54 protein-coding genes, 1 other RNA gene and 1 riboswitch (1 of these 56 running past the window's edge) are annotated in these 56,860 nt (G+C 58.2%); of the genes, 26 read left to right on the top strand and 29 right to left on the bottom strand.

Annotation, left to right across the window (positions count from 1 at the left end; translation table 11 throughout):
* The 3 genes in view from INF77_RS20935 to INF77_RS20925 are tightly spaced (at most 22 nt apart) and all read left to right on the top strand, a layout consistent with a single transcriptional unit that may run on beyond the window.
* Window positions 1-2,439, top strand: partial view of a fimbria/pilus outer membrane usher protein gene (locus INF77_RS20935; protein WP_193532004.1) — the 3' portion only. Its footprint begins 105 nt before the window's first position; the window shows 2,439 of its 2,544 coding nt (coding positions 106-2,544); the start codon falls outside the window, past its left edge; it ends in the stop codon at window positions 2,437-2,439.
* 22 nt (window positions 2,440-2,461) lie between these two features.
* Window positions 2,462-3,451, top strand: a complete 990-nt coding sequence (locus tag INF77_RS20930) for a fimbrial protein (protein WP_063437841.1) — start codon at window positions 2,462-2,464, stop codon at window positions 3,449-3,451.
* A gap of 5 nt (window positions 3,452-3,456) precedes the next feature.
* Entirely contained in the window at window positions 3,457-3,960 is a 504-nt protein-coding gene (locus INF77_RS20925; protein ID WP_047368144.1) for a fimbrial protein, read from the top strand.
* Here INF77_RS20925 and dinG read toward each other — a convergent pair.
* The gene (gene dinG, locus INF77_RS20920) at window positions 3,947-6,124 is read right to left on the bottom strand and encodes an ATP-dependent DNA helicase DinG (RefSeq protein ID WP_063437840.1); all 2,178 of its coding nucleotides are present in this window, start codon (window positions 6,122-6,124) and stop codon (window positions 3,947-3,949) included. The two genes, INF77_RS20925 and dinG, sit on opposite strands and share 14 nt — an antisense overlap.
* A 97-nt stretch (window positions 6,125-6,221) precedes the next feature.
* Complete coding sequence (rhlE, locus tag INF77_RS20915) at window positions 6,222-7,604, bottom strand: ATP-dependent RNA helicase RhlE (protein WP_028012434.1); 1,383 nt, start codon at window positions 7,602-7,604, stop codon at window positions 6,222-6,224.
* 205 nt (window positions 7,605-7,809) lie between these two features.
* Between rhlE and cecR the strand changes: the two genes are divergently transcribed.
* Genes cecR through INF77_RS20890 form a run of 5 tightly spaced genes read left to right on the top strand, consistent with a single transcriptional unit; the run spans window position 7,810 to window position 13,450 of the window.
* Window positions 7,810-8,484: a transcriptional regulator CecR gene (gene cecR / locus INF77_RS20910; protein ID WP_028012433.1), complete on the top strand. Its 675-nt coding sequence runs from the start codon at window positions 7,810-7,812 to the stop codon at window positions 8,482-8,484.
* Entirely contained in the window at window positions 8,484-9,479 is a 996-nt protein-coding gene (gene hlyD, locus INF77_RS20905) for a secretion protein HlyD (RefSeq protein WP_150144552.1), read from the top strand. The genes cecR and hlyD overlap by 1 nt, the downstream gene beginning before the upstream one ends.
* Complete coding sequence (locus tag INF77_RS20900; protein ID WP_041910725.1) at window positions 9,472-11,211, top strand: ATP-binding cassette domain-containing protein; 1,740 nt, start codon at window positions 9,472-9,474, stop codon at window positions 11,209-11,211. The genes hlyD and INF77_RS20900 overlap by 8 nt, the downstream gene beginning before the upstream one ends.
* Window positions 11,201-12,334: an ABC transporter permease gene (locus INF77_RS20895; protein WP_193532005.1), complete on the top strand. Its 1,134-nt coding sequence runs from the start codon at window positions 11,201-11,203 to the stop codon at window positions 12,332-12,334. The genes INF77_RS20900 and INF77_RS20895 overlap by 11 nt, the downstream gene beginning before the upstream one ends.
* A gap of 9 nt (window positions 12,335-12,343) precedes the next feature.
* Complete coding sequence (locus tag INF77_RS20890) at window positions 12,344-13,450, top strand: ABC transporter permease (RefSeq protein WP_041910726.1); 1,107 nt, start codon at window positions 12,344-12,346, stop codon at window positions 13,448-13,450.
* On the opposite strand, the gene INF77_RS20885 is transcribed toward INF77_RS20890, so the two are convergent.
* Complete coding sequence (locus INF77_RS20885) at window positions 13,412-13,822, bottom strand: YbhQ family protein (RefSeq protein WP_028012428.1); 411 nt, start codon at window positions 13,820-13,822, stop codon at window positions 13,412-13,414. The two genes, INF77_RS20890 and INF77_RS20885, sit on opposite strands and share 39 nt — an antisense overlap.
* Window positions 13,823-13,955: 133 nt before the next feature.
* Between INF77_RS20885 and INF77_RS20880 the strand changes: the two genes are divergently transcribed.
* Genes INF77_RS20880 through INF77_RS20870 form a run of 3 tightly spaced genes read left to right on the top strand, consistent with a single transcriptional unit; the run spans window position 13,956 to window position 16,914 of the window.
* On the top strand, window positions 13,956-14,717 hold the full coding sequence (locus INF77_RS20880; protein WP_041910727.1) for an endonuclease/exonuclease/phosphatase family protein: 762 nt from the start codon (window positions 13,956-13,958) through the stop codon (window positions 14,715-14,717).
* The gene (gene clsB, locus INF77_RS20875; protein ID WP_045259955.1) at window positions 14,714-15,952 is read left to right on the top strand and encodes a cardiolipin synthase ClsB; all 1,239 of its coding nucleotides are present in this window, start codon (window positions 14,714-14,716) and stop codon (window positions 15,950-15,952) included. The genes INF77_RS20880 and clsB overlap by 4 nt, the downstream gene beginning before the upstream one ends.
* Window positions 15,952-16,914: a YbhN family protein gene (locus tag INF77_RS20870; protein ID WP_048959982.1), complete on the top strand. Its 963-nt coding sequence runs from the start codon at window positions 15,952-15,954 to the stop codon at window positions 16,912-16,914. Before clsB ends, INF77_RS20870 begins: the two co-directional genes overlap by 1 nt.
* Before the next feature lie 105 nt (window positions 16,915-17,019).
* On the opposite strand, the gene INF77_RS20865 is transcribed toward INF77_RS20870, so the two are convergent.
* The 6 genes from INF77_RS20865 to moaA all read right to left on the bottom strand — a co-directional run bounded on the left by INF77_RS20865 (window position 17,020) and on the right by moaA (window position 20,501).
* A complete protein-coding gene (locus INF77_RS20865) occupies window positions 17,020-17,727 on the bottom strand; it encodes a Bax inhibitor-1/YccA family protein (protein WP_193532006.1) in 708 nt (235 codons plus the stop codon).
* A 66-nt stretch (window positions 17,728-17,793) separates the two neighbouring features.
* Window positions 17,794-18,246 carry a molybdopterin synthase catalytic subunit MoaE gene (moaE, locus tag INF77_RS20860; RefSeq protein WP_041910729.1) on the bottom strand — a complete coding sequence of 151 codons (453 nt, stop codon included), beginning with the start codon at window positions 18,244-18,246 and terminating at the stop codon, window positions 17,794-17,796.
* A gap of 1 nt (window position 18,247) precedes the next feature.
* Complete coding sequence (moaD, locus tag INF77_RS20855; protein ID WP_045259953.1) at window positions 18,248-18,493, bottom strand: molybdopterin synthase sulfur carrier subunit; 246 nt, start codon at window positions 18,491-18,493, stop codon at window positions 18,248-18,250.
* Window positions 18,486-18,971 (bottom strand): cyclic pyranopterin monophosphate synthase MoaC, encoded by a 486-nt coding sequence (gene moaC, locus INF77_RS20850; protein ID WP_008501142.1) that lies wholly within the window; start codon window positions 18,969-18,971, stop codon window positions 18,486-18,488. Before moaC ends, moaD begins: the two co-directional genes overlap by 8 nt.
* A gap of 3 nt (window positions 18,972-18,974) precedes the next feature.
* Window positions 18,975-19,487, bottom strand: coding sequence for a molybdenum cofactor biosynthesis protein B (moaB, locus tag INF77_RS20845; RefSeq protein ID WP_028012422.1), 513 nt, complete (start codon window positions 19,485-19,487; stop codon window positions 18,975-18,977).
* A gap of 24 nt (window positions 19,488-19,511) precedes the next feature.
* On the bottom strand, window positions 19,512-20,501 hold the full coding sequence (gene moaA, locus INF77_RS20840; protein ID WP_193532007.1) for a GTP 3',8-cyclase MoaA: 990 nt from the start codon (window positions 20,499-20,501) through the stop codon (window positions 19,512-19,514).
* A riboswitch (molybdenum cofactor riboswitch) is annotated at window positions 20,489-20,622 on the bottom strand. (Overlaps the previous gene by 13 nt.)
* Before the next feature lie 225 nt (window positions 20,623-20,847).
* Between moaA and yvcK the strand changes: the two genes are divergently transcribed.
* On the top strand, window positions 20,848-21,756 hold the full coding sequence (yvcK, locus tag INF77_RS20835; protein ID WP_028012420.1) for a uridine diphosphate-N-acetylglucosamine-binding protein YvcK: 909 nt from the start codon (window positions 20,848-20,850) through the stop codon (window positions 21,754-21,756).
* A 74-nt stretch (window positions 21,757-21,830) separates the two neighbouring features.
* Here yvcK and uvrB read toward each other — a convergent pair whose 3' ends face one another.
* Window positions 21,831-23,846: an excinuclease ABC subunit UvrB gene (gene uvrB / locus INF77_RS20830; protein WP_028012419.1), complete on the bottom strand. Its 2,016-nt coding sequence runs from the start codon at window positions 23,844-23,846 to the stop codon at window positions 21,831-21,833.
* 750 nt (window positions 23,847-24,596) lie between these two features.
* On the opposite strand from uvrB, the gene INF77_RS20825 reads away from it, so the two are divergent.
* A complete protein-coding gene (locus INF77_RS20825; RefSeq protein ID WP_049136983.1) occupies window positions 24,597-25,319 on the top strand; it encodes an ABC transporter ATP-binding protein in 723 nt (240 codons plus the stop codon).
* On the opposite strand, the gene bioD is transcribed toward INF77_RS20825, so the two are convergent.
* Genes bioD through bioB form a run of 4 tightly spaced genes read right to left on the bottom strand, consistent with a single transcriptional unit; the run spans window position 25,282 to window position 28,909 of the window.
* Window positions 25,282-25,983 (bottom strand): dethiobiotin synthase, encoded by a 702-nt coding sequence (bioD, locus tag INF77_RS20820; protein ID WP_047367763.1) that lies wholly within the window; start codon window positions 25,981-25,983, stop codon window positions 25,282-25,284. The genes INF77_RS20825 and bioD overlap by 38 nt on opposite strands.
* Window positions 25,976-26,731 (bottom strand): malonyl-ACP O-methyltransferase BioC, encoded by a 756-nt coding sequence (gene bioC, locus INF77_RS20815; protein ID WP_045259949.1) that lies wholly within the window; start codon window positions 26,729-26,731, stop codon window positions 25,976-25,978. The genes bioD and bioC overlap by 8 nt, the downstream gene beginning before the upstream one ends.
* Window positions 26,715-27,872, bottom strand: a complete 1,158-nt coding sequence (gene bioF, locus INF77_RS20810; RefSeq protein WP_048998779.1) for an 8-amino-7-oxononanoate synthase — start codon at window positions 27,870-27,872, stop codon at window positions 26,715-26,717. Before bioF ends, bioC begins: the two co-directional genes overlap by 17 nt.
* Window positions 27,869-28,909 carry a biotin synthase BioB gene (gene bioB, locus INF77_RS20805; RefSeq protein WP_028012414.1) on the bottom strand — a complete coding sequence of 347 codons (1,041 nt, stop codon included), beginning with the start codon at window positions 28,907-28,909 and terminating at the stop codon, window positions 27,869-27,871. The genes bioF and bioB overlap by 4 nt, the downstream gene beginning before the upstream one ends.
* 68 nt (window positions 28,910-28,977) lie before the next feature.
* Between bioB and bioA the strand changes: the two genes are divergently transcribed.
* Together bioA and INF77_RS20795 are read left to right on the top strand one after the other, a co-directional pair.
* Complete coding sequence (gene bioA / locus INF77_RS20800; protein WP_193532008.1) at window positions 28,978-30,285, top strand: adenosylmethionine--8-amino-7-oxononanoate transaminase; 1,308 nt, start codon at window positions 28,978-28,980, stop codon at window positions 30,283-30,285.
* A 48-nt stretch (window positions 30,286-30,333) separates the two neighbouring features.
* Window positions 30,334-30,810, top strand: a complete 477-nt coding sequence (locus INF77_RS20795) for a kinase inhibitor (RefSeq protein WP_193532009.1) — start codon at window positions 30,334-30,336, stop codon at window positions 30,808-30,810.
* 85 nt (window positions 30,811-30,895) lie between these two features.
* Here INF77_RS20795 and hutH read toward each other — a convergent pair whose 3' ends face one another.
* The 5 genes from hutH to hutI form a co-directional block, all read right to left on the bottom strand.
* Window positions 30,896-32,416, bottom strand: coding sequence for a histidine ammonia-lyase (hutH, locus tag INF77_RS20790; RefSeq protein ID WP_047367760.1), 1,521 nt, complete (start codon window positions 32,414-32,416; stop codon window positions 30,896-30,898).
* The gene (gene hutU, locus INF77_RS20785) at window positions 32,413-34,101 is read right to left on the bottom strand and encodes a urocanate hydratase (protein ID WP_063154684.1); all 1,689 of its coding nucleotides are present in this window, start codon (window positions 34,099-34,101) and stop codon (window positions 32,413-32,415) included. The genes hutH and hutU overlap by 4 nt, the downstream gene beginning before the upstream one ends.
* A 127-nt stretch (window positions 34,102-34,228) precedes the next feature.
* Entirely contained in the window at window positions 34,229-34,963 is a 735-nt protein-coding gene (locus tag INF77_RS20780; protein WP_047367758.1) for a histidine utilization repressor, read from the bottom strand.
* Between the two features lie 19 nt (window positions 34,964-34,982).
* Window positions 34,983-35,921, bottom strand: coding sequence for a formimidoylglutamase (hutG, locus tag INF77_RS20775; RefSeq protein WP_193532010.1), 939 nt, complete (start codon window positions 35,919-35,921; stop codon window positions 34,983-34,985).
* Window positions 35,918-37,138 carry an imidazolonepropionase gene (gene hutI, locus INF77_RS20770; RefSeq protein ID WP_227413914.1) on the bottom strand — a complete coding sequence of 407 codons (1,221 nt, stop codon included), beginning with the start codon at window positions 37,136-37,138 and terminating at the stop codon, window positions 35,918-35,920. Before hutI ends, hutG begins: the two co-directional genes overlap by 4 nt.
* A 224-nt stretch (window positions 37,139-37,362) precedes the next feature.
* On the opposite strand from hutI, the gene INF77_RS20765 reads away from it, so the two are divergent.
* Window positions 37,363-38,646: a putative acyl-CoA thioester hydrolase gene (locus INF77_RS20765; protein ID WP_193532012.1), complete on the top strand. Its 1,284-nt coding sequence runs from the start codon at window positions 37,363-37,365 to the stop codon at window positions 38,644-38,646.
* Window positions 38,647-38,701: 55 nt separating this feature from the next.
* Here the strand turns inward: INF77_RS20765 and tisB are convergent, their stop codons facing one another.
* Window positions 38,702-38,791, bottom strand: a complete 90-nt coding sequence (gene tisB / locus INF77_RS20760; RefSeq protein ID WP_023332440.1) for a type I toxin-antitoxin system toxin TisB — start codon at window positions 38,789-38,791, stop codon at window positions 38,702-38,704.
* 443 nt (window positions 38,792-39,234) lie between these two features.
* On the bottom strand, window positions 39,235-40,230 hold the full coding sequence (gene pgl, locus INF77_RS20755; RefSeq protein WP_041910746.1) for a 6-phosphogluconolactonase: 996 nt from the start codon (window positions 40,228-40,230) through the stop codon (window positions 39,235-39,237).
* A 140-nt stretch (window positions 40,231-40,370) separates the two neighbouring features.
* Here pgl and INF77_RS20750 point away from each other — a divergent pair, with 140 nt between their 5' ends.
* Window positions 40,371-41,189 carry a pyridoxal phosphatase gene (locus INF77_RS20750; RefSeq protein WP_041910747.1) on the top strand — a complete coding sequence of 273 codons (819 nt, stop codon included), beginning with the start codon at window positions 40,371-40,373 and terminating at the stop codon, window positions 41,187-41,189.
* On the opposite strand, the gene modC is transcribed toward INF77_RS20750, so the two are convergent.
* From modC to INF77_RS20730, 4 genes are all read right to left on the bottom strand, one after another.
* The gene (gene modC, locus INF77_RS20745) at window positions 41,190-42,248 is read right to left on the bottom strand and encodes a molybdenum ABC transporter ATP-binding protein ModC (RefSeq protein WP_126817774.1); all 1,059 of its coding nucleotides are present in this window, start codon (window positions 42,246-42,248) and stop codon (window positions 41,190-41,192) included. It abuts the gene before it with no gap.
* A 2-nt stretch (window positions 42,249-42,250) separates the two neighbouring features.
* Complete coding sequence (modB, locus tag INF77_RS20740) at window positions 42,251-42,940, bottom strand: molybdate ABC transporter permease subunit (protein WP_041910749.1); 690 nt, start codon at window positions 42,938-42,940, stop codon at window positions 42,251-42,253.
* Window positions 42,940-43,713 carry a molybdate ABC transporter substrate-binding protein gene (gene modA, locus INF77_RS20735; protein WP_063438065.1) on the bottom strand — a complete coding sequence of 258 codons (774 nt, stop codon included), beginning with the start codon at window positions 43,711-43,713 and terminating at the stop codon, window positions 42,940-42,942. The genes modB and modA overlap by 1 nt, the downstream gene beginning before the upstream one ends.
* A 178-nt stretch (window positions 43,714-43,891) precedes the next feature.
* Window positions 43,892-44,041: an AcrZ family multidrug efflux pump-associated protein gene (locus tag INF77_RS20730; RefSeq protein ID WP_013097516.1), complete on the bottom strand. Its 150-nt coding sequence runs from the start codon at window positions 44,039-44,041 to the stop codon at window positions 43,892-43,894.
* Between the two features lie 127 nt (window positions 44,042-44,168).
* Between INF77_RS20730 and modE the strand changes: the two genes are divergently transcribed.
* The 7 genes from modE to gpmA all read left to right on the top strand — a co-directional run bounded on the left by modE (window position 44,169) and on the right by gpmA (window position 51,914).
* Window positions 44,169-44,957 carry a molybdenum-dependent transcriptional regulator gene (gene modE / locus INF77_RS20725; protein WP_047367754.1) on the top strand — a complete coding sequence of 263 codons (789 nt, stop codon included), beginning with the start codon at window positions 44,169-44,171 and terminating at the stop codon, window positions 44,955-44,957.
* A 67-nt stretch (window positions 44,958-45,024) separates the two neighbouring features.
* Complete coding sequence (modF, locus tag INF77_RS20720; RefSeq protein WP_193532013.1) at window positions 45,025-46,497, top strand: molybdate ABC transporter ATP-binding protein ModF; 1,473 nt, start codon at window positions 45,025-45,027, stop codon at window positions 46,495-46,497.
* Between the two features lie 200 nt (window positions 46,498-46,697).
* Complete coding sequence (gene galE, locus INF77_RS20715; RefSeq protein WP_041910754.1) at window positions 46,698-47,714, top strand: UDP-glucose 4-epimerase GalE; 1,017 nt, start codon at window positions 46,698-46,700, stop codon at window positions 47,712-47,714.
* A gap of 9 nt (window positions 47,715-47,723) precedes the next feature.
* On the top strand, window positions 47,724-48,770 hold the full coding sequence (gene galT, locus INF77_RS20710; RefSeq protein WP_048957134.1) for a galactose-1-phosphate uridylyltransferase: 1,047 nt from the start codon (window positions 47,724-47,726) through the stop codon (window positions 48,768-48,770).
* A 2-nt stretch (window positions 48,771-48,772) separates the two neighbouring features.
* The gene (gene galK / locus INF77_RS20705; RefSeq protein ID WP_028012396.1) at window positions 48,773-49,921 is read left to right on the top strand and encodes a galactokinase; all 1,149 of its coding nucleotides are present in this window, start codon (window positions 48,773-48,775) and stop codon (window positions 49,919-49,921) included.
* Window positions 49,915-50,955, top strand: coding sequence for a galactose-1-epimerase (gene galM, locus INF77_RS20700; RefSeq protein ID WP_041910757.1), 1,041 nt, complete (start codon window positions 49,915-49,917; stop codon window positions 50,953-50,955). The genes galK and galM overlap by 7 nt, the downstream gene beginning before the upstream one ends.
* A gap of 206 nt (window positions 50,956-51,161) precedes the next feature.
* Complete coding sequence (gene gpmA / locus INF77_RS20695) at window positions 51,162-51,914, top strand: 2,3-diphosphoglycerate-dependent phosphoglycerate mutase (protein WP_008501111.1); 753 nt, start codon at window positions 51,162-51,164, stop codon at window positions 51,912-51,914.
* A 61-nt stretch (window positions 51,915-51,975) separates the two neighbouring features.
* Here the strand turns inward: gpmA and aroG are convergent, their stop codons facing one another.
* A complete protein-coding gene (gene aroG, locus INF77_RS20690; protein WP_028012394.1) occupies window positions 51,976-53,028 on the bottom strand; it encodes a 3-deoxy-7-phosphoheptulonate synthase AroG in 1,053 nt (350 codons plus the stop codon).
* Window positions 53,029-53,331: 303 nt separating this feature from the next.
* Between aroG and INF77_RS20685 the strand changes: the two genes are divergently transcribed.
* A complete protein-coding gene (locus INF77_RS20685) occupies window positions 53,332-53,712 on the top strand; it encodes a protein YbgS (RefSeq protein WP_045259933.1) in 381 nt (126 codons plus the stop codon).
* Between the two features lie 105 nt (window positions 53,713-53,817).
* The gene (zitB, locus tag INF77_RS20680; RefSeq protein ID WP_063154692.1) at window positions 53,818-54,753 is read left to right on the top strand and encodes a CDF family zinc transporter ZitB; all 936 of its coding nucleotides are present in this window, start codon (window positions 53,818-53,820) and stop codon (window positions 54,751-54,753) included.
* Here the strand turns inward: zitB and pnuC are convergent.
* The 3 genes from pnuC to INF77_RS20665 form a co-directional block, all read right to left on the bottom strand.
* A complete protein-coding gene (pnuC, locus tag INF77_RS20675; RefSeq protein WP_028012391.1) occupies window positions 54,750-55,469 on the bottom strand; it encodes a nicotinamide riboside transporter PnuC in 720 nt (239 codons plus the stop codon). The two genes, zitB and pnuC, sit on opposite strands and share 4 nt — an antisense overlap.
* Window positions 55,470-55,492: 23 nt before the next feature.
* On the bottom strand, window positions 55,493-56,536 hold the full coding sequence (gene nadA, locus INF77_RS20670; protein ID WP_193532014.1) for a quinolinate synthase NadA: 1,044 nt from the start codon (window positions 56,534-56,536) through the stop codon (window positions 55,493-55,495).
* A 191-nt stretch (window positions 56,537-56,727) separates the two neighbouring features.
* Window positions 56,728-56,856, bottom strand: a non-coding RNA gene (locus INF77_RS20665) — RtT sRNA.
* Window positions 56,857-56,860 lie beyond the last annotated feature (4 nt).

The following is a 56,860-nucleotide window of genomic DNA, read 5'->3' as shown; positions in this document are numbered from 1 at the left end:
TATTTTAACCCTGCCCTGCTGGATATTGATAATCCCCAGCAGGGTAAAACCGATCTGTCCATCTATGAAAAAGGGCCTGGTCAGGCGCCGGGGAAATATGAGGTCGCGGTATTTATCAATAATAATAAAATTGATACCCGCAACGTGACCTTTACGCTTCAGAAAGATTCGCAGGGCAACAGCACGCTGCAGCCTTGCTTTAGCCTTGAGGAATTAAAAAGCCTCGGCATCAAAACCAAAAAATTTCCGCAGCTGATGGCCAAAGGCCAGTGTGCTGATTTACATGTCATTCCTGCTGCATCCGCCACCTTTCGCGTTCGCAACCAGCAGCTGCTGATGAGCATCCCTCAAACGGCGCTGGGCCAGGTGCCTCGCGGTTACATTGAGCCGAAAGAGTTTGACGAAGGGATCACTGCGGGCCTGCTTAATTACAGCGCCAATGCCAGCCACAGCCGCGCGCGACAGCACGGTGAGCAGGATAACAGCAGCCAGTACGTAAACCTGCGCCCAGGCCTGAACGTTGGCGCATGGCGCATTCGCAACTATTCCACCTGGAATCGCAGCACCACGGGCCATGAGGAGGAGCAGAAATTCACCTCCGTTTATACCTATGCGCAACGCGATATCGTGGCAATGAAAAGCGACATCACCGTCGGCCAGAGCTCATCCCCTGCCGACGTGTTTGACAGCGTTCCCTACACCGGGGTGGAGCTGAAATCCGACAGCGACATGCTGCCGGACAGCGAGAAAGGCTACGCGCCGATTATCCGCGGCACGGCCCACAGCAACGCGCTGGTGGTGGTTCGCCAGAACGGCTACGTCATTTATCAGAACACGGTCGCGCCGGGCGCCTTCGAAATTAACGATCTCTACCCCACCGGCAGCAGCGGCGACCTGCAGGTTACCGTGAAAGAGACCGACGGCAGCGAAAGCCATTTTGTCGTGCCGTTTGCCTCCGTGCCGGTCTTGCAGCGTGAAAAAAACCTGCGCTACAGCGTGACCGCCGGGCGTTATCGTTCCTATGACAACGATGTCGAAAAGACCCCGTTTGCCCAGGGCAGCGCCATCTACGGTTTACCCTACGGTATCACCGCCTACGGCGGCGTTCAGCAGAGCAGCCATTATCAGTCTCAGGCGGTGGGCGTCGGGAAAAACATGGGCGATTTAGGCGCCTTCTCCATTGACGTCACTCGCGCCAAAGCCCTGCTGAAAAAACAGCAGGCCAGCAAAGGCCAGTCGTGGCGCGTGCGCTACAGCAAAGATATCGCCCAGTCAGGCACTAACTTCTCGCTGGCCGGCTACCGCTATAACAGCAAAGGGTTTTACACCCTGGAAGACACCATGGAGTCGTATACCCGCTCTGACGACTGGTCTGAACCGCAGCAGCGCCGCGCCCGTACCGAAGCCACCGTCGACCAGACGCTGCCGGAAGGCTGGGGTTCCCTAACCCTGAGCCTGGTGAAAGAGACCTACTGGACCCAGAGCCAGGACATGACCTCGGTGAGCGTCAGCTACAACAACAGCTGGCACGGCGTGAGCTACAGCCTCAGCTACAGCATGAACAAAAACACCCGCGACAGCGACGAAGACGGCAATGAGGTGACGAACGACAACCAGTTCGCGCTGAGCGTCTCGGTGCCGCTGGACCACTGGATGCATAACACCTGGGCCACCTACAACCTGAACAACACCAAAGATGGCACCACGCAGAATATCGGTCTGAACGGCACGGCGCTGAAAGAAGATAACCTCAACTGGAATATTCAGGAGGGGGTGAGCAGTACCGGCAGCGGCAACTCCACCAGCCTCAACGCCGATTACAAAGCAACGTACGGCGAACTCAGCGGCGGCGTCAGCCAGGACAAATATCAGCAGACCGTGAACGTCGGCCTGCAGGGCGGCGTGGTTGCCCATGCGAACGGCATCACCCTGAGCCAGCCGCTCGGTGAGACCATCGCGCTGGTGAAAGCGCCGGGCACGCACGGGACGCATATCACTAATCAGACCGGCGTTGAAACCGACTTCCGCGGCTACACCGTTGTCCCGTATGTGACCGCGTATCGCCACAACACCATTGCGCTGGATACCGAAACGCTGCCGGACAATGCCGACGTCACCCACGCCGCGCAGGTCGTCACCCCAACTCGCGGGGCCGTGGTGCGCGCCAGCTTTAACACCCGCGTGGGCAACCGCGTGCTGATGACGCTGACGCACAACGGCAAACCGCTGCCGTTCGGCGCGACGGTCACCACAGAGGATAAGGACAGCGAGTTTATTGTGGGTAATGACGGCCAGACCTATCTTTCGGGTCTGCCGCAGCAGGGGCATCTCGCCGTTTCCTGGGGACAGGACGCGAGCGAGCACTGCATCGCTGACTATGCGCTAACGGATGAGAAAGAGAAAACCAGCATCATTAACGCTGCCGCGCAGTGTCATTGATTCACCGTTCAGGCTAACGACTATGCAAATGATAAAACAATGCTTTTTCTTACTGATTCTGGGCACCGCGGCATTATTTATGCCGCATGCGAAGGCTGACTGCACTACGCCCGATATGCCGAAAATGATCAACGTTGCCACCATTTCGGTCCCGACGACGCTGGCAGTAGGCGCTACCATTCCCGGTACGGAGCAAACTGTACACGTCGCGGGTAACTGCAACCATCCTTACGAAAGCGGGATGGAAATCATCTCCTGCTATTACGGAACTGGTTCGGAGATACCCGGGTTGACCGGCGTTTATGACACAGGCGTGCCTGGAGTCGGCATTGCCTTAAGGAACGACCAGGGCCAGCGCATTTCAGGCGGGGGAAAGGTCGCCTGCGATTCCCGCAGTACGCCCATCGGCTATGTCTCGACCGATGGATATCAGTCCTTTGATTTTAACGTCACACTTGAGCTGGTTAAAACCAGTGATGCAGTACAGTCCGGCACGCTGCTTCAGGCGCAAACAGAGTTCGGTATTGGCGTATATGGCAACGACGGCATTGGTTCACCCAATGTTATCTCCTACGCAGGAAACGTTAACTTCCAGAACGTCACCTGCTCCGTTTCCCCAAAAAACCTGACCATTAATCTGGGCGACTTCCCGGTCAGCGATTTTATTAGCGTGGGGATGTTATCCAGCCCGGCGCAAAACTTTGACGTGACGGTGAACTGCAACAGCAACGTGCAGCCTGAAGTGAAGGTCACCAGTTCAAATGGTTATGAACCGGGGTCAGCAGGGGTGATCAAACTCACCCGGCAGCCCGGCATGGCAACCGGCGTCGGGGTCAGAATGCTGGTTGATAACCAACTCGCCACCTTTGACACCTACGTGAACACCCAAAGCCAGGCAATCGCCAACCAGACGCTGGCGATCCCGTTTGAGGTTCGCTACGAACAAACCAGCAACGTCGTGACGCCAGGCCCTGCCAACACCGTCGCCACCGTTACCCTCGCTTATAAGTGACGATCATGAAAAAAACAGCTTTGATGCTGGCGCTGGGCCTGATAGCCCAGGCCCACGCCGATGATATTCAGATCCAGATGACGGGGAATATTTACGCCAACACCTGCGTCATTGACAGCGCCAGCCGCAACCTGACGGTAGATTTAGGCCAGGCAGTATCAGGTAATTTTAAAGATGTAGGGGATACCGGCGAATGGAAAGATTTTTCGCTCTCGGTATCGCACTGTCCCGCCACGCTGGCGCTTGCCACGGCCTATTTCTACGGCCAGGCAGACAGCGTGCACCCGACCAAATTCGCCAACACCGGCAGCGCGAAGGGGCTGGCGCTGGAGCTGGCCGACCGACAGGACAAGATCCTGATCGCCCCGCAGGCGGCGTTTAACGTGCCGATTAACCCGGCTGACCACACGGCCACGTTTCCGCTCTCCGCCCGCTATTACGCCACGTCTATGCCCGTCTCCGCAGGCACGTTCAGCAGCGTGATTCAGGTGACCTTTACTTACCAGTAGGACCGCGCCCCTTAGCACGGATGCTTTTCCTGCGCCCGGCGGCCAGTTTTGCCGGGCGTTTTTTTACTTCAGGCACCTCCGGCTGCTCAATCGGGAAGATAGGCAGCGCGTTCAGCAGCCGCTGACCGTAGTTTTTGGTGAGCAAACGCTTGTCGTAAATCACTACCTCACCCCAGCAGCCGTGGCTACGAATAAGACGCCCCACCTGCTGAATCAGGTTAAACGACGCCGCAGGCAGGCTCTGCACCTCAAACGGATAGCGGTTGAGGCTTTTCAGCCACTCGCCCTCGGTGATCACCACCGGGCTGTCGATGGGCGGGAAGGCGATCTTATGGATATGCACCTGCGTCAGGTAATCCCCCTTCAAATCCAGCCCTTCGGCAAAGGACTGTAGCCCCACCAGCACGCTGCGCTCGCCGTTATCAATACGTTTGCGGTGCGTTTCCACCAGCCGGTAACGGGGCTGGTCGCCCTGCACCAGCAGGAGTAAACGCAGGTCGGTGACGTGCTCCAGGAAGCGCTGCATCGCCCGCCCGCTGGCAAACAGCACCAGCATGCCGGGATATTTTTTACTTTCGACCTGCTCGCGGAAGTAGGCCGCCATCTCCGCAATGTGCTGCTCTTCATTGTCGATAAGCGGCTCGTATTTCATGCGTGGAATGACCAGCTTGCCCTGCTCGCAGTGGTTGAACGGCGAGTCCAGCGCCACAAAACGATCGCCCGCTTTCTCCTTCAGGCCGCTCATCTCCTGCAACCGTGAAAAGCTGTTCAGAGAGCGCAGCGTCGCAGAGGTAACGACCACGTGCGGCACGCTGCGCCAGATCAGCTTTTCCAGCTGATCGGCCACGCGGATGCCCACGCAGTGGAAAAAGAGGTGCACCTGCCCGTCGCGCACTTCGCGGGTGGCCCATTTGGTGACCGGCGCGCCCGACGCCTGCGCCATCGAGGCCAGCCGCCAGAGCTTGCTCTGCGCCTCAAACATCCCCAGCGCGCGGTTCATCTGCAGCAGGATGCGGTGCAGCCGCACCACGTCGTGCGAGCCAGTTTTCTCGCTGAGGTCGTTCAGGAACATCTCCGCCAGCCCACGCAGCTTTTCGAGATGCTTCGCCAGTTGCTGGCAGATCTCCATCACCTCGTCCGGCAACTCGCCCATCGCGAAGCGGTGTTCTGCCTCCTGGGCTGCCGGAAGATAAAGATTGAGGATGTTGTTCAGAGACGAGATAAGGCTGTAAACCTCTTCGCAGTGGTCGCTCAGACGCTCGGGGACCGCCAGCGGCGGCGTGGTTTTCGGGCGAAACTGCTCCATGCAGGTCGCCACCAGTTTGCAGAACAGATCCAGCTGAAGTCGGAACCACGGAGCGGTGATTTCCGCGCTCATCTCCAGCGCGTCCCGCGCCACGTCAGGCAGGTGGTGGCCTTCGTCGAGCACCAGCAGCAGGTTTTTCGGCTCCGGCAGCACCGCTTCGCTCTCCAGCGCCGCCATCACCAGCGCGTGGTTGGCGACAACCACCTCCGCCTCCTGGATCTCGCGCCGGGCGACGAAGAACGGGCATTCCCGGTAGTAGTGACAGTTGCGGTTCAGGCAGCTTGCTTTATCGGTACTGAGCCTGCGCCACAGGTCGTCGCTAATCGCCAGGCTGGTGTGATCCCGCAGGCCGTCCCACTTATAGCCGTCGAGCTCGGCTTTCAGCTTTGCGCACTGTTCCTGCTCGGCCTTGTTATTCGGCGTCAGCTCGTCATCCAGAAAGGCGAGCAGATCCTGCTGCGAGGGCTCGCTGCTGGCCAGCGCCGCCAGGTTACGCGGACAGACGTAGCGCCCGCGCCCAAAGGCGGCGATGAAGCGGAGATCGGGGATGATTTTGCGCAGCAGCGGCAAATCTTTGCTGAAGATCTGATCCTGCAAGGCCACGTTCGCAGTGCTGACCACCAGCGTTTTGTCCTCTTCCCGCGCAATAGCGATGCCGGGAATGAGATACGACAGGGTTTTCCCGACACCGGTCGGGGCTTCAATCGCCAGATGTCGCCCGTCGTCCCCGGCGAGCGTTTTTGCCACGTCGGCAATCATCTGCCGCTGCGGCGCTCGGGGGATAAAATCGGGGATCTGCTGCTGAAGCGCCTTATACCAGGCGCCTATTTGCGCTTTCAGCGCCGCGGTTAAAGCCATTGGAAAACCTGAAATACTGTATAAACAGCCACTATTGTGGCACTTTCTCTTCGCCGTCGCAAAAAGAAAAGCCCGGCTTTACGACCGGGCTTCCAGATTACTGCGGGTTAGCAGGCTTGCGCGGGCGGCGTCGGCGCTGCCCCTCGCCTGCCGGTTTCCCTTCGCCGCTGCGCCACGGGCTTTCACCGGCCGGCTTGCCGTCGTTATTACGACGCGGCGGTTTGCCGGATGACTTCGGCGCGCCACCTTCTGCACGACGCGGCTGCTGGCCGCGACCACCGCCGCCCTGACCGCGACCACCACCCTGACGACCGTTCTGAATCGGCTCGGCTTTGATGGACGGATCCACTTCATAGCCCGGGGTTTCGATGCGCGGGATCTCTTTCTTCAGCAGGCGTTCGATGTCGCGCAGCAGCTTGTGCTCGTCCACGCAGACCAGAGAGAGCGCCTCACCTGTGGCCGCCGCACGGCCAGTACGACCGATACGGTGAACGTAATCTTCCGGGACGTTTGGCAGCTCGTAGTTCACCACGTGCGGCAGCTCTTCAATATCGAGGCCACGGGCAGCGATGTCGGTCGCCACCAGCACGCGGATGTCGCCGGATTTGAAGTCCGCCAGCGCGCGGGTACGCGCGCCCTGGCTCTTGTTACCGTGGATCGCCGCGCTGCGGATGCCGTCTTTATTCAGCTGTTCCGCCAGGTGGTTCGCGCCGTGCTTGGTGCGGGTAAAGACCAGCACCTGCTGCCAGTTGCCCTGACCGATCATCTGGGAGAGCAGCTCCCGCTTGCGCTTTTTATCCACAAAGTGAACGTGCTGCGTCACCTGCTCGGAAGCGGTGTTGCGGCGCGCCACTTCCACTTCCAGCGGGTTATGCAGCAGCTTTTCCGCCAGCGCCTTGATCTCGTCGGAGAAGGTCGCGGAGAAGAGCAGGTTCTGGCGACGCGGCGGCAGCTTCGCCAGCACGCGACGAATATCATGAATGAAGCCCATATCGAGCATGCGGTCGGCTTCGTCCAGCACCAGAATTTCAATGCTGTCGAGCTTCACCGCGTTCTGGTGTTCCAGATCCAGCAGACGGCCCGGCGTTGCCACCAGCACGTCCACGCCGCCGCGCAGCTTCATCATCTGCGGGTTAATGCTCACGCCACCGAAAACCACCAGCGAGCGAATGTTGAGATAGCGGCTGTACTCACGCACGTTCTCGCCAATCTGGGCTGCCAGCTCGCGGGTTGGGGTGAGGATCAGCGCGCGCACCGGACGACGGCCTTTGGCGTGCGGCTGGTTTTTCACCAGCAGCTCTAACAGCGGCAGGGTAAAGCCCGCGGTTTTACCGGTGCCGGTCTGGGCGCTGGCCATCAGGTCACGGCCCTGAAGCACGGCCGGAATAGCCTGCTGCTGGATAGGGGTTGGCTCAACGTAGCCCTGCTCTGCGATCGCGCGCAGAATTTCCGGGTTCAGGCCAAGGGAATCAAAAGACATAAAAACTCCGAACCGCCCCGACCATCACAGGTGTAGTTTTCAGGGAGATATCACGAATAGAAGGACAAAAACCACAATGTCGCGAAGGTGCGGAGTGTAGCAGCTTTTGTGACGTGGCGCATAAAATATCCCTGTCGTATCCCTCGACGATTTAGCGATTCAGGTATAATTTTAATCAATCGATTGATTAATTTTTAATGCCGACATGAATACGACACCGACGACAACCAAAGGTGAACAGGCCAAAAGCCAGCTTATCGCCGCCGCGCTGGCGCAGTTTGGCGAGTATGGCCTGCATGCCACCACGCGGGATATCGCCGCCCAGGCCGGGCAAAACATTGCGGCCATTACCTACTATTTTGGCTCAAAAGAGGATTTATACCTCGCCTGCGCCCAGTGGATTGCCGATTTTATTGGCAACAATTTTCGCCCGCACGTTGAGGAGGCCACCGCGCTGCTGAGCCAGCCGACGCCGGATCGTACCGCTATCAGGCAACTTATCCTCAATGCCTGCCACAATATGATCCGCCTGCTGACGCACGACGATACGCTCAACCTGAGCAAATTTATCTCCCGCGAGCAGCTCTCCCCCACTGCCGCTTATCAGCTGGTACACGATCAGGTGATTGCCCCGATGCACACCCATCTGACCCGGCTGATTGCCGCCTACACCGGGCGGGACGCCAGCGATACCGACACCATTTTGCATACCCACGCCCTGCTGGGCGAAATTCTCGCCTTCCGTCTGGGGCGTGAAACCATCCTGTTACGCACGGGCTGGGCACAATTCGATGAGGATAAAGCCGCGCAGATTAGCCAGGTCATCACCTGTCATCTCGATCTGATCCTGCAAGGCTTAACGCAAAGGAGCCTGAAGTGATGAAAAAACCTGTCACCATCGTTCTGGTGGTTGTTGTTTTGCTTGCCGCGGGAATCGGTGGCTGGCTGTGGTATCAGAGCCAGCAGGATCGGGGCCTGACGCTGTACGGTAACGTGGATATTCGTACCGTGAATATGAGCTTCCGCGTCGGCGGGCGTCTCGCCTCGCTGAGCGTTGACGAAGGCGACGCCATCAAAGCCGGGCAGACGCTGGGGATGCTGGACAAAGCCCCCTTTGAGAACGCGCTGATGCAGGCAAAAGCCGGCGTCTCCGTCGCCCAGGCGCAGTATGACCTGATGCTGGCGGGCTATCGCGATGAGGAGATTGCCCAGGCCGCTGCCGCCGTTAAGCAGGCCAAAGCCGCCTACGACTACGCGCAGAACTTCTATAACCGCCAGCAGGGGCTGTGGAAAAGCCGCACCATTTCCGCCAACGATCTGGAAAACGCGCGGTCATCCCGCGACCAGGCGCAGGCGACGCTGAAATCCGCGCAGGATAAATTAAGCCAGTACCGCTCCGGTAACCGCGAGCAGGACATTGCCCAGGCGAAGGCCAGCCTCGAGCAGGCGCAGGCGCAGCTGGCTCAGGCGGAGCTGGATCTGCACGACACTATCTTAACCGCCCCGTCTGACGGCACGCTGATGACCCGCGCGGTAGAGCCGGGCAGCATGCTCAGCGCGGGCAGCACCGTCTTGACGCTGTCCTTAACCCGTCCGGTATGGGTGCGGGCCTACATTGATGAGCCGAATCTCGGCCAGATGCAGCCGGGCCGCGAGCTGCTGCTCTATACCGACGGTCGCCCGGACAAGCCGTATCACGGCAAAGTGGGCTTTGTCTCCCCTACCGCCGAATTCACGCCGAAAACGGTAGAAACACCGGACCTGCGTACCGACCTCGTGTACCGCCTGCGCATCATCGTCACCGACGCGGACGACGCGCTGCGTCAGGGCATGCCTGTTACCGTGACCTTAAACGACGGGGAACGACATGAATGATGCGGTTATCCAGCTCAATAATCTGGTCAAACGCTTCCCCGGAATGGATAAACCGGCGGTCGCGCCGCTGAACTGCACCATTCAGAAAGGCTACGTGACCGGACTGGTGGGCCCGGACGGCGCGGGCAAAACCACGCTGATGCGGATGCTGGCGGGGCTGCTGAAGCCGGATGAAGGCTCGGCCAGCGTGCTTGGCCTTGACCCGATAAAAGACGACGGCGCGCTCCACGCCATGCTCGGCTATATGCCGCAGAAGTTTGGCCTGTACGAAGATCTGACGGTGATGGAGAACCTCAATCTGTACGCCGACCTGCGCAGCGTCACCGGTGAAACCCGGCAGAAAACCTTCGCCCGACTGCTCGAATTTACCTCCCTCGGCCCGTTCACCGACCGGCTGGCGGGCAAGCTTTCCGGCGGGATGAAGCAGAAACTGGGGCTGGCCTGCACGCTGGTGGGCGAGCCGAAGGTGCTGTTGCTCGATGAGCCCGGCGTCGGCGTGGACCCGATTTCCCGCCGCGAGCTGTGGCAGATGGTGCACGAGCTGGCGGGCGACGGGATGCTGATCCTCTGGAGCACCTCCTACCTCGACGAAGCGGAGCAGTGCCGTGACGTGCTGCTGATGAACGAGGGCGAACTGCTCTATCAGGGCGAACCGACCGAGCTGACGCACACCATGGCCGGGCGCAGTTTTCTGCTGCACAGCCCGCAGGAGTCCAACCGCAGGCTGCTGCAGCGGGTGCTGAAGCTGCCGCAGGTGAGCGACGGGATGATTCAGGGCCGCTCGGTGCGCGTGATCCTCAAAAAAGAGGCCACCGTCGACGATATTCGCCGTGCGCCGGGCATGCCTGAGATTGAAATGGACGAGACCGCCCCGCGCTTTGAAGATGCGTTTATCGACCTGCTGGGCGGGGCGGGAACCTCAGAATCACCGCTTGGCGCCATTCTGCACACGGTGGAAGGCACGCCGGGCGAAACGGTCATCGAGGCGAAATCGCTGACCAAAAAATTCGGCGATTTCGCCGCCACCGATAACGTCAATTTTGCCGTGAAGCGCGGCGAGATTTTCGGCCTGCTCGGGCCGAACGGCGCGGGAAAATCCACCACCTTTAAGATGATGTGCGGCCTGCTGGTCCCGACGTCCGGCAAGGCGCTGGTGCTGGACATGGATCTCAAGGTCAGTTCCGGCAAAGCGCGCCAGCATCTCGGCTATATGGCGCAGAAGTTCTCGCTGTACGGCAACCTGACGGTCGAGCAGAATCTGCGCTTTTTCTCTGGGGTGTACGGCCTGCGCGGGCGGGCGCAGAATGAAAAAATCCGCCGCATGAGCGACGCCTTCGGGTTAACGAATATTGCGTCCCACGCCACCGACGAGCTGCCGCTCGGCTTTAAGCAGCGGCTGGCGCTGGCCTGCTCGCTGATGCACGAGCCGGATATCCTGTTTCTTGATGAACCCACGTCAGGCGTGGACCCCCTCACCCGCCGTGAATTCTGGCTGCATATCAACAGCATGGTGGAAAAAGGCGTGACCGTGATGGTCACCACCCACTTTATGGATGAGGCGGAATACTGCGACCGCATCGGGCTGGTCTACCGCGGCAAGCTGATTGCCCACGGCACGCCGGACGACCTGAAAGCGCAGGCCGCCGACGACGCACAGCCAGACCCGACCATGGAGCAGGCGTTTATCACCCTCATCCACGACTGGGATAAGGAGAATGCTCATGCGCAGTAACGCCCTTTCCTGGCGCCGGGTGCGCGCCCTGTGCATCAAAGAGACGCGGCAGATCGTGCGCGATCCCAGCAGCTGGCTGATTGCGGTGGTGATCCCCCTGCTGCTGCTGTTTATCTTTGGCTACGGCATTAACCTCGACTCCAGCAAGCTGCGGGTCGGTATTTTGCTGGAGCAGCAGAGCGAAGAGGCGCTGGACTTCACCCATGCCATGACCGGCTCACCCTACATTGACGCCACCGTCAGCGACAACCGGCAGGAACTGATTCAGAAAATGCAGGCCGGGAAAATTCGCGGCCTGATCGTCATCCCGGTGGATTTCGCCGCCAACATGGCGCGCCCGGGTGCCGATGCGCCGATTCAGGTGATTACCGACGGCAGCGAGCCGAACACCGCCAACTTCGTGCAGGGCTATGCGGAGGGGATCTGGCAGCTCTGGCAGATGCAGCGCGCCGAAGACCGGGGTGAGACGTTTGAACCGCTCATCGATGTGCAGACGCGCTACTGGTTTAACCCCGCCGCCATCAGCCAGCACTTTATTATTCCGGGGGCGGTGACCATCATTATGACGGTGATTGGCGCGATCCTCACCTCGCTGGTCATCGCCCGCGAGTGGGAGCGCGGCACTATGGAGGCGCTGCTCTCCACCGAGGTGACGCGGGTTGAGCTGCTGCTGTGCAAGCTCATCCCCTACTACTTCCTCGGCATGCTGGCGATGCTGCTCTGCATGCTGGTCGCGGTCTTTATTCTTGGCGTGCCGTATCGCGGCTCGCTGGTGGTACTGTTCTTTATCACCAGCCTGTTTTTACTCAGCACGCTGGGGATGGGGCTGCTCATCTCCACCATCACCCGCAACCAGTTTAACGCCGCGCAGGTGGCGCTCAACGCCGCCTTCCTGCCATCGATTATGCTCTCCGGTTTTATCTTCCAGATAGACAGCATGCCGGAGGTGATCCGCGCCGTGACCTACATCATTCCGGCGCGCTACTTCGTGAGCACGCTGCAGAGCCTGTTCCTGGCGGGGAATATTCCGGTGGTGCTGATTATCAATACCCTGTTTTTGCTGGCGTCGGCGGTGATGTTTATCGGGTTGACGTGGCTGAAAACCAAACGGCGACTGGATTAAGGAGCGCACATGTTTCACCGCTTATGGACATTGATCCGCAAAGAGCTGCAATCCCTGCTGCGCGAGCCGCAAACCCGCGCCATTCTGGTGCTGCCGGTGCTGCTTCAGGTTTTATTGTTCCCGTTTGCCGCCACCCTTGAGGTAACTAACGCCACCATTGCCATTTATAATGAAGACAACGGCAAACACGCCGTCGAGCTGACGCAGCGTTTTGCCCGGGCGAAGGCCTTTACCCACATCCTGCTGCTTAAAAGCCCGCAGGAGATCCAGCCCACTATCGACACGCAAAAAGCGCTGCTGCTGGTGCGTTTCCCGGCGGATTTCTCCCGCAATCTGGACACCTTCCAGACCGCGCCGATGCAGCTGATCCTCGACGGGCGCAACTCCAACAGCGCCCAGATAGCGGCCAACTACCTGCAGCAGATAGTGAAGGAGTATCAGCAGGAGCTGATGGAGGGCAAACCGAAGCCCAATAACAGCGAACTGGTGGTGCGCAACTGGTACAACCCGAACCTGGACTACAAGTGGTTTGTGGTGCCGTCGCTGATCGCCATGATCACCACCATCGGGGTGATGATCGTGACCTCCCTGTCCGTGGCCCGCGAGCGCGAACAGGGCACGCTGGATCAGCTGCTGGTTTCCCCGCTCGCCACCTGGCAGATTTTCGTCGGCAAAGCGGTACCGGCGCTGATCGTCGCCACCTTCCAGGCCACCATCGTGCTGGGAGTGGGAATTTGGGCCTACGAGATCCCGTTCGCCGGATCGCTGGCGCTGTTTTACTTCACGATGGTGATTTACGGGCTGTCGCTGGTGGGGTTTGGGCTGCTGATTTCAGCGCTCTGCTCCACGCAGCAGCAGGCGTTTATCGGGGTATTCGTCTTTATGATGCCGGCGATTCTGCTCTCCGGGTACGTGTCGCCCGTCGAGAACATGCCGGTGTGGCTGCAGGATTTAACGTGGATAAACCCGATTCGACATTTTACGGATATCACCAAGCAGATCTATCTGAAGGATGCGAGTCTGGATATTGTGTGGGGAAGTTTGTGGCCGCTACTGGTCATAGCGGCCACGACGGGGTCAGTGGCCTATGCGATGTTTAGACGCAACATTGCGTAGCTTTTTCTCTTTAGTGAGCAGCGACACTACCGCTGGCCCTGCAAGGATTGCCAGACCCGCCAGGGCCAGCAGCAGGTTGTTTTGCAGCACGCGTGACAGCAGCCACAGCACGATCATCGCGGCACCAAAGTACCAGGTGGTGGTGAGCTCTTCGAGCACATCACCCACCTCGCGCCAGCGCGCGTCATGGTGGCGCTGTAAGAACAGCATCGACAGCACGGTGACGCCATAGAGGACGCATAGCCCTAAGCCAACACGCACCAGCGTGCCGCTCATCAAGCCCATCACCAGTACGGCCACGACCAGTAAATGCAACATTATCTGCCAGCAACTCAAACCCGTTGCGACACGAACACGTTGTTGCCACTTCATGGCTTCTCTCCTGAAGGATTTTTCTCTGCTTAATCAGACTACCGCACTTTACGGAAAATTCCGTAACGCCGCATCTTTTTGTGACGCCGACTACACTTTATTTTCATCGGGATAGTCACCCAGGAAGGTGTTTATGAGCAAAAAAACGCAGCATTTCTCGCTTAAAGTGCTGACGATAAACATTCATAAGGGCTTCACAGCATTTAACCGCCGCTTCATTTTACCGGAGCTGCGCGACGCGGTACGCACCGTCAGCGCGGACATTGTCTGCCTGCAGGAGGTGATGGGCGCGCACGAGGTACACCCCATGCATTTCGAAAACTGGCCCGATACGCCGCACTATGAATTCCTGGCCGACACCATGTGGAGCGATTACGCTTACGGCCGCAACGCGGTCTATCCGGAAGGCCATCACGGTAATGCGGTGCTGTCGCGTTTTCCTATAGAACATTATGAGAACCGGGACGTTTCCGTCGGGGAGAGCGAAAAGCGCGGGCTGCTTTACTGCCGCATCACGCCGCCGGAACTTGACGTTCCGGTTCACGTGGGCTGCGTTCACCTCGGACTGCGTGAAGCCCACCGCCAGGCGCAGCTGCAGATGCTGGCGGACTGGACCAATGCGCTGCCGGAAGGCGAACCCGTGGTGGTCGCCGGGGATTTTAACGACTGGCGGCAGCGCGCCAACCATCCGCTGAAGGTCAAAGCGGGACTGGAGGAAATTTTCACCCGGGCACATGGTCGTCCCGCACGGACGTTTCCGGTGCGCTTCCCCCTGCTGCGCCTGGACCGCATCTACGTGAAAAATGCGCATGCCAGCAGCCCGACGGCGCTGGCGTTACTGAACTGGCGACATCTTTCCGACCATGCCCCGCTGAGCGCGGAGATCCACTTATGAAATGCACCTGGCAGGAAGGTAACCGTATTACGCTGCTGGAAAACGGCGATAACTTCTATCCGGCGGTCTTTGAGGCGATTAGCCACGCACAGCAGAAAGTCTACCTTGAAACGTTTATCTGGTTTGAAGACGATGTTGGCAGGCAGCTGCACAGCGTACTGCTGCATGCAGCCCGGCGCGGGATAAAAATCGAGGCCCTGCTCGATGGATATGGCTCGCCGGATCTTAGCGATGAATTTGTTAACGAGCTCACCGCCGCCGGCGTGGTGTTCCGCTATTACGATCCCGGTCCGCGTCTGTTCGGCATGCGCACCAACCTGTTCCGCCGCATGCACCGCAAAATCGTCGTAGTGGACGAAACGGTGGCGTTCGTGGGCGGCATTAACTACTCCGCCGAACATATGTCGGATTACGGCCCGGAGGCCAAGCAGGACTACGCGATCCGCATTGAGGGACCGGTGGTTCAGGACATCCAGCTGTTCGTGCTGGAAAACTTGCCCGGTAAAGAGGCCGCTCGCCGCTGGTGGCGACGCCGTCATCGCCCGGAAGAGAACCGCAAGCCCGGCGAAGCGCAGGCGCTGTTTGTCTGGCGGGACAACGAGGAGCATCGGGACGATATTGAACGTCATTACCTGAAGATGCTGGCCAATGCGAAGCGCGAAGTGATTATCGCCAACGCCTATTTCTTCCCCGGCTACCGTATTCTGCACGCCATGCGCAACGCGGCCCGACGCGGCGTGAGCGTTAAACTGATTGTGCAGGGCGAGCCGGATATGCCCATTGTGAAGGTGGGCGCGCGCCTGCTCTACCGCTACCTGGTGAAAAGCGGCGTGCAGATATATGAATACCGCCGCCGCCCGCTGCACGGCAAAGTGGCCGTCATGGATGACCACTGGGCAACCGTCGGCTCCAGTAACCTCGATCCGCTGAGCCTGTCGCTTAACCTGGAAGCGAACCTGATCATCCACGACCGTCAGTTTAACCAGACCCTGCGGGATAACCTTCAGGGACTTATCCATAAGGATTGCGTACGGGTGGATGAGTCCATGGTGCCGAAACGGAGCTGGTGGAACGTTGGTATCGGCGTGGTGGTGTTCCACTTCCTGCGCCACTTCCCGGCGATGGTCGGCTGGCTGCCGGCGCATACGCCAAAGCTGGCGCAGGTTGATCCGCCGGTACAACCTGAAATGGAAACCCAGGACCGCGTTGAAGCGGAAGATGGAGGCAAACCCTGATGTCAAAATCTCATCCTCGCTGGCGGCTGGCGAAAAAAATCCTCACCTGGGTATTCTTTATCGCGGTCGCGGTACTGCTGGTGGTCTACGCGCAGAAAGTGGACTGGGAAGAGGTGTGGAAGGTCATCCGCAACTATAACCGGCTGGTGCTGCTGGGCGCCGTAGGGCTGGTTATCGTCAGCTACCTGATGTACGGCTGCTACGACCTGCTCGGTCGCGCCTACTGCGGCCACAAGCTGGCTAAACGTCAGGTGATGCTGGTGTCGTTTATCTGCTACGCCTTCAACCTGACGCTGAGCACCTGGGTGGGCGGCATCGGCATGCGCTATCGCCTGTACTCGCGTCTCGGATTACCGGGTGGCACCATCACCCGCATTTTCTCGCTGAGTATCACCACCAACTGGCTGGGGTACATTCTGCTGGGCGGGGTGATTTTCACCATCGGCGTGGTGCAGCTGCCCGCACACTGGTATATCGACGAGGCCACGCTGCGCATTCTCGGCATCGTGCTGCTGCTGATCATCGCCGTGTATCTGTGGGCCTGCGCCTTTGCCAGACGCCGCCATATGACCATTAAAGGGCAGAAACTGGTACTGCCGTCGTGGAAGTTCGCGGTGCTGCAGATGGCGGTATCCAGCGCCAACTGGATGGCGATGGGGGCGATCATCTGGCTGTTGATTGGCGAGGACGTGAACTACTTCTTCGTGCTGGGCGTGCTGCTGGTGAGCAGTATCGCCGGGGTTATCGTGCATATTCCGGCGGGAATTGGTGTGCTGGAGGCGGTGTTTATCGCGCTGCTGGCCGGAGAACATGTTTCACAGGGGACGATTATTGCCGCCCTGCTCGCCTACCGCATGCTCTATTACTTCCTGCCGCTGGCGCTGGCAACGGTCTGTTATCTGGTGCTGGAGAGCCGGGCGAAAAAGTTACGGGCGAAAAATGAGAAGGCAATGGCGAAATAAAAGCAAAACGGCAACCTTGTTGCCGTTTTTAGTGTTTGTTCCCTCTCCCGTGGGAGAGGGTCAGGGTGAGGGCACCAGACCGCACCGCCACCCGGCAAAGCAACCTCAGCGACGGTTGCCGAAAATCCGCAGCAGCATCAGGAACAGGTTGATGAAGTCCAGATAGAGCGTCAGCGCGCCCAGAATCGAGTATTTGCGCAGGTTTGAACTGTCGCGCCCGTCGATCTGCTCGCCGATGTTTTTCAGCTTCTGAGTGTCATAGGCCGTCAGCCCGACAAAAACTACTACCCCGATATAGGTCACGGCCCACATCAGCGCGTCGCTCTTCAGCCACAGGTTCACCAGCGATGCCAGCACAATCCCGATCAGCCCCATAAACAGCATATTACCTAAGCCGCTCAGGTCACGTTTGGTGGTGTAACCGTACAGGCTCATCACGCCGAACATCCCGCCGGTCACCACGAAGGTGCTGGCGATGGAGGAGTAGGTGTAGACGATGAAAATGCTGGAGAGCGTCAAACCAGTCAGCGCCGAATAGAGCATAAACAGCGTGGTCGCCATTCCGGCACTGAGTTTCTGCACCAGGCCGGAAAGCACAAACACCAGCGCCAGCTGCGCGATAATCAGCCCAAAGAAGGTGATTTTGCTGGAGAAGATAAACATCATCAGCTCAGGCGTGTTCGCCGCATACCACGCGATAAACGCGGTAAGCAGCAGGCCGACCGTCATCCAGCCGTACACCTGCGCCATATACGTCTGCAGGCCGCTACGGGTCTGCTGTACTATTGAATCGGAACGCGGAAATCGGTCCATGATTCACTCCTGATTAAGGTTAAGAAGACACACACACATTAAGAGTAACACATCCACGTAAACCGACTACCAACGGCTGGCGGCCTGTTTATCGCTGTCGCGAGATTCCACCCAGCGCTCGCCTTCCGGCGTGGCTTCGCGCTTCCAGAACGGCGCTTTGGTTTTGAGGTAATCCATAATGAACTCCCCTGCCGCAAAGGCGCTACCGCGGTGCGCGCTGGTCACGCCGACAAAGACAATCTCTTCGCCGGGCCACATCTCGCCGATGCGGTGGATCACCGTGACCCGCCCGAGCGGCCAGCGGCCTCGCGCTTCATCCACAATTGCCGCCAGCGATTTCTCCGTCATGCCCGGATAGTGCTCCAGCGTCAGCGCTTTTACGCTGTCGCCGAGATTGTGGTTACGCACTTTACCGGTGAACGTAACGACCGCGCCGTCTTCATCGCGCTCCGCCAGCCAGTCATATTCTGTACCGACGTTAAAGCGCTCGGGACCGACCAGAATTCGGGTTTCAGCCATCTTAGCCCCCTGTGACCGGCGGGAAGAAGGCCACTTCATCCCCTTCAGTCAGCGGGTGGGTGAACTCCACCAGCGTCTGGTTAACGGCCGCCAGCAGCTTGCCTTCGTCGAGCGCCAGCGCCCAGCGGTCGCTTTGTGCCGCCAGATGCGCGCGCAGGGCGGCGACGTTTTCAAAAGAGGCGTCCAGCGTCAGGCTGTCAGTATTGACCAGCTCACGCACCTGGGCGAAAAAGAGCACCTTAATCATGGCTGTCCACCTTAAAATCACCGGATTTGCCGCCGCTTTTTGCCAGCAGACGAACCGGGCCAATCACCATATCTTTCTGCACCGCTTTGCACATGTCGTAGATGGTCAGCGCGGCGACGGAGGCCGCCGTCAGGGCTTCCATCTCCACGCCGGTTTTGCCGGTTAAGCGGCAGAGGGACTCAATACGCACGCGGTTGTGCTCCGGCTGCGCCTGCAGGTTCACTTCCACCTTGCTCAGCATCAGCGGATGGCAGAGCGGGATGAGGTCCCAGGTCCGTTTTGCAGCCTGAATACCGGCGATGCGGGCGGTGGCAAAGACGTCGCCCTTATGGTGACTGCCGTCGATAATCATCGCCAGCGTCTCCGGCAGCATGGTGACGAATGCCTCAGCACGCGCCTCGCGCACCGTTTCGGCCTTGGCGGAGACATCCACCATATGCGCTTCGCCAGCGGCGTTAATGTGGGTCAGTTGTGACATAGTTTACTTCTTCAAATGGGGATGAAAATTACACGGACGGGTACGGGCATCCAGCTGCGGGGCAATAATATTTTCCCATGCGGTGCGGCAGGCTTTGGTCGAGCCCGGCATGGCGAAAATCAGCGTGTTGTTTGCCACGCCGGCCACCGCGCGCGACTGCAGCGTGGAGGTGCCAATCTCTTCAAAGGAGAGCATGCGGAACACTTCGCCGAAGCCTTCTACCTCGCGGTCAAACAGCGGGATTAGCGCCTCTGGGGCCTGATCGCCCGCGGTAAAGCCGGTGCCGCCGGTGATCAGCACCACCTGCACCTCAGCACTGGCGATCCACTGAGAGACCTGCGCGCGAATGGCGTAGCGGTTCTCTTTCACAATCGCTTTATCGACGATGGTATGCCCCGCGTCATGGGCCGCCTCACGCAGCCAGTGGCCGGAGGTATCATCCTCTTCGCCACGGCGGTCGGAAACGGTAAGAATAGCAATGCGTGTCGGGATAAATTCTGCGCTGACCTGACTCATCTTCTGGTTCCTTCTAAAGACTGATTACCCGCCGATGTAGGACAGGTTCTGAGTAATGCCGGTATTGCCCTGATGCAGGAAGTGGGTCTGCTTTTTGTGCGTCAGCGCTTCAGAAATGCGCGCTTCAAGCGCGGCCTGCTGCGCATCGTCTTCCAGCAGATCGCGCAGTTCTACGCCGCCATCCCCGAACAGGCAGAGGTGCAGCTTGCCCACCGACGATACGCGCAGGCGGTTGCAGCTGGCGCAGAAGTCTTTCTCATAGGGCATGATAAGCCCAATTTCGCCTTCGTAATCCGGGTGACAAAAGACCTGTGCCGGGCCGTCGCTGCGCTGGCGGATCTGGTGGATCCAGCCGCGTTTCAGCAGCTCGTCGCGCAACACCATGCCGGAAATATGGTGACGGCGGAACAGTTCGCTGCCCTCGCCCGTTTCCATCAGCTCGATAAAACGCAGTTGAATGGGACGGGATTTAATCCACGCCAGGAAGGTGTCCAGCTGATGGTGGTTTACGTCGCGCATCAGCACCGTGTTGACTTTGACCTTTTCGAACCCGGCGGTAAACGCCGCATCGATGCCGTCCATCACCTGGCGGAACTTGTCCTGACCGGTAATGGCGTGAAACTGCCGGGCATCAAGGCTGTCCACGCTGACGTTGATCGCGGTTAGGCCAGCGTCGCGCCAGTTGGCCACGTCACGCGCCATGCGATAACCGTTGGTGGTCACCGCGATCTGGCGGATGCGTTCGTTTTCGCGTACGGCGGCAATGATGTCGGTGAAATCGCGGCGCAGGGAGGGTTCGCCACCGGTCAGACGGACTTTTTCAGTACCCAGCTCAGAAAACGCACGCGTGACGCGGCGCACTTCATCCACGGAGAGAAAGCCATTATTGGTGACGCTGCCCGGCTTGTAGCCATCGGGCAGACAGTAGGTGCAACGGAAGTTGCACACATCGGTAATCGACAGACGCAAGTAGTAAAACTTACGCGCGAAAGCATCAGTAAGTTGTGAAGCCATGTACACCTTTCCAAATCGGGAGGCACAGTCATTTCTTTCTGTACCCTGGTGGCAAATCCGCCACGGCCAGGGCGCCATATCATTCGACACAGGCGCCAGGGCTAGAGTGTATGTTTTCAGTTTTGAAAACGTGGTTATGGCGATAGTAGCGTGGAAATCGACACTCCGCCATTGTCGCTTTTCGCTATATAATTATGTATATAGCGATTCAGTCCTGCATTTTCGCTACAGAATACCTAAAAACCGCATTTTCGCATTGATATACGTCATTTTGCATTGGGTGAGGCATCGTCTTTTGGGGGTAGTTAGGTTACTGTTACGCGATCGAACGTGATAAGGAATACGTATGCGCAATCGCACTTTTGCGGATCTTGACCGAGTGGTCGCTCTTGGCGGAGGCCACGGCCTGGGCCGCGTCATGTCCTCTTTGTCGTCACTGGGCTCACGGCTGACAGGGATAGTGACAACCACCGACAACGGCGGCTCAACCGGGCGGATCAGGCGGGCTGAAGGCGGCATTGCCTGGGGAGATATGCGCAACTGCCTGAATCAGTTAATTACCGAGCCGAGCGTCGCGTCGGCGATGTTTGAGTACCGTTTTGGCGGCAATGGCGAACTTTCCGGGCATAACCTCGGAAATCTGATGTTAAAGGCGCTGGATCACCTGAGCGTACGGCCTCTGGAAGCCATCAACTTAATCCGTAATCTGCTCAAGGTGGACGCATTCCTGATCCCCATGTCTGAACAACCGGTTGACTTGATGGCAATCGATGCCGAAGGGCATGAAGTTTACGGCGAGGTGAATATTGACCAGCTCCTCCTGCCGCCAACGGAGTTGATGACCTATCCGAGCGTGCCCGCCACGCGAGAAGCGGTAGAGGCCATTGGTGAAGCGGATCTTATCCTGATCGGTCCAGGCAGTTTTTATACCAGCCTGATGCCCATTCTGCTGGTAAAAGAGCTGGCGCAGGCGCTGCGTCGCACCCCTGCCCCGATGGTTTATATCGGTAACCTGGGCCGTGAGCTGAGCCCGGCAGCGGCGAGCCTGTCGCTGGCGGACAAGCTGGACCTGATGGAGCAGTACGTCGGTAAGAAAATTATCGACGGTGTCGTGGTTGGGCCAAAAGTGGATGTGACAGGGATTGGCGATCGCGTGGTGGTGCAGGAGCCGCTGGAAGCCAGCGATATTAAATATCGTCACGACCGCCACCTGCTGCGCGAGGCGCTGGAGAAAGCGATTCAGGCGTTGGGTTAGGTTCGCTTTGTGCGGCCTGATGCCCTCACCCCAGCCCTCTCCCACGGGGAGAGGGGGAATACACGCCGCTTTACCTATGATGCCGCGATAAACAGATCCCGCAGCTGATGCAGCTGGTCGCGGATCTGTGCCGCCTCTTCGAACTCCAGGTTCTGGGCGTGCTGCATCATCTGCCCTTCCAGCTCGTGGATTTTCTGCTGCAGCGCCTTCGGCGTCAGTACGACGGTATCTTCTTCCACCACTGAACGCGCCTTGCCGCGGCCTTTCGCTTTGGTCTTCGCAATGTTCTGACCCAGCGCCAGAATATCCACCACCTTCTTGTTCAGCCCCTGCGGCGTAATGCCGTGCTCTTCGTTGTAGCGCTGCTGCTTCTCGCGTCGGCGTTCCGTTTCGCCAATCGCTTTCGCCATCGACGGGGTGATTTTGTCGCCGTACAGAATCGCTTTCCCGTTGACGTTACGCGCGGCGCGGCCAATGGTCTGGATCAGGGAGCGTTCAGAGCGCAGGAAGCCCTCTTTATCGGCGTCCAGAATCGCCACCAGCGAGACTTCAGGCATATCCAGACCTTCTCGCAACAGGTTGATCCCCACCAGCACATCAAATTCGCCCAGACGCAGATCGCGGATAATCTCCATGCGCTCCACGGTGTCGATATCCGAGTGCAGATAGCGCACCTTCTCACCGTGTTCTTCAAGATACTCGGTCAGGTCTTCCGCCATGCGCTTGGTGAGCGTCGTCACCAGCACGCGCTCGTTGATGGCGGAACGGGCGCGGATCTCAGAGAGCAGATCGTCCACCTGGGTCGCCACCGGGCGCACTTCGATAATCGGATCCAGCAGCCCTGTCGGACGGACCACCTGGTCGATCACCTCATCGCCGGATTTCTCCAGCTCGTAGTTGCCCGGCGTGGCCGACACGTAGATGGTCTGCGGCGCCAGCGCCTCAAACTCTTCAAACTTCATCGGACGGTTATCCAGCGCTGACGGCAGGCGGAAGCCGTACTCCACCAGCGTCTCTTTACGCGCGCGGTCGCCGCGGTACATCCCGCCGATCTGCGGGATCGTGACGTGGGATTCGTCGATCACCAGCAGACCGTCGGCCGGAAGGTAGTCAAACAGCGTCGGCGGTGGCTCGCCCGGCCCGCGCCCGGAGAGGAAGCGCGAGTAGTTTTCGATACCCGAGCAGTAGCCCAGCTCGTTCATCATCTCCAGATCGAACTGGGTGCGCTGGCTCAGGCGCTGCTCTTCCAGCAGCTTATTGTTAGCCAGAAGCACCTTACGGCGCTCTGCAAGCTCCTCTTTGATCTCTTCCATCGCCTGCACGATACGCTCGCGTGGCGTCACGTAGTGCGTTTTAGGGTAGATGGTAAAACGCTGTATCACCGACTCAACGTGGCCGGTCAGCGGGTCGAACAGTGACAAACGCTCAACCTCTTCGTCAAACAGCTCGACGCGCAGCGCCATATCGTCCGATTCCGCCGGGAAGATGTCGATCACCTCACCGCGCACGCGGAACGTCCCGCGCTGGAAGGCCTGGTCATTACGGGTGTACTGCAGCTCGGCCAGACGGCGCAAAATTGCGCGCTGATCGATGATCATCCCCTGCGTCAGGTGCAGCATCATCTTCAGATAGAGATCCGGATCGCCCAGGCCGTAAATCGCCGAAACAGACGCGACCACAACCACATCGCGTCGCTCAAGCAGCGCCTTGGTCGCAGACAGTCGCATCTGTTCGATGTGTTCGTTCACCGAAGCATCTTTCTCGATGAAGGTATCAGAGCTCGGCACATAGGCTTCCGGCTGGTAGTAATCGTAGTAGGAGACAAAATACTCCACCGCGTTTTCCGGGAAGAACTCTTTCATCTCGCCGTAAAGCTGTGCCGCGAGGGTTTTATTGGGTGCAAGCACCATCGTGGGGCGCTGCAGGTCAGCGATCACGTTGGCGACAGTAAACGTTTTGCCCGAGCCGGTTACCCCCAGCAGCGTCTGGTGCGCCAGCCCGTCTTCCAGCCCTTCTTTAAGACGACGGATAGCCTCAGGCTGATCGCCAGAGGGGCGGAAAGCAGAATTCAGTTTGAACGGTTTACTCATGGGCGACGACCTGATGACGTTATAAGCGGCAGGTGAGTAATTTTACTCGTTGTTGCCAGGAATGCCAGTAAAAAACACTGGATGAAAAACCAGTAGCGTGTCAGGATATTTAGCGTAGCGGCGGAGTCATTAGCGCGTTAGCGGACAAAATTTAGGCTCTGACGAGATAAAAAACCAGCCAGGTTGGGTTATCCCCAGAACTTTTTCTTTTTTAACATTTGTCAAGCCAGGTAATGATAGTTTTATGGCAACGAGTGACACTTTCATTACGGTAATTGCTTTTATCTAAGCAATTAAATTTTAAACGATATTTTCTAAAGCCGCGTTTCGCGTCAATTTGGGCGAAAGCCGCGTCTTCTCTCGCTTATCGCGTGTTTTCTAACTCTAATGCACATGGTTATCCACAGGAATAGTGGATAACTGCTTCCAGCCCGTGTAGACCGCCGCTCAGCAAATTCCCGGATTTTCCCACGAGGCGGCAACAAAAAATTTTTATAGCTCTTTTTTGACGATAAACAGTTGAGTCATTCATAACCAACAGATGCGATCCTGCTCACATTTCAGCCATTTTTCGTCCTGCACCACAACTCACCATTCCCGGCACCGTCGATGTGCAAGCCACGCGTTTTTACCCTGCTCTCCTGTGGCTTATTCCTAAAAAAGTCGTTTTTTTAATCGATTTCAGGTTTCTGGCAAGCGTTTTGCAGCTTCACGTCAGGCCTATCCCTACGCATTTTTAAGGAGAGAAAGATGTTGAGTCTGCGTGCAGTGAATCAGTTTTACGGAAGCCAACATACGCTATGGAACGTGGATTTGGATTTTCCGCAAGGGATGTGTACAGGCGTCATAGGCCTGCCGGGGATGGGCAAAACCACCCTGATGAACTGTATTACCGGAAACATCCCCGTCGAAAGCGGCACGATTATCTGGCATGAAGCGGGCGCACCGCCGCGTGATTTGCTCAGCCCGGCACCGGAACAACGTTCAGAGCCGGGAATAGGCTATGTGCCGCAGGACAGGCGTATTTTCTCTCAACTGACGATTGAGGAGAATCTGCATATTGCCATGCGGGCGATGGGGAAACCCGACCCGGCGGCGAAAAGCGACGTATACGATCTGTTCCCGGAACTCTACGCGCGACGTCAGACGCGGGGCAATGCCCTTTCGCCAGAGGATCAGTATCAGCTTGCCCTGGCGAATGCACTGGTCAACCGCCCGCGGATGCTGATTCTGGATGAGCCTACGCATGGGGCAGGACACGGATTTGCCCAGAAGCTGGCGCAGCTGCTGGGGCGCTTAAACCGAGAGTTAGGCATGACGGTGCTGCTGGCGGAGCAGCAGCTGTCGTTTATCCGCCGGGTGGCGGATCGGTTTTGCATGCTTTATCGCGGGCGTAACGTGGCTCAGGGCCACGTTAGCGAGCTGAACGATGAGCTCATTGCCCACTGGATGTCGCGGGAAGCAAGACGCTGAGGTCGAGATAGCGCCCGGTTTCGGCCTGCTCAGCATCGCCAGCAATCCAGGGGATTTCCCCGAGGAACGGTGCCGGGAGCACGCGCTTGAGGGTCGCCAGATACTCCTGATGCCGCCTGCCCGGCGCAACCACGTCGTTGGCTATCCAGCCTGCCAGCGTCAGCCCTGCCTGCTGAACGGCCTGCGCCGTCAGCATGGCGTGATTGATGCAGCCCAGCTTCACGCCGACGACCAGAATGACCGGAAGCCGCTCGGCCTGCACCCAGTCAGCAAAGGTCTGCGTGTCCGAAAGCGGCGTAAACCAGCCTCCCGCGCCTTCCACCAGCACCCAGTCGGCCTGGCTTTCCAGCGTCCGTAACCCGGCAGACAGCACGGCGAAATCAATCGGACGGCCTTCGTCAGCGCTGATAATGTGCGGCGACGTCGGCTCGGCAAAGGTATAGGGATTAACCGCCGAATAGGCAAGCTCAAGGCTACTGTTACGCTGGAGCGCCAGCGCGTCGGTGTTGCGTAACCCTTCCGCCGTCATCTCGCTGCCGGAAGCCACGGGCTTATATCCGGCGGTGTTTTTTCCGAGCAGTCGTGCCGCCTGCAGCAGCGCAGCGCTGGCAACCGTTTTGCCCACTTCCGTATCAGTGCCGGTAACAAAATAACGTTCAGTCACGTTCGATAATCCCATGAAAAAGTTGATAAGAGAGCGGGAAAAGGCCCCGCTGCTGCGGCCAGGCCAGTTCCAGGCGTTGCAGCTGCCCCCGGGTCAGCGGTTTTTTCTCCCGCCCGGCGTGCAGGTGCGTGGCGCCGATGCCCTTCAGAGAGCGCATGGCGCTGAACGCGTCGCTAAAATTAAGCGTGATGGTTTGCACCGTGCTGCGACAGCGCCAGCCTGCCAGCGCCTGCGTCACCTGCTCATACGATAAAAAGCGGTTCGCGTGCGGCTGCTCATCCACCGCTTTCCACGCCTGATTCAGCTCCGGCAGCGAACTTTCCAGCAAGGTGGTAAAGGCCACCTTTCCGCCCGGTCGTGCGACGCGATAAAGCTCGCGTAACGCCTGCGGCAGGCTGCTGCACCACTGCACCGCCAGATGGCTCCAGACCAGATCGAACTGCGCGTCCGCCAGCGGGATCGCCTCAATATCCGCCACTACATAGTGGTGCGCCGCCTGCTGCTGGCGCGCCTCGTCCAGCATGGCGGGCGACAGGTCGATGGCCGTCACCTCGCTCCCCGCCTCGCGCCAGTAGCGGCTGTTGCTGCCGGGACCACAGCCGGCGTCCAGCACCTGGGGGAAGCGGTTCTCGCCAAGCGCGGCCAGAAGCCCCTGCGCGCTCTGGCGCTGGAGTTCATCGTGCTGCGAATAGCTCCGCGCGGCCCGGCCAAATGCCGCCGCAACGGCCTGCTTATTCACCGGCATCATGAAGCGCCTCCAGCAGCGTCTGGATATCCTGCGCCTCATGCGCCGCCGTCAGGGTTAAGCGCAGACGCGCGGTGCCCGGCGGAACGGTTGGCGGACGAATGGCCGTTACCCACATCCCCCGCTCGCGCAGCGCCTGGGCCAGTGCCAGCGCGCGGCCGTTTTCGCCGACAATGACGGGCTGGATGGCGCTCTGCGAATCGGGACTCTGGAAGGGAAGCGCCGCCAGTCCCTGACGGAAGCAGGAGATGTGCTCTGCCAGCTGCTGACGGCGTTCATCCCCTTCTGCGCTGCGGATCACCGCCAGCGACGCCGACAGCGCCACGGCCTGCGCCGGGGGCATGCTGGTGCTGTAGATGAGGTGACGGGCAAACTGCAGCAGATAGTCGGCGACAGATTCGCTGCACAGCACGGCGGCGCCGCTGACGCCAAAGCCTTTGCCGAAGGTAACCACCAGCAGTTCCGGCTTCACGTTTTGTTGATGGGCGCTGCCGCGTCCTTCATCGCCCATCACCCCAGTGCCGTGAGCATCATCGACCAGCAGCCAGGCGTTTTGCCGCTTTGCGGCCTCGTGAAGCGCGGCAAGCGGCGCACTGTCGCCGTCCATGCTGAACACCCCTTCCGTGACTGCCAGCTGTTGCCCGTCGCAGGGTTTGTCCAGCAGCGAGGCGAGCTGTGACGCATCGTTATGGGCAAAACGCCGCAGCTGCGCCGGACTTAAGTTTGCCGCTTCCAGCAGCGAGGCGTGGCTTAAACGGTCGGCGACAATGCGGTCCTCTTTCCCCATCATGGCCGTGATGACCGCCTGGTTGGCGGCAAATCCGGAGATAAACAGCAGCGCGCGCGGATAGCCCAGCCAGTCGGCCAGCTCTTCCTCCAGCGCCTGATGCGCCGTGGTGTATCCGCTGACGTGCCCCGAGCCACCGCTGCCCACGCCAAATCGCTCCGCGCCCTGCTGCCAGGCGCGGACGATGGCCGGATGCTGGCTCAGTCCGAGATAGTCATTGCTGGAGAAATTACAAAACTGCCGTCCCTCGCGGGTCAGAAAACGGCCCGCGCCGTTTTCCACCACCCTGCGAACGCGAAACGCCTCTGCCGCCCGGCGTTCTTCCAGCGCGGCATTAATCCGTACCTGCCAGGTCATACGGCTGCCGCGTTGTAGAACTGATCGGTGTCGGCGTTGAGAATCTGCTGCTCCAGCTGCTGCTGTTGCTCGTTATCGCCCGTCAGCACCCCGGTCTGGTGCGGGTTCAGCCCCAGCTTGCGGAACAGCTGAACGTCTTTGTCCTCTTCCGGGTTCGGCGTGGTCAGCAGCTTGCAGCCGTAGAAGATGGAGTTGGCCCCGGCCATAAAGCACATTGCCTGAGTTTGCTCGTTCATCTGCTCGCGACCGGCAGAAAGGCGGACGTAAGAGGTTGGCATCATGATGCGCGCCACCGCGATAGTGCGAATAAAATCAAACGCATCCACGTCCTCGTTATCCGCCAGCGGCGTGCCCTTGACCTTCACCAGCATGTTGATGGGCACGCTTTCCGGCGGGGTCGGCAGGTTCGCCAGCTGCAGCAGCAGACCCGCGCGGTCTTTCACCGTTTCGCCTAAGCCCACGATGCCGCCGGAGCAGACCTTGATCCCTGCATCGCGCACTTTATCCAGCGTGTCCAGGCGCTCCTGGTAGGTGCGCGTGGTGATGATATTGCCGTAAAATTCCGGGGAGGTGTCGAGGTTGTGGTTGTAGTAATCCAGCCCCGCGGCAGAGAGGCGCTGCGCCTGCTCCTCGTTCAGCGTGCCGAGCGTCATACAGGCTTCGAGGCCCATCTCCTTCACGCCCTTCACCATCTGCTCCAGATAGGGCATATCGCGATCGTGCGGGTTCTTCCACGCCGCGCCCATGCAGAAGCGGGTTGAGCCCGCGTTTTTGGCCTTGCGCGCGGAGTCGAGCACCTGCTCGACCTCCATCAGGCGCTCTGACTCCAGGCCGGTTTTGTAGCGCGCGCTCTGCGGGCAATATTTGCAGTCTTCAGGACAGGCGCCGGTCTTGATCGACAGCAGCGTGCTGACCTGAACATGGCGCGGATCGAAGTGCTGACGATGCACCTGTTGCGCTTCAAACATCAGCTCAAGGAAAGGTTTATTGAATAATTCAGTAACTTGCGACATCGTCCAGCGTGCGTGGTGAGCCATTGGGCTTCTCCAAAGGGTTTTGTTAATTTTCGGTTCGGTTTATACTCGTAAACCTAAAACTTTTCAAAATGGTTTACAAGTCGATTATGACCCAGGACGATCTCGCCTTCGACAAGCAGCATATCTGGCACCCTTACACCTCCACCACCCGCCCCCTTCCCGTCTATCCGGTGGCCTCTGCCCACGGCTGCGAGCTGCATCTCGCCAGCGGCGAGCAGTTGGTTGACGGAATGTCCTCCTGGTGGGCGGCCATTCACGGATACAACCATCCGCGCCTGAACGCGGCGATGAAGGCCCAGATTGACCAGATGTCGCACGTAATGTTTGGCGGGATCACCCATCAGCCCGCGGTGGATTTATGCCGTCGCCTGGTGGCGATGACGCCTGAATCGCTGGAGTGCGTTTTCCTGGCCGATTCCGGCTCGGTGGCGGTGGAAGTGGCGATGAAGATGGCGCTGCAGTACTGGCATGCGAAGGGCGAAACGCGCCAGCGGTTCCTCACCTTCCGCAACGGCTATCACGGGGATACCTTCGGGGCGATGTCGGTGTGCGATCCGGACAACTCCATGCACAGCCTGTGGAAGGGCTATCTGCCGGAAAACCTGTTTGCCCCTGCGCCGCAAAGCCGATTAGACGGCGAGTGGAACGAGATGGACATGGTGGGCTTCGCGCGGCTGATGGCGGCGCATCGCCATGAAATCGCAGCCGTTATTCTCGAACCGATTGTGCAGGGCGCGGGCGGAATGCGGATGTACCATCCGGAATGGCTGAGGCGCATTCGCAAGATGTGCGACCGCGAGGGCATTCTGCTGATTGCCGATGAAATTGCCACCGGCTTTGGCCGCACCGGCAAGCTGTTTGCCTGCGAACACGCGGGCATTGCGCCGGATATTCTGTGTCTGGGTAAAGCGCTGACTGGCGGCACCATGACGCTCTCCGCCACCCTCACCACTCGTCAGGTTGCCGACACCATCAGCGACGGCGAGGCGGGCTGCTTTATGCACGGCCCGACGTTTATGGGCAACCCGCTGGCCTGCGCCGTGGCAAGCGAAAGCCTCGCCATTCTTGAGAGCGGCGAGTGGCAGACGCAGGTCGCGGCGATTGAGGCACAGCTGAAAGGAGAGCTGAGCGCCGCCTCGGGGGCGAATTTTGTGGCGGACGTGCGCGTGCTGGGTGCCATCGGGGTGATTGAAACCACCCGCCCGGTGAACATGGCGGCGCTGCAGCGCTTCTTCGTTGAGCAGGGCGTCTGGGTGCGGCCTTTCGGCAAGCTTATCTACCTGATGCCGCCGTACAGCATCACGCCGGAGCAGCTGCGTAAATTAACCGACGCGGTCGTAACAGCCGTTAACATTCCCGCGCATTTCGCGATTTAATCCCATGCGTTACACTTCCTGAACGAGTGAATAACGAGGGTAAACCGTATGAAAATCATCAGTAAAGATCTGCGCGACGGTGAAAAACTCCCGGAACGCCACGTTTTCAACGGCATGGGCTATCAGGGGGATAATATCTCCCCACACCTGGCGTGGGGCGACGTTCCTGCAGGAACCAAAAGCTTTGTCGTGACCTGCTACGACCCGGACGCGCCGACCGGCTCGGGCTGGTGGCACTGGGTTGTGGCGAACCTGCCCGCCGACACGCGCGTGCTGCCGCAGGGTTCCGGTTCAGACCTGGTTGCCCTGCCTGAAGGTGCCATTCAGACGCGCACTGACTTTGGTAAAGCGGGCTACGGCGGCGCGGCGCCACCAAAAGGGGAAACCCACCGCTATATCTTCACGGTGCACGCGCTGGATGTGGAGAAGATTGAGGTCGATGAAGGCGCGAGCGGCGCGATGGTCGGGTTTAACGTGCATTTCCATTCCCTGGGGAGCGCGTCGATTACGGCGATGTATTCCTGAAAAAAGCCGGGTGGCGGCTACGCCTTACCCGGCCTGGATCTCGCATTCGTAGGCCCGGTAAGCGCAGCGCCACCGGGCAAAAAAATCACAGCACCGAAGGTAGCAGTCCTACAAGGCGCCCCTCTTCCAGAAGCTGCATCGCCTTATCAATATCCGGCGCAAAGAAGCGGTCGTCATCGTAATGCGTGACGTGCTCGCGCAGCACATGGCGCGCCTGCTCCAGCAGCGGGCTGGATTTAAGCCCTTCGCGCAGATCGATACCCTGACACGCCGCCAGCCACTCCACCGCCAGCACGCCGCGGGTGTTGGAGGCCATCTCCCACAGACGACGCCCGGCCGCCGGGGCCATCGACACGTGATCTTCCTGGTTCGCCGAGGTTGGCAGGCTGTCCACGCTGTGCGGGTGCGACAGCGCTTTGTTCTCGCTTGCCAGCGCTGCGGCCGTCACCTGAGCGATCATAAAGCCTGAGTTAACCCCGCCGTTACGCACCAGGAATGGGGGCAGCTGGGACATGTGTTTATCCATCATCAGCGCGATGCGGCGCTCCGACAACGCCCCAACTTCGGCAATCGCCAGCGCGATATTGTCCGCCGCCATCGCCACCGGCTCGGCGTGGAAATTGCCCCCGGAGACCACCTCGTTTTCCTCGGCGAACACCAGCGGGTTATCGGACACCGCGTTGGCCTCCACCAGCAGCACCTCTGCTGCCTGGCGCAGCTGCGTCAGGCACGCGCCCATCACCTGCGGCTGACAGCGCAGAGAATACGGATCCTGCACCTTCTCGCAGTTATGGTGTGAATCCGCAATCTCACTCGTGTCGGTAAGCACGTGGCGGTACATGGCTGCGGCATCAATCTGCCCGCGCTGGCCGCGCACCGCGTGAATACGCGCGTCAAACGGACGACGCGAGCCGAGCACCGCCTCGGTGGTCAGCGCACCGCACACCACCGCCGACGCAAACAGATCTTCCGCTTCAAACAGGCCGCGCAGCGCAAAGGCCGTCGACGCCTGCGTGCCGTTAAGCAGCGCCAGCCCCTCTTTTGCCGCGAGGGTGATTGGCGTTAAGCCGGCTTTTGCCAGCGCTTCTTTCGCAGGGAGCCACTCGCCCTGCCAGCGCGCTTTGCCCTCACCCAGCAGCAGCAGCGACATGTGCGCCAGCGGGGCGAGATCGCCGGAGGCGCCGACGGAGCCTTTTGCCGGGATCCACGGATAGACTTCTGCATTTACCAGGGCCATCAGCGCCTGGATCACGCTCAGGCGAATGCCCGAGAAACCGCGCGCCAGGCTGTTGATTTTGAGCACCATCATCAGACGGACAATCTCATCGTCAAGCGGCTGGCCGACGCCTGCCGCGTGCGACAGCACCAGCGAACGCTGTAAGTTTTCCAGATCGTGCGTGGCGATGCGGGTCTGCGCCAGCAGGCCAAAGCCGGTGTTAATCCCGTAGGCGGTGCGCCCTTCGGCAACAATCGCTTCTACGCAGGCGACGCTGTCGTTTATCGCGGCGTGGGCGCTTTCATCAAGTGAAAGGGTGACCGGCTGGCGCCAGACGTTACGCAGCTGTTTGAGCGTCAGCGAGCCGGGAGTGAGTGTTAACGCGTTCATGCATGCTTTCCTTGTGTGGCAGGGATCATCGGCAGGTTCAGTCCCTGCTCTTTGGCACAGTCAATGGCAATCTCGTAACCCGCATCCGCGTGACGCATCACGCCGGTTGCCGGGTCGTTGTGCAGCACGCGGGCGATGCGCGCGGCCGCTTCATCGGTTCCGTCACAGACGATGACCATCCCTGAGTGCTGGGAGAAGCCCATCCCGACGCCGCCGCCGTGGTGCAGCGAGACCCAGGTGGCGCCGCTGGCGGTATTCAGCAAGGCATTAAGCAATGGCCAGTCGGAGACCGCGTCAGATCCGTCGCGCATGGCTTCGGTTTCACGGTTTGGGCTGGCGACGGAGCCGGAGTCCAGATGGTCGCGGCCAATGACGATCGGCGCGGAGACTTCACCGCTGCGCACCATTTCGTTGAAGGCCAGACCCAGCTTTTGCCGCCACTCCAGCCCTACCCAGCAGATGCGCGCCGGCAAGCCCTGGAAGCTGATGCGTTCGCGAGCCATATCCAGCCAGTGGTGCAGGTGTTCGTCGTCTGCGACGATCTCCTTCACTTTGGCGTCGGTTTTGTAGATATCCTGCGGATCGCCGGACAAGGCCACCCAGCGGAACGGGCCGATGCCGCGGCAGAACAGCGGACGGATATAGGCAGGCACGAAGCCGGGGAAGTCGAAGGCGTTATTCACGCCCATCTCTTTCGCCATCTGGCGGATGTTGTTGCCGTAGTCAAAGGTTGGAATGCCCAACTGGCTGAAGGCCAGCATCGCGGAGACGTGTTCCGCCATCGAACGCTTAGCCGCCAGTACCGTGCCTTCAGGGTCGGTTTCCGCTTTTTGCTGGTAGTCTTCCCACGTCCAGCCTTTTGGCAGGTAACCATGCAGCGGGTCATGGGCGCTGGTCTGGTCGGTAACGAGATCCGGACGCACGCCGCGGGCAACCAGCTCCGGCAGAATATCCGCCGCGTTACCGCACAGGGCAATCGACATCGCTTTGCCTTCGGACGTGTATTTTTTGATGCGCGCCAGCGCGTCATCGAGATTCTCGGCCTGTTCGTCGACGTAACGGGTACGCAGACGGAAATCAATGCGGCTCTGCTGGCATTCAATGTTCAGCGAGCACGCGCCGGCCAGCGTGGCGGCCAGCGGCTGCGCGCCGCCCATCCCGCCCAGACCGGCGGTAAGCACCCAGCGGCCTTTCAGCGAGCCGTTATAGTGCTGACGCCCCGCTTCCACGAAGGTTTCGTAGGTGCCCTGCACAATCCCCTGGCTGCCGATGTAGATCCAGCTCCCGGCGGTCATCTGGCCATACATCGCCAGCCCTTTCGCGTCCAGCTCGTTGAAGTGTTCCCAGGTAGCCCAGTGCGGCACGAGGTTAGAGTTGGCGATCAGCACGCGCGGCGCGTTCTTATGGGTTTTAAATACGCCAACCGGCTTGCCGGACTGCACCAGCAGGGTTTCGTCGTGTTCGAGTTCGGTCAGGGATTTTACAATTGCGTCATAGCATTCCCAGTTGCGTGCGGCGCGGCCTATGCCGCCGTAGACCACCAGTTCGTGGGGGTTTTCCGCCACCTCAGGATCAAGGTTGTTCATCAACATGCGCAGCGGGGCTTCGGTGAGCCAGCTTTTGGCAGTAAGCGTGGTGCCGCGCGCGGCACGGACGTCCTGCTGGCGGTATTTACCTGACGACATTGTGTGCTCCTCATAAGGGACAGATGATGCATTTAGATATACTTGTATAGACAAGCACACACAAGGTCAGATTTAACAAAAAAGATACAATTTTGTTATATTGCGTTAGCGATCACGCTTATAAAACTTATGACATAAAGTGGCCCTGTAGCCGGTAACGGTTCCCCGGGAAAAGCAGTCGGGCATGCGACACGATATGCGATGATGACCAGGTACGACGGCGGATCAGCAGGCACGGATCGTGTTCTTTAATGCGCAACAGCTCGCACTCCTGCGGCGTCGCGCGTACGGCCTCAACAATGTGCTCCCCTTCCGTGAGCGGTGCGACGAGCGAGAGATACGCGTGCGGCGTGGTGTGGGTGTAATCCTGGTTCAGGTATTCCGGTATCCGCTCTGCGTTGACGCAGCGATCTTCAATCTGCACCGGAATGTCGTTTTCAAAATGCACCATCACAGAGTGGAAGATGCGGCTACCCTCTTTGACATTTAGCTCAACGGCCTGCTCGGCGCTGGCCTGAGTCTCTTCCAGCACCAGCACTTCGCAGCGGTGCTGATGATTACGCGAGGTTATCTCATCGGCAATGCTGCGGATTTCAAACAGGGCGGACTGCCCTTTCGGTTCCGCCACGAACGTCCCCACGCCCTGCAGGCGCACCAGAAGTCCTTCGTCGGTGAGCTCGCGCAACGCCCGGTTGACAGTCATCCGGCTAAAACCGAACTGCGCCACCAGCTCGGCCTCCGACGGAATGCGATCGTGCGGGCGCCAGACGCCGGTAGCAATCTTTTCGCTGATCGCCTGTTTCACCTTTTCATAGAAAGGCGCGGGCGGGCTCGGTTGCGGCAGGGGTGAGCGTGAAAACATCGTGACTCCTTTAATAGTGTTATGCCCACCAGTGAGCAATTTGCCAGGCCAGACGGGCGGCGAGCTTTGCGCCCTGCCCGTCCCGATCGTACTGCGGGTTAAACTCTACCAGATCGGCGGCCTGCAGCTTACCGCTGCGGCAGATTTGTTCAATAACCGGCATAAGATCCATTGCCGGGACGCCTAACGCCGCAGGGGCGGAAACGGCAGGCATTTCGCCCGCAGGCAGGACGTCCAGATCGATTGTCAGATAGATACGATCGGCCTGCGCCAGCACCTTTTCCAGCGCCGATAATGCCTCGCGTCTGAAATGAAGATCCTCCACCAGCGTGACGTTCAGGCGCTCGGCCTCATCCCACAGCGCCTGCGTGTTCGCCGCCCGGCTCACGCCAAAGCAGGCGTACTGAAATGCCCGCCCGCGCTCAGCGCAGTAATGCGCCAGCTGGCGAAACGGCGTGCCGGACGTCGCCCGGTCGGCCTTGCGCAGGTCGAGATGCGCATCCAGGTTTATCACCACTACGCGCTCGCCGGGGAACGCATCCAGAACACCCCGTCCATGCGCCCAGGCGGTTTCATGCCCGCCGCCAAACACCAGCGTGCGCATCCCGGACTGCTGGCAGGCCGTCACGGCATCGCTTAACGCCCGCTGCGCGGGTTCAAGCTCATCGCTTTCAACGTACACCGAGCCCATATCCGCCAGCCGTTCGTGTCCCTGATGGCTTGCCATATTCGCCAGCGCTTTGCGCAGAATATCAGGGGCCTGCGCGGCGCCGGGCCTGCCCTGATTGCCTTTAACCCCTGCATCGCATTCAAAGCCTATCAGCGCGATGCCGGATGAAAGCGGCGTGAACAGCGCCTGCTGTTGTATCGTCTGGAAAATGCGCGTTGCATTGCTGGCTTCGGCGCTGTCATCTCGCCCCTGCCAGACCGTTTCGGCGACGGGCCGCCATAACTTCATACTGCCTCCCCACGGAAAATACGTTGATACAGCGGATTGCGTCCCGGCTCGTAAACCATCTCCACAGGATGGTGAGCATCCCAGACGATAAAATCGGCAACAAACCCCGGCTGCAGCTGCCCGTGCGTTGCGCCGCGGCCCAGCGCCTGCGCCGCATGGCGCGTGACGCCAGCCCAGGCCTCTTCAGGGGTGAGGCCAAACTGGACGCAGGCCATATTCATCGCCAGGTGCAGGCTGGCAAACGGGCTGGTACCGGGGTTATAGTCGGTGGCGACGGCCATCGGCACACCACGTTTTCGGAGCTGATCAACCGGCGGACGCTGGCGCTCCTGCAGAAAATAGAACGCGCCGGGGAGCAGCACCGCAACCGTACCGCTTTGCGCCATCGCCTGAACGCCCGCGTCGTCGAGATATTCGATATGATCGGCCGACAGTCCGTTATATTGGCTGACCAGCGCCGCTCCGCCCTGATTCGACAGCTGTTCAACATGCCCTTTCACCGGAATACCGAGCGCGGCGGCGGCCTGGAAGAGGCGCTCGGTTTGCGACGGGGTAAAGCCGACGTTTTCACAAAACACGTCTACTGCTTCATATAACTCTTTTTGCCACAGCGTGGGCAGTATCTGCTCGCAAACCAGCGCGAGGTACGCATCCGGATCCTGTCGGTATTCCGGCGGAACCGCATGGGCCGCCAGCAGCGTTGGGCTGATATCAACCGGGTTATTGAGGCTCAGCTGGCGGGCAACCTGCAGCATCTTCTCTTCGGCCTCGGCGTTGAGACCGTATCCCGATTTGATTTCAACGGTCGTTACACCTTCATTCATCAGACGCTGGAGCCGCTGCTGCGCCAGTTTCAGCAGGGTTTCCAGGGAACTGCTGCGCGTTGCCGTCACGGTGGCGTTAATCCCGCCCCCCTGAGCGCTGATGGTCTGGTAAGAGACGCCGTTCAGACGCTGCTCCCACTCCGCCGCACGGTCGCCGCCAAATACCAGATGGGTATGGCAGTCAATCAGGCCAGGCGTGACCAGACGTCCCTCAAGATCGATGACGTGACGGTGTCCGGAAGGAAGGTCAGATTCAGGAAGCACGGCAAGGATAGTTTGGCCGCGCACGACCAGCGCGTACTGCTCTTTCAGGCCATAAGGCGCGGATGTATCGGGAACCATTGTTGCCAGGCGCGCATTTCGCCATATAACATCGTCAGGTTGAAGCTGCATGGGCATTCCACTTGTCATGGGTTGTATAGACATTTATTTGCATCCATCGTCTGCTGTCAACCGCCTTGAGGGAAAATGTTATTTATTTGTGATGACTTTCCCGTCACCTCCGGGCAAAAAATGCAACTTTTACCCTTTTTATCTTCCCGTTTCGCTCAACTTAGTATAAAAAAGCAGGCTATTTCGTCTATCCCGTAAAGACTTGCATACCCAGGAGCTTCACCTTGAACATTTCCAGGATTTCCCGTCTGGCGTTAGCGCTCGCCTTTGGCGTGACATTATCCGCATGCAGTTCTACACCACCGGATCAGCGTCCTTCTGAGCAGGTAGCGCCCGGTACCGCCTCCCGCCCGATTTTGTCCGCGGATGAAGCGAAGAATTTCGACCGCACCCATTACTTCTCGGCGATGGATCCTAACGCCGCGCCGTGGACACCGTCTTCTATTAACCTGCCTAAACAGCCTGACTTCGTTGTTGGCCCGGCTGGCGCGCAGGGCGTAACGCATACCTCTATCCAGGCAGCGGTTGACGCGGCAATCACTAAACACAGCGCGTCTCGCCAGTACATCGCGATCCTGCCGGGTGAATACGAAGGCACCGTGTATGTTCCGGCGGCTCCTGGCAGCATTACGATTTACGGTCTGGGTGAAAAAGCCATCGACGTAAAAATTGGCCTGGCGATTGATTCCGAAATCGACAGCACCGCCTGGCGTCACCTGGTGAACCCGGCAGGCAAATATATGCCGGGCAAACCGGCGTGGTATATGTTTGATAACTGCCAGAGCAAGCGTTCCGCCACCATTGGTGTGATGTGCTCGGCGGTGTTCTGGTCGCAGAATAATGGCCTGCAACTGCAGAACCTGACCATTCAGAATACCCTGGGTGACAGCGTGGATGCCGGTAACCATCAGGCCGTGGCGCTGCGTAGCGACGGCGATAAGGTGCAGATTAACAACGTCAATATTCTGGGCCGTCAGAACACCTTCTTCGTGACCAACAGCGGCGTACAGAACACGCTGCAGAACAACCGTCTGACCCGCACGCTGGTGACCAACAGCTACGTTGAAGGTGACGTGGATCTGGTGTCCGGTCGCGGCGCGGTGGTGTTTGATAACACCAATTTCCGCGTGGTGAATTCCCGTACCCAGCAGGAAGGCTATGTGTTTGCTCCGGCAACCCAGTCTAACCTGTTTTACGGCTTCCTGGCCGTGAACAGCCGCTTTAACGCGGCCGGTGACGGCGTGGCGCAGCTGGGCCGTTCCCTGGACGTGGACTCTGCGACCAACGGCCAGGTCGTTATCCGCGACAGCGTGATCAACGAAGGCTTTAACGTGGCGAAGCCGTGGGCTGATGCGGCTGTCTCCAAACGTCCGTTCTCCGGCAACACCGGTGCGGTGGACGATAAAGGAAACGTGCAGCGCAACCTGAACGACGCGAACTTCAACCGCATGTGGGAATACAACAACCGCGGTCTGGGCAGCAACGTGGTTGCTGAGCCGAAGCAGTAACGAGATGAGAGTAAAAGGGGGAGTTTAATCCCCCTTTTTACTGCGACTGAATGCGTCAGGCTCCAAACTTAAGATACGCATCCAATAGTTGCATAATCGCAACCATGAGTTGCAGGAACAGAATTGCCCATTCCACACCGCTCATACGCCACTCCTTTGGTATAGAGCACTTCTCCTCTGGTTTACCTTTCCGCTGCCTGTCACCAGAGGTGTGTTGGTTATGTTTTGATGTGCTCCGCAGTTTAGGCACCGTCGGCACCACCCGACAGCCAGGACTTAAAAAGGATCCTGAATTGCGGAACTGCAACACATCGAACCAACGCACAGAATGATATCAAATCACCACTGTACATAAAAACAGTTAAAACCAATTTAGGAATTTATAAAGCAAAAGCACTTAAGTGACTGATTATTATTTATATACTATTCACTGATCATTCCGTGTTCTCCTTTGTTCGTTGACGATGAATTTACATCGCCTTGAGTCGACATTATGATGACCCTGTTGGTTACGTTTTGATGTGCTTACCCGGCTACCACCGGGCATAAAAAAACCTCGCATTCGCGAGGTTTTTTGTTTTAAGCCGCTTAGTGCGCGTTAACCACCACCCACATTGGCCCCTGACCTACCGCATAGCGTCCTTTCTCTTCCAGCAGGCCCTGCTCGCCTTTGATTTCATACAGGGCGATGTGGTGGGATTTCTGTCCCGCCGCAATCAGGTATTTACCGCTGTGATCGATATTAAAGCCGCGCGGCTGGGTTTCCGTTGGCTGGAAGCCCTCAATAGCCAGCACGCTGCCATCTTCGGAGACGCTGAAGACGGTAATCAGGCTGGAGGTGCGGTCGCAGGCGTAGAGATGACGACCATCCGGCGTGATGTGAATATCTGCCGCCCAGCGAGTGTCTGAGAAGTCAGACGGCATCATGTCCAGCGTCTGCACGCACTCAATCTGGCCGTTTGGATCTTTCAGCTCCCATACGTCCACCGAGCTGTTCAGTTCGTTAACGACGTAGGCATATTGCTGGTTCGGGTGGAATACCATATGGCGAGGACCTGCGCCCTCAACGGTGGTGACTTCAGCAGGATTCTGCGCCACCAGGTGACCATCGTCGCTCAGGGTGAACAGGCAGATACGATCCTGCTTCAGCGCAGGCACCCACAGCGTGCGGTTGTCCGGGGAAATATTCGCCGAATGGCAGCCTTCCAGCCCTTCCACCACGTCGACAGTTTCTACCGGAATACCATCGTCAAGACGGGTCACGCTGACGCAACCGGCATTGTAAGAACCGCTAAAAATGAAACGTCCTTTACGATCGGTCGAGATGTGGGTTGGGCTGCCCGGTAGTGGCGCTTCAGCGGTGTAGGTCAGCGCGCCGTCGTCAGGAGAGATGCGGTAGGCCAGCACGCGAAACTCCGGGCGCACACCCACGTATAAGAAACGTTTATCCGGGCTGACGACCATCGGTTGCACCTGGCCCGGCACATCAACAACCTGAACCAGCGTGAGCGAACCTTCTGCATTCAAGCGCCAGACGTGGATCTGCTGACTTTCAGGACTGGCGGTATAAACGGTTTGTTTCATGAATACTCCTTTCCTCACTGCACGTGAAAGTGATTATTTTTAACGGTGAATGCTGAATTTTAGCCAGGAATTTTGCAGCGATTTACTCTCGGTGTAACATCCCCTGAGACCTAAAATTCAACATTAACCCGGAAGAACAAATGACCTCGCGTGTGATTGCACTGGATTTAGACGGAACATTACTTACCCCTCAGAAAACCCTGCTCCCCTCCTCCCTTGAAGCGCTTAAACGCGCGCAGGAAGTGGGATATCAACTCCTTATCGTAACGGGTCGACATCACGTTGCCATTCACCCTTTTTATCAGGCACTGGCGCTGGATACACCTGCAATTTGTTGTAATGGCACTTATTTGTATGATTATCAGGCAAAAAAGGTTTTAGCCTCCGACCCGCTGCCGGTTCCCCAGGCGCTGCAGCTGATTGATCTGCTGGATGAGCATAACGTTCACGGCCTGATGTATGTGGATAACGCGATGGTGTACGAGCGCCCAACCGGCCATGTGGTACGCACCAGCAACTGGGCGTTGTCCCTGCCAGAAGCGCAGCGTCCGGTCTTTACCCAGGTTTCCTCTCTGCGTCAGGCGGCCCAGGACGTTGAGGCTATCTGGAAGTTTGCCCTGACGGATGAAGACACCACCAAACTGAATACCTTCGCGAAACACGTCGAGGACACGCTGGGGCTGGAGTGCGAATGGTCCTGGCACGATCAGGTGGATATTGCCCGCAAAGGCAACAGCAAAGGCAAGCGTCTGACGCAGTACGTGGAATCGCAGGGCTGGTCAATGCAGGACGCGATCGCCTTCGGCGACAACTACAACGACATCAGCATGCTGGAAGCTGCCGGTACGGGCGTGGCGATGGGTAATGCGGACGACGCGGTAAAAGCGCGCGCTAACGTGGTGATTGGCGACAACACCACCGATAGCATCGCGCAGTACATTTATACCCACCTGCTGTAATCAGGCGGTGATCGAAACGCTCTTGATTTGCGCGTAAAGCCACAGGCCGGGCTTGATTGCCAACTCATCCCTGGCCCACGGGCTGATGCGCGCCCAGAGCGTCCTGCTGCCCACGTCGAGCTTCACCTCTACCTGCCCGTTATCATCAAAACACTCCGCCACTTTGGCGCGCAGAATATTTCGAATACTGGTTTGCAGCGGCGGCTGCAACACCAGCGAGACGTCCGACGCCTGGATGCGGATCCGCAGCGCGGACTGCAACGGTTTGTCGATCTTATTGACCCAAAGATGCTGGTCGCCCAGCGCCAGGGCGGTCATCGCGTAGTGCGGATGATGCTCCAGAACGCTCACCTTCAGGATGCTGCTCTGCTGCTCCCTGGGTAACCAGGGGTGCATCACGCTACTGCCCCACACCTCTTCCAGGTTGCCGAAGGCCTTCACGCTGCCCTCTTCCAACACCAGCACTTTGTCGGCCAGATGCAGGATCTCATCCAGCGAATGGCTGACGTAGAGCATCGGAATATTAATTTCGCGGGTCAGACGCTGCAGGTAAGGCAAAAGCTCGCGCTTGCGCGGTATATCCAGCGAGGCCAGCGGCTCGTCGAGCAGCAGCAGTTCGGGGGCGGTCAGCAACGCGCGGCCTATAGCCACACGCTGTTTCTCCCCGCCGGAGAGCGAGGACGGCAGCCTGTCGAGCAGGGGTTCAATGCCTAAAAGCGTCACCAGCTTATCAAACTGCCCGGCCATGCTTTTCGCCATGCCGTAGCGCAGGTTGCCGCGCACGCTGTAGTGCGGGAACAAGCGCGCGTCTTGAAAAACATAACCGATGCGGCGTTTATCCGGCGAAAGGAAAATCTTGTTCTCCACGTCATTCAGGACGCGGTTGTTCAGGACAATGCGCCCTGACTGCGGGCGCGTCAGGCCGCTGATGGCGTTAATCAGAGACGTTTTACCCGCGCCCGACACGCCGAAGACGGCAGTGATACCGCTTGCAGGCAGCGTCTCGTTAAGCGTCAGAGTATGGTTTCCCAGCGTCTGGGTGAAATTCAGTTCCAGCATCGTTATTTCCCCATCCGTTCGCGGCTTAGCCGTGCCAGCCATTCAGAAACCAGCAGCGAAACCAGGGCTAATACGATAGAGATGATGCACAGCCGCGCTGCGGCACTCTCTCCCCCTGGCGTCTGAATCAGGGTATACATGGCTGAAGGGATGGTCCGCGTCTCGCCGGGAATGTTCGACACAAAGGTGATGGTCGCACCAAACTCGCCCAGCGAGCGGGCGAACGCCAGCACCGTCCCGACAATGATGCCCGGCAGCGTAAGCGGAAGCGTGATGGTAAAAAAGACGCGCCAGCGCCCGGCACCGAGCGTGCGGGCTGCCTGTTCGAGCTTCATATCCACGCCTTCCAGCGCGAGGCGGATCGCTCTGACCATCAGCGGGAATGACATCACCGCCGCCGCCAGTACCGCACCGCGCCAGCTAAAGGCAAAGGTGATTCCGAACCAGTCGTAGAGCTTTTCGCCGATAAAACCGCGTCGCCCCATCGAAATCAGCAGCAGATAACCGACCACCACGGGCGGTAAAACCAGGGGAAGATGAAGGACGCTGTCGAGCAGCGCTTTGCCGGGGAACCGACAGCGAACCAGTAGCCAGGCAAAAAAGATCCCAAAGGGCAAACTCAGCGCAACCGCCAGGGAAGAGACTTTAAGGCTCAGCAGAACAGCCTGCCATTCAGGATCGGTCAGTATCATCAGTGAGTCGTAAATCCATAACGTTTAAAGATTGCGGACGCCTCCGGCCCCTTCAGATAATCGCGGAAGGCCGTTACGGTCGCATTTTTATGTCCATCAACAATCGCCACAGGATATTCCACTTTCTTGTGGGAGTCTTCCGGGAAGGTGCCAACCACTTTTACACCCTTGCTGGCAACGGCATCGGAACCATACACAATGCCCAGCGGAGCTTCGTTACGCTCCACCAGCGCCAGCGCGCCGCGCACATCTTCCGCCGGGGCCAGTTTTGGTGACAGGGTCTCCCACGCGCCCAGCTTTTGCAGCGCTTCTTTGGCGTAAATCCCGGCCGGAACGTGTTCCGGGTCACCCACCGCCAGACGGCCACCGTTCAGCAGGCGGGTCCAGTTTGTCTCTTTGTTGATGGTGATTTCACCCTGCACGCTGGCCTTCGGTGCAACCACAACCAGGCTATTGCCCAGCAGCGTTTCGCGGGTCGCCGCATCAATCGATTTCTTCTCCACCGCGTAGTCCATCCACTTCTGGTCAGCAGAGATAAACAGATCTGCCGGAGCGCCCGCTTCTATCTGCCGTGCCAGCGTAGAGGAAGAGGCAAAAGAGGAGACTACCTCGACGTTTTTCTCTTTTTTATACGCCGCCGCAATATCCTGCAGCGCGTTGGTCAACGACGCCGCCGCAAAGACCGTAATTTTACCTTCGTCCGCCAGCGCGTGTCCGGTAAGTGAAAGCGTCAGCGTTGCCCCTGCGAAAAGGCGTACCCATGAACGTGCCATCTGTAACTCCTGTGAGTAGCGTTATATACATATTAATATAGCGGTATCGTCAGGGAGATCCCAGCGGTAATTCGTACCGCTCAAGGGGTAACACGGTGTGTTACGTTAAATAATATCGGCGAAAGTAAGAAAAGCTTGAGAGCAAAACGCCCGGGCAAGCCGGGCGTTTTGTGGGAAATTAATGCTGCTTTTTCGCACGGTCTCGGTGACCGATATTCGAAAAGACGTTGAACACTTCACCCAGGCCGTAGATGGCACCGAGGATGATGGCCATCACTACTGGTACCATGATCACGGCGAATACCAGACTTTTCAACAACTCTAACATGGTTTTCTCCAGATTTTGTGAATGGGCTATTCTACTCTGAAAAGTAAGAAAAACATCCCCTTTTGTGCGGTGCCCTTTGCGCCCTGCACCATTTGGGTCACAATATTCTTTTTGCCAGGACACTGTTATGCAGGCCGAAATTCTTCTTACTCTCCGACTTCAGCAAAAGCTTTTCGCCGATCCCCGACGTATTGCCCTGCTTAAACAGATAGAACAAACCGGCTCAATTAGCCAGGGCGCTAAGAACGCCGGGATCAGCTATAAAAGCGCCTGGGATGCCATCAATGACATGAACACCCTGAGCGAGCATCCGCTGGTGGACAGAGCCACAGGGGGCAAAGGCGGTGGAGGTGCTGTTGTCACACGCTACGGCCTGCGCCTGATACAGCTCTACGATCTCCTGGGCCAGATTCAGCAAAAAGCGTTCGATGTATTGAGTGACGACGACAACGTTCCGCTGGACAGCTTGCTGGCAGCCATTTCCCGCTTCTCGTTGCAGACCAGCGCCCGCAACCAGTGGTTTGGTACGGTGACGGCGCGCGATAATCTCCAGGTACAGCAGCATGTTGAGATCCTGCTTGCCGATGGTGTCACCCGTCTGAAAGCGGCGATAACGGCCCAGAGCGCAGAACGCCTTGACCTGGATGAAGGTAAAGAGGTGCTGGTGTTGCTGAAAGCACCTTGGGTCAATATCACACGCGACCCGGACAAGGCAAAGGCGGCTGATAACCAGCTGCGGGGCACCATCAGCCATATCGAACGCGGCAAGGAGCAGTGCGAAGTGCTGATGCCCCTGGCAGACGGACAGGCGCTTTGCGCCACGGTCCCGCTCAGCGAGGCGAACGATTTAGAAGAAGGTGCTGTCGTCACCGCATATTTCAACGCGGACCGGGTGATTATCGCCACATTGTGCTGAGCGCATTGACAATCGTGACGACAGTGCGTATCCCTGATATCAATTGCTGCAAAAAATGGGATACATCATGTCATCATTGCATATTTCGCAAGGTACGTTTCGTCTTAGCGATACCCGAACGCTGACGATTGCCGATCTGACAATACGCGCGGGTGAAAGCTGGGCGTTTGTCGGCACTAACGGCAGCGGTAAATCCGCGCTGGCCCGCGCGCTGGCCGGAGAGCTTACCCTTCTCAAAGGCGAATGCCGGAGCGATTTCACGCGCCTGACGCGCCTGTCCTTTGAACAGCTGCAGAAGCTGGTCAGCGACGAGTGGCAGCGCAACAATACCGATTTACTCAGTCCTGGCGAAGAAGATACCGGCCGCACGGCGGCGGAAATTATTCAGGATGAGGTGAAAGATCCCGCCCGCTGTCAGCATCTGGCGGAACAGTTTGGCATTTCAGCGCTGTTAAACCGGCGCTTTAAGTACCTCTCTACCGGCGAGACGCGGAAAACGCTGCTGTGCCAGGCGCTCATGAGCCAGCCGGAGCTGCTGATTCTGGATGAGCCCTTTGACGGGCTGGATGTCCACTCCCGCGCCCAGCTGGCTGCCCTGCTGGACTCTCTGAATCAGGAAGGCTATACGATCGTACTGGTGCTGAACCGCTTTGATGAAATTCCTGACTTCGTGCAGAACGCGGGCGTGCTGGCAGACTGTAGCCTGATCGAAACCGGAGAAAAGTCCGCGCTGCTCCGACAGGCGCTGATTGCCCAGCTTGCGCACAGCGAAAAGCTGGCGGGCATTGCGCTGCCGGATCCCGACGCGCCGGCAGCACGCCACGGTCTCGATCCCCGGCAGCCGCTTATCGTCCTGCGCGATGGCGTAGTCTCCTATGACGAACGACCGATCCTGAATCACCTCAGTTGGACGGTTAATCCTGGCGAACACTGGCAGATTGTCGGTCCCAACGGCGCGGGGAAATCCACGCTGCTGAGCCTGATAACCGGCGATCACCCGCAGGGCTACAGCAACGATCTGACGCTGTTTGGCCGCCTTCGCGGCAGCGGCGAAACCATCTGGGATATCAAAAAGCACATTGGCTACGTCAGCAGCAGCCTGCATCTGGATTACCGGGTCAGTACCACGGTACGCAACGTGATCCTTTCCGGCTATTTTGATTCCATCGGCATTTATCAGGCGGTGTCAGATAAACAGCACAAGCTGGCCCAGCAGTGGCTGGATATTCTGGGGATGGATAACCGGGTGGCTGACGCGCCGTTTCATAGCCTGTCGTGGGGGCAGCAGCGCCTGGCACTGATCGTTCGCGCGCTGGTAAAACACCCTACGCTCCTGATCCTCGACGAGCCGCTGCAGGGGCTGGATCCGCTTAACCGACAGCTGGTCCGCCGCTTTGTGGACGTGCTGATTAGCGAAGGTGAAACGCAGCTGCTGTTCGTTTCACACCATGCCGAAGATGCCCCCTCCTGCATCACCCACCGCCTCGAGTTTGTCGCGGACGGCGAGGGTTATCGCTACCTTCTCAGCAACGTAGATTAACCGCGGAGGGCACCGCCCTCCTCTTTTCAGATAACTTGCATCAATACATCGCTATCTCTTTGATCTAGAATGCTCTACGTCATCGAAAAAGCGAGTGTGAAAACGAGTGTAAACGATTCCACTATTTTATCCCATGTCACACTTTTCGCGTCTCTGTTATGCTATGGTTATTACATACCATAGGCCCAATGGAGCGAATTATGCGAGTTCTGGTAACAGGTGGTAGCGGTTACATCGGAAGTCATACCTGTGTGCAGCTGCTGCAAAATGGTCACGATGTGATCATCCTCGACAACCTGTGCAATAGTAAGCGCAGCGTACTGCCGGTGATTGAACGTCTTGGCGGTAAACAGCCGACTTTCGTAGAAGGCGACATCCGCAACGAAGCGCTGATGACCGAGATCCTTCACGACCACGCCATCGAAGCGGTGATCCACTTCGCGGGGCTGAAAGCGGTCGGTGAATCCGTTGCGAAACCGCTTGAGTATTACGACAACAACGTCAACGGTACCCTGCGTCTGATCTCCGCCATGCGCGCGGCAAACGTCAAAAACTTTATCTTTAGCTCCTCCGCCACCGTCTATGGCGATCAGCCAAAAATTCCTTACGTTGAAAGCTTCCCGACCGGTACGCCGCAAAGCCCGTACGGCAAAAGCAAGCTGATGGTAGAGCAGATCCTGACCGACCTGCAAAAAGCCCAGCCGGAGTGGAGCATCGCATTGCTGCGCTACTTCAACCCGGTCGGCGCCCATCCGTCTGGCGATATGGGTGAAGATCCGCAGGGCATTCCGAACAACCTGATGCCGTACATCGCCCAGGTGGCGGTAGGCCGTCGCGAGTCGCTGGCCATTTTTGGCAATGACTACCCGACCGAAGACGGCACCGGCGTGCGTGACTATATCCACGTGATGGATTTAGCAGACGGCCACGTTGCAGCCATGCAGCAGCTGGCTGACAAACCGGGCGTGCATATTTATAACCTCGGTGCCGGGGTCGGCAGCAGTGTGCTGGACGTGGTTAACGCCTTCAGCAAAGCCTGCGGTAAGCCGGTGAACTACCACTTCGCTCCGCGTCGTGATGGCGACCTGCCTGCTTACTGGGCCGATGCCACCAAAGCCGATAAAGAACTTAACTGGCGTGTCACCCGCACGCTTGATGAAATGGCACAGGATACCTGGCACTGGCAGTCACGCCACCCGCAGGGTTATCCGGACTAAGGATCCGTCATGACTTCGTTTAATCCCGTCGATCATCCGCATCGTCGTTTTAACCCGCTAAGCGGGCAATGGATTTTGGTCTCTCCGCATCGCGCCAAGCGTCCCTGGCAGGGGGCGCAGGAGACGCCTGCAAAACAGACCCTGCCGCAGCACGACCCGGATTGCTTCCTCTGTCCGGGCAACACGCGCGTGACCGGGGATAAAAACCCGGACTACAAAGGCACCTTCGTGTTTACCAACGATTTTGCCGCCCTGATGACCGACACCCCGGATGCCCCCGCGAGCCACGACCCGCTGATGCGCTGTGAAAGCGCGCGCGGTACCAGCCGCGTGATCTGCTTCTCGCCCGATCACAGCAAAACGCTGCCGGAGCTGAGCGTGGACGCGCTGAAAGAGGTGGTCAGCACCTGGCAGGCGCAAACCGCTGAGCTGGGGCAGAGCTATCCGTGGGTGCAGGTGTTCGAAAACAAAGGCGCGGCGATGGGCTGCTCTAACCCGCATCCGCACGGCCAGATCTGGGCGAACAGCTTCCTGCCCAACGAAGCCGAGCGTGAAGACCGTCTCCAGAAGGACTATTTCGCAGAAAACGGCTCCCCCATGCTGGTGGACTACACCCAGCGCGAGCTGGCCGACGGCAGCCGTACCGTAGTGGAAACCGAACACTGGCTGGCGGTCGTGCCTTACTGGGCCGCCTGGCCGTTTGAGACGCTGCTGCTGCCGAAAGCGCACGTTCAGCGCATTACCGATCTCAGCGACGCGCAGCGCGACGACCTGGCGCTGGCGCTGAAAAAGCTGACCAGCCGTTACGACAACCTGTTCCAGTGCTCCTTCCCGTACTCCATGGGCTGGCACGGCGCGCCGTTTAACGGCGAAGAGAATCAGCACTGGCAGCTGCACGCCCATTTCTATCCGCCGCTGCTGCGCTCTGCAACGGTGCGTAAATTTATGGTGGGCTATGAAATGCTGGCGGAAACCCAGCGTGACCTGACGGCGGAACAGGCGGCAGAGCGTCTGCGTGCCGTCAGCGACGTCCACTATCGCGAATCAGGAGTCTAAAAATGAGTCTGAAAGATAAAACACAATCCCTGTTTGCTGAGAAATTTGGCTACCCTGCCACCCACGTAATTCAGGCGCCTGGTCGCGTCAACCTGATCGGTGAACACACCGACTACAACGACGGCTTCGTGCTGCCGTGCGCCATCGATTACCAGACGGTTATCAGCTGTGCGAAGCGCGACGACCGTAAAGTCCGCGTCATTGCGGCGGATTACGGTAATGAGACGGACGAGTTTTCCCTCGATGCCCCGATTGTGACGCACGACAGCCAGCAGTGGTCTAACTACGTGCGCGGCGTGGTGAAGCATCTGCAGAAGCGCAACAAGAACTTCGGCGGTGCCGATTTAGTCATCAGCGGCAACGTGCCGCAGGGTGCGGGCTTAAGCTCGTCGGCCTCGCTCGAAGTGGCCGTGGGAACCGTCTTCCAGCAGCTGTATCATCTGCCGCTGGACGGGGCGCAAATTGCCCTGAACGGTCAGGAAGCGGAAAACCAGTTCGTGGGCTGCAACTGCGGCATTATGGACCAGCTGATCTCCGCGCTGGGCAAAAAAGAGCATGCTTTACTGATCGATTGCCGCTCGCTTGGCACCAAAGCCGTTCCCCTGCCAAAAGGCGCGGCCGTCGTGATTATCAACAGTAACTTTAAACGTACGCTGGTGGGCAGCGAGTACAACACCCGCCGCGAACAGTGCGAAACCGGCGCGCGCTTCTTCCAGCAGCCTGCCCTGCGCGACGTGACGCTCGATGAATTTAACAAAGTGGCGCACGAGCTGGATCCTGTCGTCGCCAGACGCGTTCGCCACGTGCTGACCGAAAATGCCCGTACCGTTGAAGCCGCCTCCGCGCTGGCGAAAGGTGACCTGAAGCGCATGGGTGAGCTGATGGCGGAATCTCACGCCTCCATGCGCGATGATTTTGAAATCACCGTGCCGCAGATCGACACCCTGGTGGACATCGTCAAAGCGGTTATTGGCGATAAAGGCGGCGTGCGCATGACGGGCGGCGGCTTTGGCGGCTGCATCGTCGCGCTGGTGCCGGAAGAGCTGGTCCCTGCCGTCCAGGACGCCGTGGCGAAGCAGTACGAAGCGCAAACGGGCATCAAAGAAACGTTCTATGTATGTAAAGCATCACAAGGAGCCGGACAGTGCTAAACGAAACACCTACCCTCGCACCGGATGGTCTGCCGTATCGCCTGTTAACCCTGCGCAACAGCGCGGGAATGGTGGTTACGCTGATGGACTGGGGTGCGACCCTGCTTTCTGCCCGCGTACCGATGCCGGACGGCAGCGTGCGCGAAACCCTGCTGGGCTGCGCCTCACCCGAGCAGTACGTTAATCAGTCTGCCTATCTGGGCGCGTCCGTCGGGCGCTATGCCAACCGCATCGCGAAGAGCCGTTTTGAGCTCGACGGCGTGCAGTACCCGCTGCTGCCAAGCCAGGGCGAGAACCAGCTTCACGGCGGTCCGGATGGGTTTGATAAACGCCGCTGGAAAATTGTTCGTCAAAACGACGGCGAAGTGCTGTTCTCGCTGGATTCGCTTGATGGCGATCAGGGCTTCCCGGGGAACCTTACCGCGTCCGCGCGCTTTACGCTGACGGACGACAACCGTATCGCTATTGAATACCGTGCGACGGTCGACAAGCCGTGTCCGGTTAACCTGACTAACCATGCCTACTTCAATCTCGACGGCAACCAGTGCGACGTGCGTAACCACAAGCTGCAGATCCTGGCGGACGCGTATCTGCCGGTTGACGAGATGGGCATTCCGTATCAGGGCCTGAAAGACGTGAGCGGGACCAGCTTTGACTTCCGCAGCGCGAAAGTTATCGCCCAGGATTTCCTGAGCGATGACGATCAGCGCAAGGTGAAAGGCTACGATCACGCGTTCCTGCTGCACGCCAAAGGTGATGTGAAGCAGCCTGCCGCACAGGTCTGGTCCAGCGATGAGAAACTGCAGATGACGGTGTATACCACCGCCCCTGCCCTGCAATTCTACTCGGGCAACTACCTCGGCGGCACGACGGCGCGCGAACACAATGAGTACAGCGACTGGCAAGGACTTGCGCTTGAGAGCGAGTTCCTGCCGGACAGCCCCAATCATCAGGAATGGCCGCAGCCGGACTGCGTGCTGCGCCCCGGTGAAGAGTACATTAGCGTGACGGAATACCATTTTATTCCGAAATGATTTCCAGCCCTCCCATCGGAGGGCTTTTTTCTGCGCGTCTTGCTGAAAATAGCGCCGATCGCTGACAAAATCCTAACCCTGGATTCACAAGCATCTTACACTCAGAGACTATTTTCGCTATGGTTAGGGTTAAGCGTTGCTGCTGGCACGGCCACAGCAATATAATGAGAATTGTTATCATTCTAAAAATGCTTGAGGAGTAAGAGATGGCTATTACTAAGCTGGTCCTGGTGCGTCACGGCGAAAGCCAGTGGAACAACGAAAACCGCTTTACCGGTTGGTACGACGTTGATCTGTCCGAGAAAGGCGTAAGCGAAGCAAAAGCAGCAGGTAAACTGCTGAAGGAAGAAGGCTTCAGCTTTGATTTTGCTTACACCTCTGTGCTGAAACGTGCCATCCACACCCTGTGGAACGTGCTGGACGAACTGGATCAGGCCTGGCTGCCGGTTGAGAAATCCTGGAAACTGAACGAGCGTCACTACGGTGCGCTGCAGGGTCTGAACAAAGCGGAAACCGCTGAGAAATACGGTGACGAGCAGGTTAAACAGTGGCGTCGCGGCTTCGCGGTCACCCCACCAGAGCTGACCAAAGATGACGAGCGCTATCCGGGCCACGACCCGCGCTACGCGAAACTGACTGATGCTGAGCTGCCAACCACCGAGAGCCTGGCACTGACCATCGACCGCGTTGTGCCTTACTGGAACGAAACCATTCTGCCACGCCTGAAAAGCGGTGAGCGCGTGATCATCGCTGCTCACGGTAACTCCCTGCGCGCGCTGGTGAAATACCTGGACAACATGGGCGAAGACGAGATCCTCGAACTGAACATCCCAACTGGCGTACCGCTGGTATATGAGTTCGACGAAAACTTCAAGCCAATCAAACATTACTACCTGGGTAACGCGGACGAGATCGCAGCGAAAGCAGCGGCTGTCGCGAACCAGGGTAAAGCGAAGTAATTTTCGCCGGACGTAAAAAAAGCGCGGAGCCTTCCGCGCTTTTTTATTTGTGCGTGAGGACTCAGCCGCGGCGCGCTTTTACCGCATTCGCCAGCTGACGCAGGATGGCATCGGTATCGTCCCAGCCAATGCAGGCATCGGTGACGCTTTTGCCATACACCAGCGGCTCGCTGCCTTCCAGGTTCTGGTTACCTTCAACCAGATGGCTTTCGATCATCACCCCAATTACCGCCTTCTCACCGTTGGCGATCTGCTGACAGACGTCTGCCCCCACTTCCATCTGCTTTTTGAACTGCTTGCTGGAGTTGGCGTGGCTGAAGTCGATCATCACCTGCGGTGGCAGCCCGGCTTTTTCCAGCCCGGCCTTCACCTCTGCCACGTGTTTTGCACTGTAGTTTGGCTCTTTACCGCCACGCAGAATGATGTGGCAATCACCGTTACCGCTGGTGTTGACGATGGCGGAGTGACCCCATTTGGTCACGGACAGGAAGCAGTGCGGCGCACCCGCGGCGTTGATGGCATCGATAGCCACTTTGATGGTGCCATCAGTACCGTTTTTGAAGCCCACCGGACATGAGAGACCGGAAGCCAGCTCGCGGTGAACCTGAGATTCAGTGGTACGGGCACCAATGGCGCCCCAGCTCATCAGGTCTGCCAGGTATTGTGGCGTAATCATATCCAGGAACTCGCCGGCAGCAGGCAGGCCGCTGTCGTTGATCTCCAGCAGCAGCTTGCGCGCAATGCGCAGGCCGTCGTTGATCTGGAAGCTGTTATCCATGTGCGGATCGTTAATCAGCCCTTTCCAGCCCACGGTCGTGCGCGGTTTTTCAAAATAGACGCGCATGACGATTTCCAGCTCATCCTTTAACTCTTCACGCAGGGTGAGCAGACGCGCCGCATACTCTTTCGCAGCGGCAGGATCGTGAATGGAGCACGGGCCAATCACCACCAGAAGACGATCGTCATTACCTTTCAGGATCTTGTGGATCGCTTTACGAGCATGAGAAACCGTATTTGCGGCATTTTCAGTGGCGGGGAATTTCTCAAGGAGTGCTACAGGAGGTAATAACTCATTGATCTCTTTGATGCGTAAATCGTCGTTCTGATAATTCATCTTCTTTCCAGCTCTGCCATATCTTTAGTAATGAAAGCAATCCTTTCAATCTATCTTGTCGACCAGGAAGTGTAAACACGGTTTTACACTTCACGCAGATAATTCCTGGAATTCGCCTAAAAATCGCCACAAAATAGCGAAAAATGAGATCTAACCTAAGCTTTTTAACTGTAACAACCATTTTTAAACGCTTAAACGCGATTCCCTACTGACGTAAGTCCGTCAGGCGGAATCTTTCGCCTATAAAAAGATGCACTGTTGGAGAATGTTATCCAGCGTAACGACAAGAACAGGAGCACCATCATGAAAATGACAAAACTGACCACCCTCTTCCTGACTGCCACACTCACCCTTGCCAGCGGCAGCGTCCTGGCCGCAGAAACGGGGGCTTCAGACAGCAACGGTGATGCCAATGCGGCAGCAGCGGCAGGCCAGGTTGCGCCTGATGCGAAACAGAATATCGCCCCGAATAATGTCGATAACAGCCAGATCAATACCGGCAATACCAACACCGGCGGCACTATGCTGCATCCGAACGGTAGTGCTTCCGACACCATGAATCATGACAACATGAGCTCGGATGAGGTTCATAAGAACTCGATGTGCAAGGACGGCAAATGTCCCGATCCGAACGACAAAGTGGGTAACGACGCCAATACCAAAACTGATGGCACAACCCAGTAATTCTTGATGCTTCAAATGTGAAAGGAGAGCCCAGGCTCTCCTTTCTTTTTGGAGTAACCTGTTAAAAACGCTACACTAAAATAATAACGAATCAGGAAAGCAGACATGGCGCACACCCACTCACACCCATCTTCTCCCGGCAACGACAATGCAAAACGACTTATGCTGGCCTTTGGCGTTACGGCCACGTTTATGGTTATCGAGGTCATTGGCGGCCTGGTTTCCGGCTCGCTGGCGCTGCTGGCTGATGCCGGACATATGCTGACCGATGCCGCAGCGCTGCTTTTCGCCCTGCTGGCGGTGCAGTTTGCTCGCCGCCCGCCCAACGCGCGTCATACCTTCGGCTGGCTGAGGCTGACCACCCTTGCCGCGTTTGTTAACGCCATCGCGCTGGTGGTTATTACTGTTCTTATCGTCTGGGAGGCCGTACAGCGTTTCAGGCACCCGCAGCCCATCGCCGGGACGACAATGATGGTGATTGCCGTGGCGGGGTTGCTGGCAAATATTCTGGCGTTCTGGATTTTGCATCGCGGCAGCGGGGAAAAGAACCTCAACGTTCGCGCTGCGGCTCTGCATGTGCTGGGGGATTTGCTCGGCTCAGTAGGGGCGATTGTCGCCGCGCTGGTGATCCTCTATACCGGCTGGACGCCTGTCGACCCCATTCTCTCCGTGCTGGTATCGTGTCTGGTCTTGCGCAGCGCCTGGCGGCTACTGAAGGAGAGCGTCAATGAACTGCTGGAAGGGGCGCCGGCATCAGTGGACATTGACGAGCTGAAACGAAACCTGCGCCGTACTGTCCCGGAAGTGCGTAATGTTCATCACGTGCACGTCTGGCTGGTAGGAGAGAAGCCGGTCATGACGCTGCACGTCCAGGTCATCCCGCCCCATGACCACGACGCGCTGCTTGAACGCATCCAGCACTTTCTTGAACATCACTATGAGATAGGTCACGCCACCATCCAGATGGAGTATCAGCCCTGTAGCGGGCCGGACTGCCACCTTAACGAGGCGCAGCCCGACCATTCACATCATCACCACTAGCTTGAAAGCGCGTGTGAGCCACGCTCACGCGCGCTCTTGATCCACATCCGGCTGCCGTTCAGGGCAATGAAGGTCAGCAGCAGATACTCCAGCGACATGGCATAGACGCCCTGAAGGGCAAAAATCACCACGCTGATGACGTTGATGATGACCCACAGCAGCCAGTTCTCAACGTATTTACGGGTCATCAGGACCATCGCCGCGATCGACAGCACCATCATGCAGGAATCCCAGAACGGGAAGGCATCCGGCTGAAGCTCCGGCATCGTCACGTTGAGGCCAATCGCGGACATGACCGAAACGGCAACGCGGGTCAGGAACGCAAACACCGGGTTGATGTAGACGGTCATCAAACCAATGGCGACGACGCAGGCGACAAACCAGGCGATGGCTTTCGGTAAGGGCAGCCAGCGGATCTGCAGCTCAGCCTCCTGCTGGCTGTTCTGCCGGGACCAGGCGTACCAGCCGTAAATATTGGCGGCGAAGAAAAACAGCTGTAAAAGCAGGCTGGCGTACAGCTGGATCTGGAAGAAGATAATCGCAAACAGCGTGACGTTAATCAGCCCGAACGCGTAGTTGCTGATCTTCTCCAGGCTTGCCAGCCAGATACACAGCAACCCCGCCAGCGTGCCTACGGCTTCAATCCATGACAGGTCATAGCCACCTGCACCAATCGGTATATGAACCAGAATGTTTTGCGTGCTAAAAAAATCCATCTTTTCCCCAGGGCGTTTTTGAATTAAGTACGTAGTGTAGCCGTAAAATCCAGCATGCGGTTAAGCGGAATTAACGCACCTTCACGCAGAGCGGCATCCACATGAATTTCATGCGCTGCACCGCCTGTCTCGAGCCCTTCGGCAATGGCCTTCAGGCCGTTCATCGCCATCCACGGGCAATGCGCGCAGCTGCGGCACGTCGCGCCCTCACCTGCCGTTGGTGCTTCCAGCAGCTCTTTCTCCGGTACGGCCTGCTGCATCTTATAGAAGATACCGCGATCGGTCGCGACGATGAGCTGCTTGTGCGGCAGCGTCCTGGCCGCGTTGATAAGCTGGCTGGTTGAGCCAACCGCATCGGCCATATCAACAATCGACTGCGGTGATTCAGGGTGCACAAGAATGGCCGCGTCAGGATAAAGCGCCTTCATACGGGACAGCGCCTGGGTCTTGAATTCGTCGTGCACAATGCAGGCGCCCTGCCAGCAGAGAACGTCAGCGCCGGTCTGCTTCTGAACGTAATTGCCAAGATGGCGGTCCGGGGCCCAGATAATTTTCTCACCCAGGCTGTCCAGATGCTCAATCAGCTCAACGGCGATGCTCGACGTGACCACCCAGTCTGCGCGCGCTTTTACCGCCGCAGAGGTGTTGGCGTAAACAACCACGGTCCGGTCAGGATGGGCGTCGCAGAAGGCGGTGAATTCGTCAATCGGGCAGCCGAGATCAAGCGAACACTCCGCATTGAGCGTCGGCATCAGAATGGTTTTTTCCGGGCTGAGGATCTTTGCCGTTTCGCCCATAAAACGCACGCCTGCAACCAGCAGCGTGGAAGCGGGATGTTTTGCACCGAAGCGGGCCATCTCCAGTGAATCAGAAATACAGCCCCCGGTCTCTTCCGCCAGCTGCTGGATTTCCGGATCGGTGTAGTAATGGGCCACCATCACCGCATCGCGCTCTTTGAGAAGCCGTTTGATCTTCTCGCGGTAGAATTGTTTTTCATCCTGGCTTAATGGCACAGGCTTTGGCGGAAACGGATAGATTGCGGCTTCAGGATCGAACATCACGCTCATTATGGCTTCTCGTTTTACTGGCTTAACAATATTGCCTTTCTTTTGCCTGACAAAGCAAAACGCAGGGCAATTGTGTTTTATATACTAAACAAGATAACGAATCTGGAGTGAAAAGTCACCGGGAATAGATGGGCGAAGCATTTGTTGTACGGCAGATAGCAAAAAGGCGCCTTTAGGGCGCCTTTCTACACTGGTGGGTCGTGCAGGATGACTCGCTTCGCTCGCCCTTCGGGCCGTCGCCGTAAACGGCTCCGGTGCCTCACTACGTTCGGCTCGAACCTGCTGCAGGTTCGAATCATCCAGATCGCAGATAGCAAAAAAGCG

Source organism: Enterobacter cloacae complex sp. P1B, from assembly GCF_014982345.1.
Classification (GTDB): domain Bacteria; phylum Pseudomonadota; class Gammaproteobacteria; order Enterobacterales; family Enterobacteriaceae; genus Enterobacter; species Enterobacter bugandensis.
The sequence above is the reverse complement of the archived record's forward strand: the minus strand, read 5'-3'. Positions and strand labels throughout refer to the sequence as shown.

Coding starts and splice junctions, on each gene's coding strand:
- INF77_RS20930 (WP_063437841.1), top strand. CDS start 2,462: ATGCAAATGATAAAACAATGCTTTTTCTTACTGATTCTGGGCACCGCG.
- INF77_RS20925 (WP_047368144.1), top strand. CDS start 3,457: ATGAAAAAAACAGCTTTGATGCTGGCGCTGGGCCTGATAGCCCAGGCC.
- dinG (WP_063437840.1), bottom strand. CDS start 6,124: ATGGCTTTAACCGCGGCGCTGAAAGCGCAAATAGGCGCCTGGTATAAG.
- rhlE (WP_028012434.1), bottom strand. CDS start 7,604: ATGTCTTTTGATTCCCTTGGCCTGAACCCGGAAATTCTGCGCGCGATC.
- cecR (WP_028012433.1), top strand. CDS start 7,810: ATGAATACGACACCGACGACAACCAAAGGTGAACAGGCCAAAAGCCAG.
- hlyD (WP_150144552.1), top strand. CDS start 8,484: ATGAAAAAACCTGTCACCATCGTTCTGGTGGTTGTTGTTTTGCTTGCC.
- INF77_RS20900 (WP_041910725.1), top strand. CDS start 9,472: ATGAATGATGCGGTTATCCAGCTCAATAATCTGGTCAAACGCTTCCCC.
- INF77_RS20895 (WP_193532005.1), top strand. CDS start 11,201: ATGCGCAGTAACGCCCTTTCCTGGCGCCGGGTGCGCGCCCTGTGCATC.
- INF77_RS20890 (WP_041910726.1), top strand. CDS start 12,344: ATGTTTCACCGCTTATGGACATTGATCCGCAAAGAGCTGCAATCCCTG.
- INF77_RS20885 (WP_028012428.1), bottom strand. CDS start 13,822: ATGAAGTGGCAACAACGTGTTCGTGTCGCAACGGGTTTGAGTTGCTGG.
- INF77_RS20880 (WP_041910727.1), top strand. CDS start 13,956: ATGAGCAAAAAAACGCAGCATTTCTCGCTTAAAGTGCTGACGATAAAC.
- clsB (WP_045259955.1), top strand. CDS start 14,714: ATGAAATGCACCTGGCAGGAAGGTAACCGTATTACGCTGCTGGAAAAC.
- INF77_RS20870 (WP_048959982.1), top strand. CDS start 15,952: ATGTCAAAATCTCATCCTCGCTGGCGGCTGGCGAAAAAAATCCTCACC.
- INF77_RS20865 (WP_193532006.1), bottom strand. CDS start 17,727: ATGGACCGATTTCCGCGTTCCGATTCAATAGTACAGCAGACCCGTAGC.
- moaE (WP_041910729.1), bottom strand. CDS start 18,246: ATGGCTGAAACCCGAATTCTGGTCGGTCCCGAGCGCTTTAACGTCGGT.
- moaD (WP_045259953.1), bottom strand. CDS start 18,493: ATGATTAAGGTGCTCTTTTTCGCCCAGGTGCGTGAGCTGGTCAATACT.
- moaC (WP_008501142.1), bottom strand. CDS start 18,971: ATGTCACAACTGACCCACATTAACGCCGCTGGCGAAGCGCATATGGTG.
- moaB (WP_028012422.1), bottom strand. CDS start 19,487: ATGAGTCAGGTCAGCGCAGAATTTATCCCGACACGCATTGCTATTCTT.
- moaA (WP_193532007.1), bottom strand. CDS start 20,501: ATGGCTTCACAACTTACTGATGCTTTCGCGCGTAAGTTTTACTACTTG.
- yvcK (WP_028012420.1), top strand. CDS start 20,848: ATGCGCAATCGCACTTTTGCGGATCTTGACCGAGTGGTCGCTCTTGGC.
- uvrB (WP_028012419.1), bottom strand. CDS start 23,846: ATGAGTAAACCGTTCAAACTGAATTCTGCTTTCCGCCCCTCTGGCGAT.
- INF77_RS20825 (WP_049136983.1), top strand. CDS start 24,597: ATGTTGAGTCTGCGTGCAGTGAATCAGTTTTACGGAAGCCAACATACG.
- bioC (WP_045259949.1), bottom strand. CDS start 26,731: ATGATGCCGGTGAATAAGCAGGCCGTTGCGGCGGCATTTGGCCGGGCC.
- bioF (WP_048998779.1), bottom strand. CDS start 27,872: ATGACCTGGCAGGTACGGATTAATGCCGCGCTGGAAGAACGCCGGGCG.
- bioB (WP_028012414.1), bottom strand. CDS start 28,909: ATGGCTCACCACGCACGCTGGACGATGTCGCAAGTTACTGAATTATTC.
- bioA (WP_193532008.1), top strand. CDS start 28,978: ATGGTTTACAAGTCGATTATGACCCAGGACGATCTCGCCTTCGACAAG.
- INF77_RS20795 (WP_193532009.1), top strand. CDS start 30,334: ATGAAAATCATCAGTAAAGATCTGCGCGACGGTGAAAAACTCCCGGAA.
- hutH (WP_047367760.1), bottom strand. CDS start 32,416: ATGAACGCGTTAACACTCACTCCCGGCTCGCTGACGCTCAAACAGCTG.
- hutU (WP_063154684.1), bottom strand. CDS start 34,101: ATGTCGTCAGGTAAATACCGCCAGCAGGACGTCCGTGCCGCGCGCGGC.
- INF77_RS20780 (WP_047367758.1), bottom strand. CDS start 34,963: ATGTTTTCACGCTCACCCCTGCCGCAACCGAGCCCGCCCGCGCCTTTC.
- hutG (WP_193532010.1), bottom strand. CDS start 35,921: ATGAAGTTATGGCGGCCCGTCGCCGAAACGGTCTGGCAGGGGCGAGAT.
- hutI (WP_227413914.1), bottom strand. CDS start 37,138: ATGCAGCTTCAACCTGACGATGTTATATGGCGAAATGCGCGCCTGGCA.
- tisB (WP_023332440.1), bottom strand. CDS start 38,791: ATGAGCGGTGTGGAATGGGCAATTCTGTTCCTGCAACTCATGGTTGCG.
- pgl (WP_041910746.1), bottom strand. CDS start 40,230: ATGAAACAAACCGTTTATACCGCCAGTCCTGAAAGTCAGCAGATCCAC.
- INF77_RS20750 (WP_041910747.1), top strand. CDS start 40,371: ATGACCTCGCGTGTGATTGCACTGGATTTAGACGGAACATTACTTACC.
- modC (WP_126817774.1), bottom strand. CDS start 42,248: ATGCTGGAACTGAATTTCACCCAGACGCTGGGAAACCATACTCTGACG.
- modB (WP_041910749.1), bottom strand. CDS start 42,940: ATGATACTGACCGATCCTGAATGGCAGGCTGTTCTGCTGAGCCTTAAA.
- modA (WP_063438065.1), bottom strand. CDS start 43,713: ATGGCACGTTCATGGGTACGCCTTTTCGCAGGGGCAACGCTGACGCTT.
- INF77_RS20730 (WP_013097516.1), bottom strand. CDS start 44,041: ATGTTAGAGTTGTTGAAAAGTCTGGTATTCGCCGTGATCATGGTACCA.
- modE (WP_047367754.1), top strand. CDS start 44,169: ATGCAGGCCGAAATTCTTCTTACTCTCCGACTTCAGCAAAAGCTTTTC.
- modF (WP_193532013.1), top strand. CDS start 45,025: ATGTCATCATTGCATATTTCGCAAGGTACGTTTCGTCTTAGCGATACC.
- galE (WP_041910754.1), top strand. CDS start 46,698: ATGCGAGTTCTGGTAACAGGTGGTAGCGGTTACATCGGAAGTCATACC.
- galT (WP_048957134.1), top strand. CDS start 47,724: ATGACTTCGTTTAATCCCGTCGATCATCCGCATCGTCGTTTTAACCCG.
- galK (WP_028012396.1), top strand. CDS start 48,773: ATGAGTCTGAAAGATAAAACACAATCCCTGTTTGCTGAGAAATTTGGC.
- gpmA (WP_008501111.1), top strand. CDS start 51,162: ATGGCTATTACTAAGCTGGTCCTGGTGCGTCACGGCGAAAGCCAGTGG.
- aroG (WP_028012394.1), bottom strand. CDS start 53,028: ATGAATTATCAGAACGACGATTTACGCATCAAAGAGATCAATGAGTTA.
- INF77_RS20685 (WP_045259933.1), top strand. CDS start 53,332: ATGAAAATGACAAAACTGACCACCCTCTTCCTGACTGCCACACTCACC.
- zitB (WP_063154692.1), top strand. CDS start 53,818: ATGGCGCACACCCACTCACACCCATCTTCTCCCGGCAACGACAATGCA.
- pnuC (WP_028012391.1), bottom strand. CDS start 55,469: ATGGATTTTTTTAGCACGCAAAACATTCTGGTTCATATACCGATTGGT.
- nadA (WP_193532014.1), bottom strand. CDS start 56,536: ATGAGCGTGATGTTCGATCCTGAAGCCGCAATCTATCCGTTTCCGCCA.